Annotated in this window: 53 protein-coding genes and 2 pseudogenes (1 of these 55 running past the window's edge); 18 read left to right on the top strand and 37 right to left on the bottom strand. The window is 63.9% G+C overall.

Features of this window, described 5'->3' with window-relative positions; all coding sequences use genetic code 11:
- A protein-coding gene (gene ybiB, locus BGI01S_RS24795; protein WP_042328788.1) for a DNA-binding protein YbiB crosses the window boundary here: on the top strand, positions 1-132 show its end. 846 nt of this gene lie to the left of the window's left edge; the window shows 132 of its 978 coding nt (coding positions 847-978); the start codon falls outside the window, past its left edge; it ends in the stop codon at positions 130-132.
- 543 nt (positions 133-675) lie between these two features.
- Positions 676-1,737, top strand: a pseudogene (locus tag BGI01S_RS24785) (2-isopropylmalate synthase); the annotation flags it as partial.
- 147 nt (positions 1,738-1,884) lie between these two features.
- Here the strand turns inward: BGI01S_RS24785 and BGI01S_RS24780 are convergent.
- Together BGI01S_RS24780 and BGI01S_RS24775 are read right to left on the bottom strand one after the other, a co-directional pair.
- Positions 1,885-2,268 (bottom strand): nuclear transport factor 2 family protein, encoded by a 384-nt coding sequence (locus BGI01S_RS24780; protein WP_042328770.1) that lies wholly within the window; start codon positions 2,266-2,268, stop codon positions 1,885-1,887.
- A 42-nt stretch (positions 2,269-2,310) separates the two neighbouring features.
- Positions 2,311-2,872 (bottom strand): annotated as a pseudogene (locus BGI01S_RS24775) (acyloxyacyl hydrolase).
- Positions 2,873-3,234: 362 nt separating this feature from the next.
- Here BGI01S_RS24775 and rpoH point away from each other — a divergent pair.
- From rpoH to cydX, 5 genes are all read left to right on the top strand, one after another.
- Positions 3,235-4,170: an RNA polymerase sigma factor RpoH gene (gene rpoH / locus BGI01S_RS24770; protein WP_042328767.1), complete on the top strand. Its 936-nt coding sequence runs from the start codon at positions 3,235-3,237 to the stop codon at positions 4,168-4,170.
- 339 nt (positions 4,171-4,509) lie between these two features.
- Positions 4,510-4,770 (top strand): cytochrome oxidase putative small subunit CydP, encoded by a 261-nt coding sequence (gene cydP / locus BGI01S_RS29810; RefSeq protein ID WP_084585488.1) that lies wholly within the window; start codon positions 4,510-4,512, stop codon positions 4,768-4,770.
- Positions 4,760-6,355 carry a cytochrome ubiquinol oxidase subunit I gene (locus tag BGI01S_RS24765; protein WP_042328787.1) on the top strand — a complete coding sequence of 532 codons (1,596 nt, stop codon included), beginning with the start codon at positions 4,760-4,762 and terminating at the stop codon, positions 6,353-6,355. The genes cydP and BGI01S_RS24765 overlap by 11 nt, the downstream gene beginning before the upstream one ends.
- 34 nt (positions 6,356-6,389) lie before the next feature.
- A complete protein-coding gene (gene cydB, locus BGI01S_RS24760) occupies positions 6,390-7,526 on the top strand; it encodes a cytochrome d ubiquinol oxidase subunit II (RefSeq protein ID WP_042328766.1) in 1,137 nt (378 codons plus the stop codon).
- Positions 7,527-7,554: 28 nt separating this feature from the next.
- The gene (gene cydX, locus BGI01S_RS24755) at positions 7,555-7,674 is read left to right on the top strand and encodes a cytochrome bd-I oxidase subunit CydX (protein WP_042328763.1); all 120 of its coding nucleotides are present in this window, start codon (positions 7,555-7,557) and stop codon (positions 7,672-7,674) included.
- A gap of 355 nt (positions 7,675-8,029) precedes the next feature.
- On the opposite strand, the gene nagE is transcribed toward cydX, so the two are convergent.
- The 5 genes from nagE to BGI01S_RS24730 all read right to left on the bottom strand — a co-directional run bounded on the left by nagE (position 8,030) and on the right by BGI01S_RS24730 (position 15,438).
- Positions 8,030-9,808 (bottom strand): N-acetylglucosamine-specific PTS transporter subunit IIBC, encoded by a 1,779-nt coding sequence (gene nagE / locus BGI01S_RS24750; protein ID WP_042328761.1) that lies wholly within the window; start codon positions 9,806-9,808, stop codon positions 8,030-8,032.
- 97 nt (positions 9,809-9,905) lie between these two features.
- Entirely contained in the window at positions 9,906-12,497 is a 2,592-nt protein-coding gene (gene ptsP, locus BGI01S_RS24745) for a phosphoenolpyruvate--protein phosphotransferase (protein WP_084585487.1), read from the bottom strand.
- Positions 12,498-12,508: 11 nt separating this feature from the next.
- On the bottom strand, positions 12,509-13,516 hold the full coding sequence (locus BGI01S_RS24740; protein ID WP_042328755.1) for an SIS domain-containing protein: 1,008 nt from the start codon (positions 13,514-13,516) through the stop codon (positions 12,509-12,511).
- Positions 13,509-14,612: an N-acetylglucosamine-6-phosphate deacetylase gene (nagA, locus tag BGI01S_RS24735; protein WP_042328753.1), complete on the bottom strand. Its 1,104-nt coding sequence runs from the start codon at positions 14,610-14,612 to the stop codon at positions 13,509-13,511. Before nagA ends, BGI01S_RS24740 begins: the two co-directional genes overlap by 8 nt.
- Positions 14,613-14,703: 91 nt before the next feature.
- Positions 14,704-15,438 carry a GntR family transcriptional regulator gene (locus tag BGI01S_RS24730; RefSeq protein ID WP_042328750.1) on the bottom strand — a complete coding sequence of 245 codons (735 nt, stop codon included), beginning with the start codon at positions 15,436-15,438 and terminating at the stop codon, positions 14,704-14,706.
- Positions 15,439-15,810: 372 nt separating this feature from the next.
- Here BGI01S_RS24730 and BGI01S_RS24725 point away from each other — a divergent pair, with 372 nt between their 5' ends.
- Positions 15,811-16,737: a bifunctional helix-turn-helix transcriptional regulator/GNAT family N-acetyltransferase gene (locus tag BGI01S_RS24725; RefSeq protein WP_042328748.1), complete on the top strand. Its 927-nt coding sequence runs from the start codon at positions 15,811-15,813 to the stop codon at positions 16,735-16,737.
- 49 nt (positions 16,738-16,786) lie between these two features.
- On the opposite strand, the gene BGI01S_RS24720 is transcribed toward BGI01S_RS24725, so the two are convergent.
- Complete coding sequence (locus BGI01S_RS24720) at positions 16,787-17,599, bottom strand: MetQ/NlpA family ABC transporter substrate-binding protein (RefSeq protein ID WP_042328747.1); 813 nt, start codon at positions 17,597-17,599, stop codon at positions 16,787-16,789.
- A 227-nt stretch (positions 17,600-17,826) separates the two neighbouring features.
- Positions 17,827-19,671 carry a methyl-accepting chemotaxis protein gene (locus BGI01S_RS24715; protein ID WP_042328745.1) on the bottom strand — a complete coding sequence of 615 codons (1,845 nt, stop codon included), beginning with the start codon at positions 19,669-19,671 and terminating at the stop codon, positions 17,827-17,829.
- A gap of 254 nt (positions 19,672-19,925) precedes the next feature.
- Between BGI01S_RS24715 and BGI01S_RS24710 the strand changes: the two genes are divergently transcribed.
- A complete protein-coding gene (locus tag BGI01S_RS24710) occupies positions 19,926-20,216 on the top strand; it encodes a YciI family protein (RefSeq protein ID WP_042328744.1) in 291 nt (96 codons plus the stop codon).
- Between the two features lie 90 nt (positions 20,217-20,306).
- Here the strand turns inward: BGI01S_RS24710 and BGI01S_RS24705 are convergent, their stop codons facing one another.
- From BGI01S_RS24705 to BGI01S_RS24685, 5 genes are all read right to left on the bottom strand, one after another.
- Positions 20,307-20,924, bottom strand: a complete 618-nt coding sequence (locus BGI01S_RS24705) for an SCO family protein (protein WP_042328743.1) — start codon at positions 20,922-20,924, stop codon at positions 20,307-20,309.
- A 5-nt stretch (positions 20,925-20,929) separates the two neighbouring features.
- The gene (cyoE, locus tag BGI01S_RS24700; protein ID WP_042328742.1) at positions 20,930-21,835 is read right to left on the bottom strand and encodes a heme o synthase; all 906 of its coding nucleotides are present in this window, start codon (positions 21,833-21,835) and stop codon (positions 20,930-20,932) included.
- A 6-nt stretch (positions 21,836-21,841) separates the two neighbouring features.
- Entirely contained in the window at positions 21,842-22,951 is a 1,110-nt protein-coding gene (locus BGI01S_RS24695) for a COX15/CtaA family protein (protein ID WP_042328741.1), read from the bottom strand.
- Positions 22,952-22,985: 34 nt separating this feature from the next.
- Positions 22,986-23,648, bottom strand: a complete 663-nt coding sequence (locus tag BGI01S_RS24690; RefSeq protein WP_042328740.1) for an SCO family protein — start codon at positions 23,646-23,648, stop codon at positions 22,986-22,988.
- 154 nt (positions 23,649-23,802) lie between these two features.
- The gene (locus BGI01S_RS24685) at positions 23,803-24,519 is read right to left on the bottom strand and encodes an SURF1 family protein (RefSeq protein WP_042328739.1); all 717 of its coding nucleotides are present in this window, start codon (positions 24,517-24,519) and stop codon (positions 23,803-23,805) included.
- Between the two features lie 111 nt (positions 24,520-24,630).
- Between BGI01S_RS24685 and BGI01S_RS24680 the strand changes: the two genes are divergently transcribed.
- Positions 24,631-24,840, top strand: a complete 210-nt coding sequence (locus tag BGI01S_RS24680) for a twin transmembrane helix small protein (protein ID WP_007179452.1) — start codon at positions 24,631-24,633, stop codon at positions 24,838-24,840.
- A 186-nt stretch (positions 24,841-25,026) separates the two neighbouring features.
- Here BGI01S_RS24680 and BGI01S_RS24675 read toward each other — a convergent pair whose 3' ends face one another.
- From BGI01S_RS24675 to BGI01S_RS24640, 8 genes are all read right to left on the bottom strand, one after another.
- Positions 25,027-25,884, bottom strand: coding sequence for a cytochrome c oxidase subunit 3 (locus tag BGI01S_RS24675; protein ID WP_042328737.1), 858 nt, complete (start codon positions 25,882-25,884; stop codon positions 25,027-25,029).
- 158 nt (positions 25,885-26,042) lie between these two features.
- Positions 26,043-26,252: a DUF2970 domain-containing protein gene (locus tag BGI01S_RS24670; protein WP_042328736.1), complete on the bottom strand. Its 210-nt coding sequence runs from the start codon at positions 26,250-26,252 to the stop codon at positions 26,043-26,045.
- A gap of 35 nt (positions 26,253-26,287) precedes the next feature.
- Positions 26,288-26,902, bottom strand: coding sequence for a cytochrome c oxidase assembly protein (locus tag BGI01S_RS24665; protein WP_042328735.1), 615 nt, complete (start codon positions 26,900-26,902; stop codon positions 26,288-26,290).
- A 48-nt stretch (positions 26,903-26,950) separates the two neighbouring features.
- Positions 26,951-27,085: a cytochrome oxidase small assembly protein gene (locus tag BGI01S_RS30870; protein ID WP_042328734.1), complete on the bottom strand. Its 135-nt coding sequence runs from the start codon at positions 27,083-27,085 to the stop codon at positions 26,951-26,953.
- 120 nt (positions 27,086-27,205) lie between these two features.
- Positions 27,206-28,819 (bottom strand): cytochrome c oxidase subunit I, encoded by a 1,614-nt coding sequence (ctaD, locus tag BGI01S_RS24655; RefSeq protein WP_042328733.1) that lies wholly within the window; start codon positions 28,817-28,819, stop codon positions 27,206-27,208.
- A gap of 44 nt (positions 28,820-28,863) precedes the next feature.
- Positions 28,864-30,486, bottom strand: coding sequence for a cytochrome c oxidase subunit II (gene coxB, locus BGI01S_RS24650; protein ID WP_042328731.1), 1,623 nt, complete (start codon positions 30,484-30,486; stop codon positions 28,864-28,866).
- Positions 30,487-30,552: 66 nt separating this feature from the next.
- Entirely contained in the window at positions 30,553-31,026 is a 474-nt protein-coding gene (locus tag BGI01S_RS24645; RefSeq protein ID WP_042328785.1) for a DUF2244 domain-containing protein, read from the bottom strand.
- A gap of 295 nt (positions 31,027-31,321) precedes the next feature.
- Positions 31,322-32,287: a methyltransferase domain-containing protein gene (locus BGI01S_RS24640; RefSeq protein WP_042328730.1), complete on the bottom strand. Its 966-nt coding sequence runs from the start codon at positions 32,285-32,287 to the stop codon at positions 31,322-31,324.
- An 83-nt stretch (positions 32,288-32,370) separates the two neighbouring features.
- Between BGI01S_RS24640 and BGI01S_RS30385 the strand changes: the two genes are divergently transcribed.
- Entirely contained in the window at positions 32,371-33,156 is a 786-nt protein-coding gene (locus tag BGI01S_RS30385; protein WP_042328729.1) for a phosphoribosyltransferase family protein, read from the top strand.
- Between the two features lie 18 nt (positions 33,157-33,174).
- On the top strand, positions 33,175-33,645 hold the full coding sequence (gene trmL / locus BGI01S_RS30380; RefSeq protein WP_042328728.1) for a tRNA (uridine(34)/cytosine(34)/5-carboxymethylaminomethyluridine(34)-2'-O)-methyltransferase TrmL: 471 nt from the start codon (positions 33,175-33,177) through the stop codon (positions 33,643-33,645).
- A 152-nt stretch (positions 33,646-33,797) separates the two neighbouring features.
- Here the strand turns inward: trmL and BGI01S_RS24625 are convergent, their stop codons facing one another.
- The 4 genes from BGI01S_RS24625 to BGI01S_RS24610 all read right to left on the bottom strand — a co-directional run bounded on the left by BGI01S_RS24625 (position 33,798) and on the right by BGI01S_RS24610 (position 36,130).
- Positions 33,798-34,796 carry an NAD(P)H-dependent glycerol-3-phosphate dehydrogenase gene (locus BGI01S_RS24625; RefSeq protein WP_042328784.1) on the bottom strand — a complete coding sequence of 333 codons (999 nt, stop codon included), beginning with the start codon at positions 34,794-34,796 and terminating at the stop codon, positions 33,798-33,800.
- Positions 34,797-34,818: 22 nt separating this feature from the next.
- On the bottom strand, positions 34,819-35,289 hold the full coding sequence (gene secB, locus BGI01S_RS24620; RefSeq protein ID WP_042328727.1) for a protein-export chaperone SecB: 471 nt from the start codon (positions 35,287-35,289) through the stop codon (positions 34,819-34,821).
- 158 nt (positions 35,290-35,447) lie between these two features.
- Entirely contained in the window at positions 35,448-35,708 is a 261-nt protein-coding gene (gene grxC, locus BGI01S_RS24615; protein WP_028199035.1) for a glutaredoxin 3, read from the bottom strand.
- On the bottom strand, positions 35,705-36,130 hold the full coding sequence (locus BGI01S_RS24610; RefSeq protein WP_042328783.1) for a rhodanese-like domain-containing protein: 426 nt from the start codon (positions 36,128-36,130) through the stop codon (positions 35,705-35,707). The genes grxC and BGI01S_RS24610 overlap by 4 nt, the downstream gene beginning before the upstream one ends.
- Before the next feature lie 137 nt (positions 36,131-36,267).
- Between BGI01S_RS24610 and gpmA the strand changes: the two genes are divergently transcribed.
- The 3 genes from gpmA (at position 36,268) to BGI01S_RS24595 (ending at position 39,825) form a co-directional block, all read left to right on the top strand.
- On the top strand, positions 36,268-37,014 hold the full coding sequence (gene gpmA / locus BGI01S_RS24605; RefSeq protein WP_042328726.1) for a 2,3-diphosphoglycerate-dependent phosphoglycerate mutase: 747 nt from the start codon (positions 36,268-36,270) through the stop codon (positions 37,012-37,014).
- Between the two features lie 308 nt (positions 37,015-37,322).
- Complete coding sequence (locus BGI01S_RS24600; protein ID WP_042328725.1) at positions 37,323-38,906, top strand: S41 family peptidase; 1,584 nt, start codon at positions 37,323-37,325, stop codon at positions 38,904-38,906.
- A 160-nt stretch (positions 38,907-39,066) separates the two neighbouring features.
- Positions 39,067-39,825 (top strand): HesA/MoeB/ThiF family protein, encoded by a 759-nt coding sequence (locus BGI01S_RS24595; RefSeq protein ID WP_042328724.1) that lies wholly within the window; start codon positions 39,067-39,069, stop codon positions 39,823-39,825.
- A gap of 91 nt (positions 39,826-39,916) precedes the next feature.
- Here BGI01S_RS24595 and ptsP (BGI01S_RS24590) read toward each other — a convergent pair whose 3' ends face one another.
- The 7 genes from ptsP (BGI01S_RS24590) to BGI01S_RS24560 form a co-directional block, all read right to left on the bottom strand.
- Entirely contained in the window at positions 39,917-41,665 is a 1,749-nt protein-coding gene (ptsP, locus tag BGI01S_RS24590) for a phosphoenolpyruvate--protein phosphotransferase (RefSeq protein WP_042328723.1), read from the bottom strand.
- 303 nt (positions 41,666-41,968) lie between these two features.
- Positions 41,969-42,238 carry an HPr family phosphocarrier protein gene (locus BGI01S_RS24585; protein WP_007179472.1) on the bottom strand — a complete coding sequence of 90 codons (270 nt, stop codon included), beginning with the start codon at positions 42,236-42,238 and terminating at the stop codon, positions 41,969-41,971.
- 129 nt (positions 42,239-42,367) lie between these two features.
- Positions 42,368-42,895: a PTS sugar transporter subunit IIA gene (locus BGI01S_RS24580; RefSeq protein WP_042328722.1), complete on the bottom strand. Its 528-nt coding sequence runs from the start codon at positions 42,893-42,895 to the stop codon at positions 42,368-42,370.
- Positions 42,896-43,222: 327 nt separating this feature from the next.
- Entirely contained in the window at positions 43,223-44,179 is a 957-nt protein-coding gene (gene gshB / locus BGI01S_RS24575) for a glutathione synthase (protein WP_042328721.1), read from the bottom strand.
- Positions 44,180-44,281: 102 nt separating this feature from the next.
- Positions 44,282-45,571 carry a glutamate--cysteine ligase gene (gshA, locus tag BGI01S_RS24570; RefSeq protein WP_042328720.1) on the bottom strand — a complete coding sequence of 430 codons (1,290 nt, stop codon included), beginning with the start codon at positions 45,569-45,571 and terminating at the stop codon, positions 44,282-44,284.
- Positions 45,572-45,806: 235 nt separating this feature from the next.
- Complete coding sequence (locus BGI01S_RS24565) at positions 45,807-47,306, bottom strand: ammonium transporter (RefSeq protein WP_042328719.1); 1,500 nt, start codon at positions 47,304-47,306, stop codon at positions 45,807-45,809.
- A 44-nt stretch (positions 47,307-47,350) separates the two neighbouring features.
- Complete coding sequence (locus BGI01S_RS24560; protein ID WP_006048089.1) at positions 47,351-47,689, bottom strand: P-II family nitrogen regulator; 339 nt, start codon at positions 47,687-47,689, stop codon at positions 47,351-47,353.
- A gap of 399 nt (positions 47,690-48,088) precedes the next feature.
- Between BGI01S_RS24560 and BGI01S_RS24555 the strand changes: the two genes are divergently transcribed.
- Positions 48,089-48,346, top strand: a complete 258-nt coding sequence (locus BGI01S_RS24555) for an accessory factor UbiK family protein (RefSeq protein ID WP_042328718.1) — start codon at positions 48,089-48,091, stop codon at positions 48,344-48,346.
- A 120-nt stretch (positions 48,347-48,466) separates the two neighbouring features.
- Complete coding sequence (locus BGI01S_RS24550) at positions 48,467-50,086, top strand: YifB family Mg chelatase-like AAA ATPase (RefSeq protein ID WP_042328717.1); 1,620 nt, start codon at positions 48,467-48,469, stop codon at positions 50,084-50,086.
- A 333-nt stretch (positions 50,087-50,419) separates the two neighbouring features.
- On the opposite strand, the gene BGI01S_RS24545 is transcribed toward BGI01S_RS24550, so the two are convergent.
- The gene (locus BGI01S_RS24545) at positions 50,420-51,097 is read right to left on the bottom strand and encodes a hypothetical protein (protein ID WP_042328716.1); all 678 of its coding nucleotides are present in this window, start codon (positions 51,095-51,097) and stop codon (positions 50,420-50,422) included.
- Positions 51,098-51,269: 172 nt separating this feature from the next.
- On the opposite strand from BGI01S_RS24545, the gene BGI01S_RS24540 reads away from it, so the two are divergent.
- A complete protein-coding gene (locus BGI01S_RS24540; protein WP_042328782.1) occupies positions 51,270-51,797 on the top strand; it encodes a peroxiredoxin family protein in 528 nt (175 codons plus the stop codon).
- Between the two features lie 99 nt (positions 51,798-51,896).
- Here BGI01S_RS24540 and BGI01S_RS24535 read toward each other — a convergent pair whose 3' ends face one another.
- From BGI01S_RS24535 to BGI01S_RS24525, 3 genes are read right to left on the bottom strand one after another with little or no spacing between them, the layout of a single operon-like run.
- Positions 51,897-53,249, bottom strand: a complete 1,353-nt coding sequence (locus BGI01S_RS24535) for a sigma-54-dependent transcriptional regulator (protein ID WP_174447440.1) — start codon at positions 53,247-53,249, stop codon at positions 51,897-51,899.
- Between the two features lie 18 nt (positions 53,250-53,267).
- Complete coding sequence (locus BGI01S_RS24530; RefSeq protein ID WP_042328715.1) at positions 53,268-55,268, bottom strand: sensor histidine kinase; 2,001 nt, start codon at positions 55,266-55,268, stop codon at positions 53,268-53,270.
- 48 nt (positions 55,269-55,316) lie between these two features.
- Entirely contained in the window at positions 55,317-56,597 is a 1,281-nt protein-coding gene (locus BGI01S_RS24525; RefSeq protein ID WP_042328714.1) for a dicarboxylate/amino acid:cation symporter, read from the bottom strand.
- Positions 56,598-56,733 lie beyond the last annotated feature (136 nt).

Raw genomic sequence — 56,733 nt, 5'->3', positions numbered from 1 at the left:
CTGCCCGAAGCGCGCGACGCGCTCACCACGGCCGCGTGGATCGGCGCCGTGCTGCGCGGCGAAGCGCCGGTGCCGAGCGCGATCGAACGGCAGGTCGAGCTGATCGTGGACGTCGCGAAGATACCGGTTTGACGCGTGAAAAATGCGGTTGAATGTGAAGCCCACGTGCAACGCATGAGCCTTCATCGCGCACGTCCACGGCATGAGTCAGCGCAAGGAAGCGGCGAGCATAGGTTGACAGGCCGCTTCATACCGTCATACATTTAGCCCCATGCGTTCCCTTCCGAACACCCTCCGAATTACCTCTGGCCGCCTGGCGCGGCCGCTATCGCTACGTCTAGCGTAAGTCAGGCGTAGCGCCGCGCGCTGGCAACCGTGTTGCCGTCGAGCGGTCCTCCAAGCAGTTTCGCGGTTCCTGTTTCACCCCCACTCGCCGTTCTTCACAACCAGTAGTCGTTTGCATTCGTCCGTTTACCGTGCGGACGAAGCGCGAGGGTCAAATGCACATCGCATGGGCATCATCCACGTTCGTTTTCGTCGTCAGCACGACGCTGTTCGTTCGCGCCCGTTCGTTGTTGCCGCTAGCCACCGGCTGGCGGGCCGTGCATCCGTGGCAGTCCGCCAACCGCTCAATGCCACACCCTTTCGCATTCGACACAACGAACAAGGCACATCATGTTGCGCAATCCCGCTGAGAAATATCGTCCCTTCCCAACCGTGCGCGTCACTGGCCGCAAATGGCCCAGCCGCACGATCGACCGCGCACCCGTCTGGATGAGCACCGATCTGCGCGACGGCAACCAGGCGCTGATCGAGCCGATGAACGCCGCGCAAAAGCTCGAATTCTTCGAGATGCTGGTCGCAATCGGCTTCAAGGAGATCGAGGTCGGCTTTCCGTCGGCGTCGCAAACCGACTTCGATTTCGTGCGCAAGCTGATCGACGAAAAGCGCATTCCCGACGACGTGACCATCGAGGTCTTCATGCCGTCGCGCGCCGAGTTGATCGCGCGCACGTTCGAAGCGCTCGAAGGCGCCCCGCGCGCGATCGTGCACCTGTACAACGCGATCTGCCCGTCGTTCCGGCGCATCGTCTACAACCAGTCGAAGGCGCAGATCAAGGCGCTGGCCGTGGACGGCACGCGCATCATCAAGGAACACGTCGAGGCGCGGCCCGGCACGCACTGGACCTTTCAGTATTCGCCCGAAACCTTCAATACGGCCGAGCTGCCGTTCGCGCGCGAAGTCTGCGACGCCGTCGCGCAAACATGGCGGCCCACGCGCGATCACAAGATGATTCTCAACCTGCCGGCGAGCGTCGAGGCGGCGACGCCGAACGTATTCGCCGATCAGATCGAATGGATGGACCGCCATCTTGCTTATCGCGACAGCATCGTGCTGTCGGTGCATCCGCATAACGACCGCGGCACTGCGGTGGCTGCGGCGGAACTGGCGCTGCTCGCAGGCGCGGACCGCGTAGAAGGATGCCTGTTCGGCAATGGCGAGCGCACGGGCAATCTCGATCTCGTCGCGCTCGCGATGAATCTCGACGCGCAGGGTATCGACAGCGGGCTGGATTTCTCCGATATCGCGGCAGTGCGGCGCGTGGTCGAGCGTTGCAATCAGCTTCCGGTGCATGCGCGGCATCCGTATGCGGGCGACGCGGTGATGCGGGCCGCAGAGGCGGCGCGCTGCGAACATATGGCGGCGGATCAGGAAGGTTGCTCGGCGGATCGTCCCGCCGACGAAGAAACGGAGCGGCAGCAGGTCGCCGCCTGAGATTCAAACGAGAAATTCGAGTGAGAAGAGCGTGTACCCCGCGCTCTCAACCTACCGGCGCGTTCACGAGACGCAACCGGCCAGACAAACGACGTGAGCCCACGAGGCTCACTCCAGCGCGCAACGTGTCGCCTGCCACGCAATCAGGCGCCACTGCCCGTCTTCCTGTGTGTGAATCGCGGTGTAAGCAATCGGAAACAGCAACGCGCCGTTATTCGCTTCCATTTCGATCAACGCGCGGCCGGTGACGACATACGTCTCCCGCCCAGCCGGCAACACCTCCTGCGACTGCACTTCGATCTGCCGATAGCGGCGGCGTCCTCCGGTGATCCCGTCGATGAACTGCCGCTTCGTTTCGCGCTTGCCGTTGGTGTGGACATAGCTCACGTTGTCCGCGAGCAGCGTGTCGAGCGAATGTCCATCGCCGTCGACCATCGCACGGAAGCGCTCTCGCTCAAGCCCGCGAATCGCTTCGATCGTCTTTGCCGCCATTGCTCAGCCCTCGCACCGGTAAGCCGAACGCGGCCTCGGTCGTCAGAAGTTATATTGCAAATATAGCTGGCTGAAATTTATACCAGGATTCGGCTCATTGATACCGCCGTTGGAAATATGCTGGAAGCGGTAGCCCGCGAGGTACCGCTTGCGGTTGCCGAACTGCACGCCAACGCCCGCCATGTCGGCGAACTGGAACGCGGTGCCGAGCGTGAAGTCCGAAGAAATCCGGGGGCTCGACAGCAGCCGGATGCCCGCGCCCACCTCGATGAAGGGACGCACCACTCCCGATATCTTGATGTAGCGGATCACCGGCGTCACGCCGATTTCGCCGATGTCGTTGTGCACATTCCCTTCGTTGGTGTGCCACCAGGCCGCGTGTGCCTCGCCGATCAGCGAGAAGTGCCAGTCGCCGATCTGCCACCACGTCAGCCCCGGATTCCACGCGACGGCAAGATCGAATTTTTTGACGTGGTGATCGCCGACGCCGCCGGCTACCTGCAGGCCGAACTGGTCCGCCGAGGCCAACGCAGGCACGCCGAGAACAGTGCCAGCAGTACGCTTTTAGAGCCAGATCACGCAGAACATTCTTTTTGTTGCTCATCTAACACCTGAGCCCGTCGAACGTTAACGATGCATAACTGTTTTGCTTATTCTAAAGACGACGCCCGATTGGTGGATCATATGAAGAAGACTTCATTATCGCAATTAGTCACTTCACATTTGGCAGATACTGGGTATTTATGAGAGCGAATGGCCATGAATGGGTGAATTCTACGTCCTGCGCGAGGGCGGCGGTTCGTGTACTCTATGGCTATTGAAACCTCGATTTCAATAGCAAATTATGGAACTTCGATGCCCCTACTGCCTCTAAGTATTAGCACTCGGTAAATCAGAGTGCTAACATCCACCGCTGGAGTCGTTTAACTGAGTACGCTTTTGTCTGATTCCAAAGGAGTTTCCTACGTGAGCCATGCAATGACCCTTCCGAGTACTTTGAGCCCGTCGTCGGCTAAGGCCGCTTCGGCAGGTGCACTGGCGCTCTCGCATTCCTCGTTGCTGCCCGGTCAACTGGGCAATATCGACGCCTACATCCAGGCCGTTAATCGGATTCCGATGCTGACGCCGGCGGAAGAACGCCAGTTCGCCACCGAATTTCGCGAGCAGGACAACCTGGAGTCCGCGCGCCGTCTCGTGCTGTCGCACCTGCGACTGGTCGTGTCGATCGCGCGTAACTATCTGGGTTACGGATTGCCGCATGCCGACCTGATCCAGGAAGGCAATATCGGCCTGATGAAGGCCGTGAAGCGCTTCGATCCGGAGCAGAACGTGCGCCTCGTGTCGTACGCAATGCACTGGATCAAGGCCGAGATCCACGAATACATTCTGCGCAACTGGCGGATGGTGAAGGTCGCCACCACCAAGGCGCAGCGCAAGCTGTTCTTCAACCTGCGCAGCCACAAGCAAGGCCTGGGCGCGTTCACGCCGGACGAGATCGAAGGTCTCGCGAAGGAACTGAATGTGAAGCGCGAGGAAGTCGCCGAAATGGAAACGCGTTTGTCCGGCGGCGACATCGCGCTGGAAGGCCAGGTCGAGGACGGCGAAGAGTCGTACGCGCCGATCGCCTATCTGGCCGATTCGCATAGCGAACCGACGGCCGTGCTGGCTTCGCGTCAGCGCGACCGGCTGCAAAGCGACGGTATCGCCAGTGCGCTGGACGCGCTGGACGCCCGCAGCCGCCGCATCATCGAAGCACGCTGGCTGAAGGTGGAAGACGACGGTTCGGGCGGCTCGACGCTGCACGAGCTGGCTGACGAATTCGGTGTGTCCGCCGAGCGTATCCGGCAGATCGAAGCAAGCGCCATGAAGAAAATGCGCGGCGCGCTGACCGAATATGCGTAAGGTCTGAAAGCCATCGGCACGAGCCGGTTCACTCGGCTCGCACCACCCGGCCCCAAGCCCCGCCCTCGCAAGACGGCGGGGCTTTTTTTGTCCGCGCGGCGGCGCGTTCGCGCACGCCCACGTCCGATTAAAGAGATGGCCTCTAGCCACAGCTTTCTTGACGTATCACAAGGCAGATAGCAATACTGGATAAACGCGGCGAGTTTAGCGACTCAATGCCGCACTGCCGAATCGAATCGCGCGAGGTTCCGCTCCTAAAATCGGGATGCACTCGCCAGGCCGCCTCGAGCGACCTGGATCCAGCCGGACTCACCGGTGTGAAGTCGCTTTCGACCGACCATGACCATAGCCCTCAATCGCAATACCACCCTCCGGTCACGCTGGCGCATGCGGCTTACCAGGTGGGTCCGCGGTCCAACGCTGGCGCGGGATATCGCCATCGTCCTCGCCATCAAATTCGCACTGCTGATGGTACTTAAATACACATTCTTCAATCATCCGCAGGCGGAGCATATGTCGCTGCCGCCTGAACAAGTTGCGCAGGCGCTGCTGTCCGCGTCTGCCTCGCATTCGTCTCAAGGTGATCAACATGCCCGTTAGCGAAGTCGTAGAACTGTCGCGCCTCCAGTTCGCCATCACGGCGCTCTATCACTTTCTGTTCGTGCCGCTTACGCTCGGCCTCGCATGGTTGCTCGTCATCATGGAGTCGGTCTATGTGATGACCGGCAAACAGATTTACAAGGACATGACCCAGTTCTGGGGCAAGCTGTTCGGTATCAATTTTGCAATGGGGGTCACCACAGGTCTCACGCTGGAATTCCAGTTCGGCACGAACTGGGCGTACTACTCGCATTACGTCGGCGATATTTTCGGCGTGCCGCTCGCCGTCGAAGGGCTAATGGCCTTCTTCCTGGAATCGACCTTCGTCGGCCTGTTCTTCTTCGGCTGGAACCGGCTGTCGAAGGTGCAGCATCTGATCGTCACGTTCCTCGTCGCGCTCGGCTCGAACCTGTCGGCGCTGTGGATTCTGGTGGCCAACGGCTGGATGAACAATCCGGTCGGCGCGGTCTTCAACTACCAGACCATGCGCATGGAACTCGACAGCATCTTCTCCGTGCTGTTCAATCCTGTCGCCCAGGTGAAGTTCGTGCACACCGTGTCGGCCGGTTACGTGACGGCGGCGATGTTCGTGCTCGGCGTGTCGTCGTGGTATCTGCTCAAGCGCCGCGACACCGAATTCGCGTTGCGCTCGTTCGCGATCGCGGCGGGTTTCGGCCTCGCGTCGACGCTGTGCGTGATCGTGCTCGGCGACGAATCCGGCTATCGCACGGGTGAAGTTCAGCAGGTGAAGCTGGCCGCGATCGAATCCGAATGGGAAACCGCACCGGCACCCGCACCGTTCACGATCTTCGGCATTCCGAACCAGGAAGAACAGCGCACGGACTACGCGATCCGGGTTCCGTACGCGCTCGGCATCATCGCCACGCGCTCGCTCGACGAACCGGTGGTCGGTCTGCGTGACCTGATCGCGCGGAACGAGGTGCGCATCAAGAACGGCATGCTGGCGTACGCCGCGCTGCAAAAGCTGAAGCAAGGCGACGCAACGGACGAAGCCCACGCCGAGTTCGAAGCGCACAAAGCCGACCTCGGCTACGGCCTGATGCTCAAGCAGTTCACCGCGAACGTCACCGACGCCACGCCGGACCAGATCGAGCAAGCCGCGAAGAAGACGATTCCCCCGGTCGCGCCGTTGTTCTTCTCGTTCCGTCTGATGGTCGGCCTCGGCATCCTGTTCCTCGCGACCTTCGTGCTGGCGTTCTGGTTCTGCGCGCAACGTTCGCTGCTGCTGGAAAAGCGTCGCTGGTTCCTGCGTTGGGCCGTGTGGGCGATTCCGTTGCCATGGCTCGCGGCCGAATTCGGCTGGATCGTCGCTGAAGTGGGTCGTCAACCGTGGAGCATCGCCGGCATTCTGCCGACCAACCTCGCCGCGTCGAATCTGACGCCACGCGATCTGTATCTGAGTATCGCCGGCTTCGTGCTGTTCTACACGGTGCTGTTCATCATCGAAATCATGCTGATGTTCAAGTACGCGCGGCTCGGCCCTTCGTCGCTGCATACGGGCCGTTACCACCACGAAGAGAAGCAGCCGCTGGAACAGCCGCTGTCGACCAACCCGGCCGCATGATTCGCCGCCACACTGTTCCCAGGGAAAGATCATCATGGATTACGCAACCCTCAAACTGATCTGGTGGGTGTTGATCGGCGTACTGCTGATCGGCTTCGCGCTCACCGACGGCTTCGACATGGGCGCGGCGATTCTGCTGCCGTTCATCGGCAAGACCGACGCCGAGCGGCGCATCGTCGTGAACACGGTCGGCGCGACGTGGGAAGGCAATCAGGTCTGGTTCGTCACCGCGGGCGGCGCGATGTTCGCCGCATGGCCGCTCGCCTACGCGGCGTCGTTCTCCGGCTTCTACTTCGCGATGCTGCTGGTGTTGTTCGCGCTGTTCTTCCGGCCGGTCGGCTTCGACTACCGCAGCAAGCGTGAAGACCCGCGCTGGCGCAGCGCATGGGACTGGGCGCTGTTCGTCGGCGGTTTCGTGCCGACGCTGGTGTTCGGCGTCGCGTTCGGCAACCTGCTGCAAGGCGTGCCGTTCTCGTTCGACACCGACCTGCGCGTCACGTATCACGGCGGCTTCTTCGGCCTGCTCAATCCGTTCGCGCTGCTGTGCGGCCTCGTCAGCGTAGCGATGCTGGCTGCGCACGGCGCCGCCTTCGTCAAGATGAAGACGGACGGCGTGGTCGCAAAGCGCGCGGCGCTGGCGCTGCGGATTGCGTCGCTCGTCGGCGTGGTGCTGTTCCTTATCGGCGGCGCGCTGGTCGCCACGATGATCGGCGGCTACCAGATCGTCGACGCTCCGCCGCTCGACGCGGTTGCCAATCCGTTGATGAAGACCGTGATCGGCGCACCGGGCCTATGGCTCACCAACTATTCGCTGTATCCGTGGACGGTGGCCGCGCCCGTGTTGGGTCTCGTCGGCGGCGTGCTGGCTGTGCTGCTCGCGCGCTCGCGCTTCGAGAAGAGCGCGTTCCTGTCGACCGGGCTGATGATCATCGGCGTGATTCTGACGGCGGGCTTCTCGATGTTCCCGTTCATCATGCCCTCGTCGCTCGACGGCCGCAGCAGCCTGACCATGTGGGATTCGACCTCGAGCCGCATGACGCTGGAGATCATGCTGTTCGCCGTGATCGTCTTCCTGCCGATCGTCCTGCTGTACACGAGCTGGGTGTATCGCGTGCTGCGCGGCAAGGTGACCGCCGCGGCTCTGAAGGAAAATCACCATACGATGTATTGATCGGCACTACGCTTAACAGGAGTTTGTGATGTGGTATTTCAGTTGGCTGCTCGGTATCGGCGTCGCGTTGGCGTTCGGCATCATTAACGTGATGTGGCTCGAATCGCGCAGGCCGTCGGAAGTGGCGGCAAAGACCAAAGCGCACTAATGCGGCACCCACCGGCCGCGAGCCGGTAAGCGCAAAAGCGGCACCTTGAATTCAAGGTGCCGCTTTTTTATTGCCGTGTCATCGCGTTTGCCGAACGTCAGCCTGCGCAGGCCGCCAGTGCAGCAGACTTGCATGCGGCGTGCGGGCGACGGCGTTGGCGTTGGCGCCGCCGCTTCAGGTTTCCGCGTCGCCAGACGTGGCAAAGACCAAAGCGCACTAAGCGGCGCCCGCTGAGCGCGAGTCGGTAAACGCAAAAGCGGCACCTTGAATCAAGGTGCCGCTCTTTTATTGCCGCGTTATCGCGTTTGCCGAACGTCAGCCTGCGCAGGCCGCCCGCTCAGCAGGCTCGCATGCGTCAGGCGGGCAACGGCGTTGCGCCGCCGCTCTCCGACATGCGCGTCGCCAGCCGCGCGGCGTAACGCTGCGCCGCTTCGCCGACGACGATATGGAACGTGTCGCCGGAGACCCACGCGGTATCGAGCGTCGCCAGACGCTGACGATCGACCGCCGACGCATCGCGCACGACGACACGCAGACGCGTCGACGCCACCGCATCCAGCGAGACCACGTTGCCCGCGCCGCCGAACACCGCGAGCCAGCGCAGCGGATCCGGGTCGAGCGGGCCGCCTTGCGCGTTCGTCGCCGCCGCTACCGGTGCGCTTGCCGCAGGCGCGGCAGCGGCTACAGCAGCAGCCGGCTTCACCGCCTCGCCGCCGCCCTGCGCGATCACCGTGCGCATTTCATCGGCGATGATGTCCGCTTCCGGCCCGATGATCACCTGCACGTTGTTCGAGCCGCGCTTGAGCACGCCACGCGCGCCGATCGTCTTCAGCTCGCTCTCGGAGACCTTGTTCGCATCGACCACCGACAACCGCAGGCGCGTCGTGCACGCATCCACCACCGACAGATTCGCCGCGCCGCCCAGCGCCGCGATATAGCGCTGCGCGCGCGGCACGGCCGCACCCGCTGCCGGCGAAACGAAACCGCCTGCGCTGAACGAATCGACCTGTTCGTCGGCGGCAGCGGGTTCGCGGCCCGGCGTCGCCATGTTGAATTTACGGATGAAGAAGCGGAACAGCCCGTAGTACGCAACCGAATACACGAGGCCGATCGGAATCGCCCACCAGCCCTTCGTCGACAGGCCGAAGTTCAGCACGTAGTCGATGAACCCCGCCGAGAACGTGAAGCCGAGGTGAATACCGAGCGCCGAGCAGATCGCGAGCGACAGCCCGGTCAACAGCGCATGGATCACGTACAGCACCGGCGCGAGGAACATGAAGCTGAATTCGATCGGCTCGGTGACGCCCGTCAGGAACGAGGTCAGCGCCATAGAGAACAGCAGGCCGCCGACCACCGCGCGGCGCTCCTTCGGTGCTTCATGGAACATCGCGAGACACGCCGCCGGCAGGCCGAACATCATCACCGGGAAGAAGCCCGTCATGAACGTGCCCGCGGTCGGGTCGCCCGCGAAAAAGCGATGCAGGTCGCCCGTCACAGCGACACCGCCCGGCGGCGTGAAGGTGCCGAACACGAACCACGTCAGCGAATTGAGGATGTGATGCAAGCCCGTGACCAGCAGCAGACGATTCAGCACGCCGAACACGAATGCGCCGAGCGCGCCCGCCGTGGTCAGCCAGTGGCCAGCCGTGTCGATCACGGCCTGCACCGGCTGCCACACGTAGCCGAATGCTATGCCGAGTCCAAGACAGACCACCCCGGTGGCAATCGGCACGAAGCGTTTCCCTCCGAAGAACGCGAGGTAATCGGGCAGCTTGATGTCCTTGTATCTGTTGTACAGGAGGCCCGCGACGATACCGGCGACGATACCGGACAACACGCCCATGTTGAGCTTGTCGTTGATGTCCTTCATCACCGCGATCTGCACCAGATAGCCGATCGCCCCCGCAAGACCCGCCACGCCGTTGTTGTCCTTCGCGAAGCCGACCGCCACGCCGATCGCGAACAGCAGCGGCAGATTGTCGAAGATCGCACCGCCGGCGTCGGCGATCATCTTGATGTTGAACACATCGGGCTGGCCCAGGCGCAGCAGCAGGCCGGCAACCGGCAGCACCGCGATCGGCAGCATCAGCGCGCGTCCCAGGCGCTGAATCTTCAGAAACGGATTTCCATCCATTGATATCTCCAATCCTTAACTCGTGGTCGAGTGTCGTCGTCAGGTTTTATTGCTATACGTAGTCACGATGCGAAGCTGGTTGCGGACCGCGTGGGGTTCAGTCCAAAGGCCAGGTTTCGCGGCTTGCTGCTCTCACCGCCTGCGCCGATTCGAGCGCCAGAGCATCCTGGGCGCGCTGACGGCACAGCTGATAATCGAGGTTGCGCACACGCGCCTTGATGCCCGGCACCGACACCGGGTCCACCGACAACTCGGTCACGCCGAGGCCGACGAGCAGCGGCATCGCGAGCGGATCGCCGGCCAGCGCGCCGCACACGCCGACCCATTTGCCATGCTTGTCAGCGCCTTGCACGGCCGCCGCGATCAGCCGCAGTACCGCCGGGTGCAGGCCGTCGGCTTGCGCGGCGAGATCGGCCTGGCAGCGGTCCATCGCGAGCGTGTATTGCGTCAGATCGTTGGTGCCGATCGACAGGAAATCCGCGTGTTGCGCGAGTTGATCGGCAAGCAGCGCCGCCGACGGCACTTCGATCATCACGCCGACTTCGATCGGTTCCGTGCGACCCGCTTCGCTAGCCAGTTCGTCAATGCGTTTGCGGATGCGGACCAGCTCGCCGACATCGGTGACCATCGGCAGCAGGATGCGCACCGCGCCGAGCGGCTGCACCGCGAGCAGGCCACGCAACTGATCGTCGAGCAGATCCGGGCGCACTTGCGCGAGGCGAATGCCGCGCAGGCCGAGCGCCGGATTCGGTTCGGGCGGCAGCGTCAGATAGTCGACTTCCTTGTCCGCGCCGACATCCAGCGTGCGGATGATCGCGGTGCGTCCGCTCAATGCATCGACAATTGCCTGGTAGCTCTGACGATGTTCGTCGGTGGTGGGCGCCGCCGCGCGATGAATGAACAGCAGTTCGGTGCGCAACAGGCCAACAGCATCGGCGCCATTGTCGACGGCGGCTTTCGCGTCGTCGAGCGTGGCGATGTTCGCGGCCACTTCGATTGCGCGGCCATCGGCCGTCACTGCCGCTTGCTGCGACGTGCGGCGATTGGCTTCGCGCACGTCGGCGAGACGGCTGCGTTCCAGACGCGCGCGTTCGACGTCGAGTTCGGTCGGTGCGAATTCGAGGCGGCCGGTGTTCGCGTTGACCACCACCTGCGTGCCCGGCGGAATCGCGTGCAACGCATCGCCGACCGCGACCAGCGCGGGAATGCCCGCCTGGCGCGCGAGAATCGCCGCATGCGAGGTCGCACCGCCGCGTGCCATCACCAGCGCGGTGACGCGCGAGCGATCCAGCGACGATAGATCGGACGGCGTGAACTCTTCAGCCGCGAGCACGGCTTCTTCGGGCAGCGTACGCGCCGCCGCGTTCGTATAGCCGAGCGCGCGCAGCACGCGCTTGTCGATGTCGCGCAGATCGGCGGCACGTTCCGCGAGCAGCGCGTCTTCCACTTTGCTTAGGATGCCGATCTGTGCGCGGATCGCCTCGCGCCACGCAAAGCCGGCGCTCTTGCCGAGACTGATCAGATCGCGCGCGGCGTCGAGCAGCGTCGGATCTTCGAGCAGCACGCGATGCACCGCGAAAATCCCCGCTTCGCCGACCGCGCCGCGTTGCGACGCATCGCGCACGGTCGTGTCGAGATCGGCATCGACAGTGGCGATCGCCTTGTCGAGCAGACGACTTTCGGCGGCGGACGTGCCGCTCGCCTGCTCCGGCGGATCGATGTCCGCGTCGTCCCAGCGCACCAGCTTGCCCACCGCGATGCCCGGCGCCGCGCTAACACCCGCGAGCGTGTTCGGCGCGAGCGCTTCGCCCGCCGGGCGCGCCACCGCTTGCGGCGCCGGCGAGCTTTGACGCGCCGGCTTCTCTTCGACTTCGCCGTGCGTTTCGCGCGTCAGTTCGCGAGCGATCGCATCGACCGCGGCCTGCGCTTGCGGGCCGACACCGAGCAACTCGACGGTCGCGCCTTCACCCGCGCCGAGGCCGAGCAGTCCGACCACGCTTTCGATCGCCGCCTTGCGTCCTTCGTAACGCACTTCGACGCGCGCATCGAAGCCGCGCGCCGCTTCGCGCGCACGCGCGGCAGGCCGAGCATGCAGACCGCCCGCGTGAATCAGCGTGACCTGCTGACGCGCTTCTTCCATCACCTTCGTCGCGCTCAGTTGGCGCGATGCGTCGGCGGCCGCGCCGTCGCGCGCACGCAGCACCAGCAGCGGCGTCTCGCCCGCCTTCAGCAGACCGCCTTGCGCGCGCTCGACGACCTCGAACGCATCCGAATTGGCAATCGCGATCACCGACACGAGGCTCGGTGCATTCAACGCGATCTGATCCTGATCGAACTCGATCAGGACGTCGCCGGCACGCACGTGCGCGCCCTGCTCGACCATCGGCGCAAAGCCTTTGCCGTTCAGCTCGACCGTGTCGATACCGATGTGCAGCAAGATCTCCGCGCCTTCGGCGCTCGTCAGCGTGACCGCATGGCCGGTACGCGCGAGATGGGTAACGACACCGTCGCACGGCGCGACGAGTCGGCCCTCGAGCGGATCGACGCCGATGCCGTCGCCGAACATGCCGCCCGAAAACACCGGGTCGGGCACGTTCGCGAGCGGCACGACCGGACCGGTCAGCGGCGCAAGCAAAACAATATGGCCTTCAGATTGGCTCATCAAGCGGGACTCCTCGACACGTCGCATCTGATTTCTCGTCAGTGAGTTTCGGTGACTTTGTTGAGATGGCGCGGCGCATCGGGATTGCGCCCGCGCGCGGCCGCAAGGCCGGCGGCCATCACGTAAAAGGACAGGATGGCGGCGATCGGATCGAGCGCCGCGTGAGCGGTGGATGCCAGCGGCAACGTGGCGTCGGACACGTCGTCCGGCGCGGCGAGCAGCACGCGCGCGCCGCGCGCGCGCATGTCGTGCGCGAGTTGCAGCAGGCCCGCCTGTTCGGGGCCGCGCGGCGCGAACACCAGCAGCGGGTAGTCGCGGTCGATCAGTTCCATTGGACCGTGACGCACTTCCGCGCTGGAAAACGCTTCGGCCTGAATGCCGGAGGTTTCCTTCAGCTTTAGCGCGGCTTCCTGCGCGATCGCCAGACCCAGACCGCGGCCGATCACGATCATGCGTTCGACCCCGCGCAGTTCGTCGACGGCGTTCGACCAGTCGAGCTTGCCCGCGCGTTGCAGCGCCTCGGGCAGCGTGTTGAGCGCGCCGAGCAGTTTGGCGTCGTTCTGCCAATGCGCGACCAGTTGCGCGGAAATCGACAGCATCGCGATGTAGCTCTTGGTGGCCGCGACGCTCAGTTCAGGACCGGCGACGAGCGGCAGTTGCCATTCGCACGCATCGGCGAGCGGCGAGCCCGGCGCGTTCACGGCGGCCACGGTCAACGCGCCCGCGTTGCGCAGAGCCTGCATCGTGCCGACCAGATCCGGGCTCTTACCCGATTGCGAGAACGCCAGCGCGAGCTGATCGCGCACCTGCAGCGGCGCCTGTTGCAGCGTCGCGACCGACATCGGCAGCGACGCGACCGGCACGCCGAGGCGGCTCATCGTTAGTGATGCGAAGTAACTCGCCGCATGATCCGAGCTGCCGCGCGCGACTGTCAGCGCGACATGGCGCGGCTGCTCCGCCAGCTTCGCCGCGAGCGCGGCGACGCGCGAGGTGTCCGTGAGTTGCGCGGCGACCGTTTCAGCGGACGCCAGCGCCTCTTTAAGCATATTCGACAATTGCTTCTCCTTCGACGTAAGTCGCGGTCAATGCCAGTTCACGATCGAACACGACCACATCGGCCCAGGCGCCGCGCGCGATACGGCCGCGGTCCTCGATACCGAGATAGTCGGCGGCATAGCGCGACAAACGGTTTGATACATCGGCGATCGGCAGACCGATCGACACAAGGTTGCGCAGCGCCTGATCCATCGTCAGGGTGCTGCCGGCGAGCGTGCCGTCGGCGAGACGCACGCCGCCCAGGCACTTCGTCACGTGCTGGCTGCCGAGGCGGTATTCGCCGTCGGGCATGCCGGTGGCCGACGTGCTGTCCGTCACCACATACAGGCGCGGAATCGCGCGCAACGCGGCGCGGATCGCGCCCGGATGAACGTGCAGCAGGTCGGGAATGATTTCGGCGAATTCGGCATGCGCGAGCGCCGCGCCCACCAGTCCAGGATTGCGGTGATGCAGCGGCGACATCGCGTTGAACAGGTGCGTGAAGCCGCACGCGCCATGCTTGAGCGCGGCGACCGCGTCGTCGTAGGTGCCGAGCGAATGGCCGAGCTGCACGCGCACGCCGCGCGCCGCCATCGCGGAGATGATCTCCATATGACCGGCGATTTCCGGCGCCAGCGTGACCACGCGGATCGGCGCGATCGACAGATACTTCAGCACTTCGTCCATCACCGCCGAGACCGCCGCGTCAGGTTGCGCACCGAGCTTGCCGGGGTTGATGTACGGCCCTTCCAGGTGCACGCCGAGCACGCGCGCGCCGCCCGGCGTGCGCACCTTCGCGTTGTTGCCGAGGCCGGCGACCACGTTCATCAGCTCGTCGCGCGGTGCGGTCATCGTGGTGGCGAGCAGGCTCGTCGTGCCGTAACGCGCATGCGTGCGGGCGATCACTTCGATCGCGTCACCGGCTTCCATCACGTCGGAACCGCCGCCGCCGTGCACGTGCAGATCGATGAAGCCGGGCAGGATGTACGGCGCGTCGTTCGTCGACGGATCGACGCGCTCGCCGGTGAGCGCCGTGATGCGGCCGTTTTCGTATTCGAGCGTGCCGTGAATCCACCCATCGGTGGTCAGTATGTTTCCGGTCAGCATGAGTCTTCCTGGTGAGGCGTGATACGGGTGTGACTGAATCGCGCTTGCGGGCGCCGCGTCCGGCGGCTGGCCGCGCGGGCCGCCCGGCGGCTCAGGTGCGCAATTCAGCGACGAAGTCGTAGTAGTCGTCGCGGCAATAGGTGTCGGTCAGTTCGATCGCACGCTGGTCCGCGCTATAGCCGATACGGGTAATGACCAGCAGCGCCGTGCGCGGTTCGATGTCCATCAGCGAAGCGATCTCGCTCGATGCGTTGACCGCCCGGAAGTGCTGCAACGCGCGCACGACCGCCGCGCCGCGCTGCTCCAGATAGCTGTAAAGCGACACCCCGATGGCCTGCGGATCGGGCACGATCGACGCCGGCAGCGCCGAATGTTCGACCGCCATCACGATGCCGTCCGCGCGCCGCAGCCGCCGCAGACTCGCGACCGCCGCGCCCGGCGACAGTCCGAGGTGCACCAGCTCGTCGCGGTTGGCGGCGCGGATATCGCGCTCGAGCCACACCGAATCCGGCCGGAAGCCGCGCTGCTGCATCTTCTTCGTGAAACCGGTGAGCCGCGACAGCGGATCTTCGACGCGCGGTGTGATGAAGCTGCCCGCGCCGCGCGCGCGCCGGATCAAACCTTGCTCGACCAGCAACTCGATCGCTTTGCGTGCGGTGATGCGCGACACGCCGATCGCGTCCGACAGCGTGCGCTCGGACGGCAGCGCCTCGCCGGCCGACCACACGCCGCAATGGATCGCCGTCGCCAGATTGCGCGCGAGCTGCAAATAGAGCGGCGTGACGTTGCGGGCGTCAGGCATCAGTGCGGACCAGCGAGTTTCCATGGGGCTCCGGCGGCCAGCGCGAATAGTTTGGCCTACGAAAAATGAGAGCCCATTATATAACCAACATAATACCAGTCAACCGAATGGTTCCATGCTGGTATGAATGCGCGCAAAGCCTTGCCGGATAAGGCTCAGCGGGGCGTGAGAGGGCGTCGGCTGCGGCATTTTTGCGCTAAGGATTTACCCGTATGCGTGCCCCGGACGAGGCCAGGACGGCTCCCGCCTGTCTCCCGACCAAACCGATGAGAGAGCCTGATTGATACCTCTTCAATACCAGTTCAGCGCGTCCTCGTCTGGCGCGGCTTTGCGCACGCCAGGCGTTCAAATATAGTGCGGGATATCAATCCTAGAAAATTCCCCGGGGAGCAGCACTTGACTGATTCCGAGGCGCGGCGGCGCGCTCAGGTCGTCCGCCATTTCAACCGCTTCTATACCCAGCACATCGGCGCGTTGCATGAGCATCTGGCGAAGAGCGCGTTCTCGCTGACAGAGGTGCGCGTGCTGCGCGAGCTCGCACGCGGCGATGCGCAGACGGCCTCCGTGCTGGGACGCTCGCTCGGGCTCGACAGCGGCTATCTCAGCCGCCTGCTAACCAGTTTCGAACGACGCGATCTGATCACGCGCCGCCCATCCGAATCGGACGCGCGCCAGTCGCTGATCGCCCTCACCGGTCAGGGCCACGCGGCCTACGAGCCACTCGATGCCGCCGCCATCGACGAAGTGTCGGCGCTGCTCGGCCGCCTCACCGTGCTGTCGCAGGAACAGCTGATTACCGCGATGAAACTCATCGAGCGGCTACTGCGCGACCAACCCAACCACGACCTCGTGACGCTGCGGCCGCCGCGCGCGGGCGAGTGTAGCTGGCTCGTGCATCGGCAGGCGCAGTGGTTTGCCGCGCAATACGGCTGGGATCGAACGTTCGAGGGATTGCTGGCGCGGGTCGTCGCCGACTACACGCAGCGCGACGATCCGCTGCGCGAGATGTGCTGGGTCGCCGAACAGGATGGCATGGTGGTCGGCTCGGTGTGCATCGTCGGCGTATCGACGACGATGGCCAGCGTGCGCCTGCTATGGGTCGAGCCAGACGTGCAGCGCCTGGGCATCGGCACTCAGTTGCTCAGCGAAGGCGTGCGGTTTGCGCGGCGGGCGGGTTATACGAGGCTCACGCTGACGACGGCCAGCTCGCTCGGGGAACCGCGGCGGCTCTGCGAGCGCGCCGGTTTCAAGCTTGCCGGCACGACGGCTGAGCGCCGTTTCGGCAAGGATCTGAACATCGAAAGATGGGAACTGGGACTGTAGCGGCAGGCGCTGCGGGCGTCGCCGCCTGCGCCTGCCCGGCGCGCGTCGGTTAGAACGACGGAACCATCGAACCCTTGAACTGGGTCTTGATGAACTGGCGCACGTCTTCGGACTGATACGCGGCGACCAGCTTCTTCACCCACGGCTTGTCCTTGTCCTGCGCACGCACCGCGATCAGGTTTGCGTACGGGCTGTGGATGTCTTCCAGCGCAATGGCGTCCTTGGTCGGCTGCAGGCCGGCGGCCAACGCGAAGTTCGTGTTGATCACGGCGGCGTCGACGTCGGACAGCGAGCGCGGCAGTTGCGCGGCGTCGAGTTCGACGAACTTGATCTTCTTCGGATTCTCGGCGATATCGAGCGGCGTGGCGTTATTGCCGCCCGTGCCCGCGCCGGCCTTCAGCTTGATCAGTCCTTGCGCCTGCAGCAACAGCAGTGCGCGGTTTTCGTTCGACGGATCGTTCGGCACCGCGACCTTCGCGCCTTGCGGCAGGTCCTTCAGCGACTTCAGCTTTTTCGAATAGACGCCGAGCGGCGAGATGTACGTGAGGCCGGCGTTGGCGAGCTTGTAGCCGCGCTGCTTGATCTGGCTGTCGAGATACGGCTGGTGCTGGAAGCTGTTTGCGTCGAGGTCGCCGGCGTCGAGCGCGGCGTTCGGTTGCACATAGTCGTTGAACTCGACGACCTTGACGTTCAAGCCTTCACGCTTCGCCACTTTGGTGACGACTTCCCAGATTTGCGCATCCGGGCCGCCGATGGTGCCGACCTTGATCACCTTGTCGTCGGCATGGGCGCCGAAGCTGGTGAAGATCGCCGCGCCGGCGACGACTGCGGAGAGGGCTTTGAGGAGGTTTCTGCGCTGCATGTGATTCTCGCTGTTTCTAATCGACTGTTTCTTACCGATGCTCTGCTCGGTATCGAATTCGGGTGGAAGCCGGCGGCGGCACGCGCCGATGCGCGCGCGCCGCCAACTGAGCCCTAAATGGTCTCATATGCGCGGCAGGATGGGAAATATCGGGATCGCATATTGGTATGCGTATGAACGACGCGGGACCGCGTGCGCGGAAGACGGGCACGCGGTCGGCGTGGTGATTAGAAGGTGGTCCAGTCGCTGTCCGCGGCGGCGGTGGTTGTGGAAGTGTGTCTGGTCGTGTCGGTGGACGGGCGCGCTGACGCGGGCCGGGCGGTCGCCGCCGAAGCAGCCGGGGCGGCCCGCGTCGAGGCCGCGGCCGACACAGGCGCAGGCAGCTTCGGCTCGGCGCGCGTGGCCCCTTCTTTGTTCTGAGCCGCCGCGCTGCCATCGCGCGTTGCCGCCGGAAGCGCCGCCAACGCCGCGCCACGCGCCGCCCGAGCCCCAGCCCCAGCCACCGCGCGTTCAACCGCTGCCCCGTTCGCAGCGCCGCTCACCCGAAAAGCGCTCACCGTGTCGCGCAAACGCGCCGCCTGATCCTGCAGCGAGGCCGCCGCAGCCGCCGCCTGCTCGACCAGCGCGGCGTTCTGTTGCGTGACTTCGTCCATCTGCGTGACCGCGCGGCCGACCTGCGAGATGCCGCTGCTCTGCTCCTCCGATGCCGCCGCGATCTCGCCCATGATGTCGGTCACGCGCTGCACCGCCTGGAGAATCTCGCCCATCGTCGCGCCGGCCTGCTGGACCAGCGTCGACCCATTGTTCACGCGCTCGACCGACGCGCCGATCAACAGCTTGATCTCCTTGGCCGCCGTGGCCGAACGCTGCGCGAGGCTGCGCACCTCGCCGGCGACGACCGCGAAGCCGCGCCCCTGCTCGCCAGCGCGCGCGGCTTCCACCGCCGCGTTCAACGCCAGGATGTTGGTCTGAAACGCGATCCCCTCGATCACGCCGATGATGTCCGCGATTTGCCGCGAGCTGTCGTTGATCTCACCCATCGTGCCGATCACGCGGCTCACCACGTCGTTGCCACGCGTCGCGATTTCGGACGCGTTGTGCGCAAGGCCGCTCGCCTGACGGGCATTGTCGGCGTTCTGCTTCACCGTCGCGGTGAGCTGCTCCATGCTCGCCGCGGTCTCCTGCAATGACGCCGCCTGCTGTTCGGTACGCTGCGACAGATCGCCGTTGCCGGCGGCAATCTGCTGGGTCGCCGACGCAATCGATTCCGCTGAGCGCCGGATCTCGCCGATCGTCCGCTGCAAACGGTTCTGCATGTCGCGCATCGCGGCCAGCATGCTCGTGGTGTCCTGCTGGCGGACCTCGACGATGTGCGTGAGATCGCCCTGCGCGATACTCGCCGCGAGCCGCGCCGCCTGGTCCGGCTCGCCGCCGAGACTCGCGCGCACGTTGCGGATGATCAGCACCATCGCCAGCGAAATGACCGCGCCGATCACCAGCACGACCACGAGGTGGCCGAGCAGCGTTTCGTAGTACACCGTGTCGATGTCCTTGATGAAGACGCCGCTCGTGATGTTCCAGTCCCACGGCGCGAAACGCACCACGTAGCTGATTTTGGGCACCGCCGTTTCACTGTGCGGCAGACGTCCGCGATACTGCGCGAAGCCGCGCCCGCTCGCCTTGGCCGCGTCGACGATCGCCACGTACAGCAGCTTGCCGTCCGGGTCCTTGAAATCGCCGACCGGCTTTCCGGTCATTTGCGGCAGCGTCGGGTGCATCAGCACGACCGGCTTCGAGTCCATCACGAACAGATAGCCGGAGTCGCCGTAGCGCATCGTCGCGAGACGGGCGAGCGCTTCGCGCTGCGCGTCGGCCTCGCTCAACTTGCCGCTCTGCGACTGCGCGTAGTAACCGCTCACGATGCCCTGCGCCGCGTCGACGAGGTTCACCATACCCGCCTTGCGCTCCGCCAGCATCGTGCTGCGTGTTTCGACCGCGCTCCACAGGCCGACGCCCAGCAGCCCGAGCCATACGAGCGCGAGCGACAGCCATAGTTTGCGATTCAAACTCATCCTGCTCATTGTTGTGATCTCTCTCGTGTGATTCGTCCTCGATTCGCGGCGCGAGCGTGCGGCCTCGCGCTACGCGCAAACGATTGCCTTAGAGATATCGGCATGGCGGACGGCCAACTTGAGGGATCCGGCGGCGCGGCGCAGCGAATCGCGGGCGGGTCTTACGCGCAATAAATCGTGCGCTCCCCGATAATTCAAGTCCGTAGCCGCTCGCGCCCATGCGCGCGGCTCGTCCAATTGCCTGCGAGACGCTTATGTATGTGATCAACCTTATCTACACCGCATCGCTTGAACGCATTGACGACGCGCTCGAAGCACACCGCGCGTTTCTGGCGAAGCAGTTCGAAGCCGGGGTGTTCGTGGCCGCCGGGCCGAAAGTGCCGCGCGACGGCGGCATCATCCTGGCGGTGCGCATCGAGCGCGAGAAGCTAGACCGGATCCTCGCCAGCGACCCGTTCGCCGAGCAGAATCTCGCGCGCTACGAGGTGACGGAGTTCAAGACGACGCGGCTTCCGCCGGGATTGAATCTGCCGATACCGGCCTGAGGCTCAGTCGGCATTTTCTGCAGTTGCAGCGAGGGGAGTTGAAAAATGGGCGCGTGATCCGCTCACGCGCCCATGTTTATTTGCCGCGTATCAGTCGAGCAGCAGCTTGATATCGTGGACCCACGGCGTGGCGCCCTGGCCGTCGCGCGCGAACAGACGCAACTTGCCTTGCGTGTCGAACACATAACTCGCCGCGGTGTGATCCATCGTGTAGCTGTCGGGTGTCTTGCCCGGCACCTTCGCGTAATAGACGCGGAAGCTTTTCGCGAGTTGGGCGAGTTGTGCCTCGTCGGCGGGACGCAAGCCGACGAAGGTCGGATTGAACGCTGGCACGTATTGCCCTAGCAGCTCCGGCGTGTCGCGCGCGGGGTCGACTGTGACGAACAGCACCTGCACGCGCTTCGCGTCTTCCGGGCCGAGTTGCTGCAAGGCCTGCGAGAGCTCGGCCATCGTGGTCGGGCAAACGTCCGGGCAATGTGTGTAGCCGAAGAACAGCACCACCACTTTGCCCTTGTAGTCCGCCATCGTGCGGATTTTGCCGGACGTGTCGGGTAGCGAGAAATCGCTCGCGAATTGGGTATTGCCGGTGATATCGAGATTGGTGAACGCCGGCGGCTGCTTGCCGCAGCCCGCCACCAGCATCGCGCCGCCCAGCGCGCAAGCGATCACGGCAGCACGCGCCACGCGCGCGAAGCGGTTTTTGAGCATGGGTATTACGCGCCGATCAGGACGCGCGCATAGTGGTCGATCAGCAGCGCGGCGAACAGCAGCGACAGATAGACGATCGAATAACGGAAGGTGCGGCGCGCCAGATCGTCCGAGTATTCCCGATAGATCTTCCACGCATACGCGAGAAATACGGCGCCCAGCAGCACCGCTGCGACGAGGTACACCACGCCGCTCATGCCGGAGACGAACGGCATCAGTGTGACCGCGAACAGGATCACCGTGTACAGCAGGATATGCAGGCGCGTGTACTTCTCGCCGTGCGTGTTCGGCAGCATCGGCAGGCCGGCGTTTTCGTAGTCCTTGCGGCGATACAGCGCGAGCGCCCAGAAATGCGGCGGCGTCCACACGAAGATGATCAGCACCAGAATCCACGCGTCGCCCGGTACATGGCCCGTGACCGCGGCCCAGCCGAGCGCCGGCGGCATTGCGCCCGACGCGCCGCCGATCACGATGTTCTGCGGCGTGGCCGGCTTGAGCAACAGCGTATAGATCACCGCATAGCCGACGAACGTGGCCAGCGTCAGCCACATGGTCAGCGGATTGGCAAACGTGTAGAGCGTCCACATGCCGAGGCCGCCGAGCACGGCCGAGAACAACAGAATTTGCGTAGTGGTGATTTCGCCGCGCGCGGACGGACGCCACGACGTGCGGCGCATCTTCGCGTCAATTTTCTGTTCGACGAGGCAATTGATCGCGAACGCGGCGCCGGCCAGCAGCCAGATGCCGACGGTGCCGCCGATCAGCACGGTCCACGGCACCATGCCGGGCGTCGACAGGAACATGCCGATGACGGCGCAGAACACGGCAAGTTGCGTGACGCGCGGCTTCGTCAGGGCGATGTACTGGGAGACCCGGCTACCGGGCGTTTGGGAGAGTGTTGTGCTGTCCATGTGGAGTCACGCTGGCGCGGCATCGCGCGCTGGGAGCACGGCGCGGCCGGGACGGCTATAAGCGATCCGAAAGTTTAACATAACGAGCAAAAGCAGCAGGATCGCGGCCCCGCCGTTATGGGCGACTGCAATCGGCAAAGGCCATTGCAGGACGATGTTCGACAGCCCGGTGATGAACTGGATCAGCACCACCAGCAGCACGCCGTTCGCCGGCGTACGCAGCGATTCGAAGCGGCGCAGCTTCGCCGCGAACCACAGCAGATACGCGATCACCACGAACGCAAACGTGCGATGCGTCCAGTGGATCGCCACCAGCGCGTCCTGGGTGATCACGTCGCCGTCGCCGGTCATGCCGAGCGCACGCCACAGATGGAAGCCGTGCGCGAAGTCCATCGGCGGAATCCATTGGCCGTTGCAGGTCGGAAAGTCCGTGCACGCGAGCACCGCGTAGTTCGTGCTCACCCAGCCGCCCAACGCGATCTGCGCGACCAGCAGCGCCAGACCCGCCAGCGCCGCCGCGCGCCAGCGCGCGGCTTCGGGCTCGTAAGCCGGCAAGGGCGTGAGCCGAGCCGCCAGCCAGCCGAGCGTGCCGAGCAGCGCAAGGCCGAGCAGCAGGTGTGTCGTCACGATGACCGGCTGCAGTTTCATCGTCACGGTCCACGCACCGAACGCACCCTGCACGAGAATTAGCAGTAGCAGCGAAGTCGGCCACCACGGCGACACATGCAGCGGGCGGCGCTTGATGCGTGCGGTCCACGCAATGACCGTTTGCGCGATGATCAGCACGCCGATCGCCATCGCAAAGTAACGGTGGATCATTTCGATCCAGGCCTTCGTCATGCTCACGGGCCCAGTGGGCATCGCCTGATGCGCGGCGGCAATCGCAGCGTGGGCGATGAATGGCGACGATGTGCCGTAGCAGCCCGGCCAGTCAGGGCAGCCGAGGCCGGAGTCGGTGAGGCGCGTGAAGCCGCCGAACATCACGAGGTCGAGCGTGAGGAAGGTGGTCAGCCAGACCAGCTTGCGGAATTTGTTGTCGTCGGCCTTGACCCACACGTAGGACAGCGGCAGCAACGCGATACACAAACCGATCAGGGCCAGTTGCAATACGAACATCTTTTTTACTCTGTCTCTTACCCAGGTTGCGGCATCAGCCGATGCTCGACCATTTGAGCAGCTTGGTCACGTCGCCCTTGATCTTGCTCGGGTTCGGATCTTTGGGGAAACGCATCATCAGATTGCCGTTCGGATCGACCATGTAGAGGTGGTCGGTGATCTGGGTGCCCGTGTCGGCGGGCAGCCATGCAGACACCTGCGCCGGATCGGCGATCATCATGCTGGTGTCGGGATAGGCGGTTTGTATCACGTCGGCGACCTTGCCTGCATCGGTGCGCAGCCACACTTCCACGACCCGCTCGCGTTCCGGCCCCTGAGCTGCGCGGATTTGTCGCATGAAGTAGAGCTTGGTGACGCACGCTTTGTCGCAGGCGCTGTTGTCGACCGAGATCATCAGCCAGTGGCCGCGCAGCGTCGCGAGCTTCACCGGCTTGCCGTCTTCGCCAGTGACTACGAGCGAGTCCGGAATCGGCCGTTGCGGGTCGATCAGCGTGCCGTAGCTGGTACTGCCACCGCTCGGCTTGATCACGTAGTACATGAAATACGACACGGCGATCGGCGCGGCGCAGATGATCGTCAGCAGCAGCAGCATCCAGCGGCCGCGCTGCCAGGAACCTTTGCCGTTGGGTTGGCCGGGCATCGCTTTCGATGCGGCGGGTTTGCCGCCTTGCGGCGAACGGGGAGATTGCGTCGACACTACAGGACCTCTTTCAATGAATGCGCGGCTTGCCGGTCGGTAAGCGGACCGGTCTCAGCCGAATGTGTTGCGTCATAGGCGCTGCGCGCGCCGTGGGTGTGCTGCATGCGTGCATGCGTAATTTCCCGCTCGCGGATAGCGCGTGCGCTTCCGCTTACGCGCCGGGCGCGTGCTCTTTTCTCGCGGCGCGGCGTGCGGCATACAGACCAAAGCCCAAGGCCGCGGCCGCCATGCCCCACCACTGGAACATGTAGCCGTAATTACGCTCGACGCCGCTAGTCGGCGCGGGCCAGTCGCGCACCAGTTGGTCGCCGTCGTCGCTCAATTGCTGGATCACGAACGATTGCAGCGGCAGCCCGGTTTCCGCGGCGTACGCGGCGATATCGAGATTCTGACGAATCGCCTGATGCGCAGCCGAACCGCCCTGCCCCAGTTCGAACGCGCGCGACGCGTCGGCCCGCGCGATCCCTTCGATTTCGATTTCGCCTTGTGGCGTCGTGTACGGCGCGATGGTCTCGCGATTGCTCATGTTGCGCGGCAGCCAGCCGCGATTGACCAGCACGTAACCGCCGCCGGCCAGTTTAAAAGGCATCACGACGTAAAAACCCGGCTGGTCGTTATACGGACGATTATCCAGATACACGACCCTGTCCGCGACGAAACTGCCGCGCGCCTTCACGCGATGAAATTCGATGTCCTTCAGTTCGACCGGCGCGGCACTCACCGGCTGCGCGGGCGCATTTTCGAACTGCGAGATGTGCGCTTCGAGCGCTTCCTTCTGATGCGCGCGATCACGCTGCCAGAAGCCGAGCCGCACCGTCACGACGATCACTAGCAGAATCAGCAGCGCGGGAATCAGCCGGAATTTCATCGAACGCACTCCGGCATCGCATGCGACACCGCCCGGACCCCGCGGCAAACGCCTGCGCGCGGTGCGATAATAAACCTCTTGCCTCTGCGCTTCCGGGTTTCAGCTGGTTCCATGCACATTCTCGTTCCCATCGCCTTCGTCCTGATCATCGCCAGCATGGTGTCGGCGCTGTATTTCATGATGCACGACAAGGGCAAAACCAAGCGGATGGTCTGGTCGCTCGCCACGCGGGTGGGCCTGTCGATCTCGCTGTTCCTGTTCATCCTGTTCGCGCACTGGATGGGCTGGATTCAGTCGACCGGTATTCCTTACGGGCGTTAAGCTCGCCAAAAAATTCAGGTGGAGCGGACCTCACGCGACCTGTTGCAGACAAACAAACGCCGCCCTGACAGGTCGAGGGCGGCGCTCCTTGCGTGCTTGCATACTGCTCGTGCGCTCCGCCGGAAGGACGTCGCGCGAATGGCCCGCACCCATTCCGGCTAGCCGGTCGGCGCGGGCCGGATTCCGTTACAGCCAGTACACGACGACGTACAGCCCAAGCCACACGACGTCCACGAAGTGCCAGTACCAGGCGGCGCCTTCGAACGCGAAGTGATGCTCCGCCGTGAAGTGTCCGCGGATCAGGCGCGCCAGCACCACCGCCAGCATCGTGCCGCCAAGGAACACGTGGAAACCGTGGAAGCCCGTCAGCAGGAAGAACGTCGAACCATACACGCCCGACGCCAGCGTCAGATTCAGTTCGTTGTACGCGTGGAAATATTCGAAGCCTTGCAGGAACAGGAAGCAGACGCCGAGCACGAGCGTCGCCGCCAGCCAGATGATCGCCTTCTTGCGATGATTTTCACGCAGCGCGTGGTGCGAGACCGTCAGCGTGGCGCCCGAGGACAACAGCAACGCCGTGTTGATGGTCGGCACCGGCCACGGCTGCATCGACTTGTAGGTCGACACGAGCGCTGCCGGACCATTGTTCGGCCACACTGCCGAGAAATCCGGCCAGATCAGCTTGTAGTCGAGACTGCCGAGCTGGTGCATCGCGATTTCACGCGCATAAAACAGCGCGCCGAAGAACGCGCCGAAGAACATCACTTCGGAGAAGATGAACCAGCTCATGCTCCAGCGATACGACTTGTCGACATTCTTGCCGTACATGCCGCCTTCCGACTCGGCGATCGCGTCGCCGAACCAGTGCCACAGCGTAAAGAGCAGCCACAACAAGCCCGCGAAGACGCCGATCGGCGCCCAGCTCTGCTCGTTGATCCAGGCCGCAAGCGATCCGAGCATGACGAGCAAGCCGGCAGCGGCGCTGATCGGATGCCGCGACGGATGCGGTACGAAATAGTACGGGCTCTCGTTTTGACCGCTCATTTCTTGATTCTCCACTTCAGTCCAGTTGTTCCGGAATCACCGGCTGTATCTTCGGCGGCGCGTCGATACCGCACCGCTTCACTCTAATTCTTGGGCTCTGCTTCACGTTGCCCTGTTCGCTGCTCGCCGCTCATGCACCTGAAGGTCCACGTGAACGCCTACCCCACCACGACGCGCACGACCAGGATCAGCACGCCAATCAGGATTGCGGTGGCAATCAGCGCCGCCGCGATCACATGCAGCGGGTTCAACTGCGTCGCATCCGCTTCCAGATCGCGGCGCTTGCGCACGCCGAAAAACGACCACAGCACGGCACGCATCGACTGGCCAAAACTACTTTTGCGCGGACTGCCGCCGTTCTCGCTCATCGTGTCTCGTCTTCCTTCGCCCTCGGCTCACGCCGTCAGGCGGGATTGGCGGCGGTCGCCGCCGTGTTGGCCGTGGGCCCCGCGCTCCCGGCCTTCGCCGCTGCCGGCGTGTTCAACTCGAAGAACGTGTACGACAACGTGATGGTCTTCACATCCTTCGGCAACTTCGGATCGACCACGAACACCACCGGCAGGCGCTTGGTCTGATTCGCCGTCAACGTCTGCTGCGTAAAGCAGAAACACTCGATCTTCTTGAAGTACTCGGTGGCCTGCTTCGGCGCGTAGCTCGGAATGGCCTGCGCCTGAATCGTGCGCGCCTGTTCGTTGCTCACTTCGTACATTACTGTCGTCACTTCGCCCGGATGCACGTCGAGGCTACGCTGCTCCGGCTTGAAACCCAACGGGCCGCGCGCGTTCGCATCGAGCTCGATCGAAATCGTGCGGCTCATGTCGACCTGCGTATTCTTCGCCTCGCGCGCCGTGGCATCGCGCTGCACGAGGTTGTTGATGCCGGTGATCTGGCAGATCGCGCGATACATCGGTATCAGCGCGAAGCCAAAGCCGAACATCATCAAGGCGACGATGAACAGCTTGATCAACATCGAACGGTTGAAAGAGCGGTCGGCCTGGGCCGGCGGTTGCGTCGACATCTCAATCCTCAACAAACCTGCAAACAGACTGGAACAGCTACGGCTGTCTCAGGCAAACCAGCACTGCTTGATGATGACGCTCGCGAAAAAGATCGCTGCGACGGCCAGCATCACGAGACCGATCCGCCTGTTGCCCGCGCGGATCTGTTCCGGTGTACGTCGTTCCTGTGGATTGCGCGTCATGCTCGACTTTCTGGATACTTTCCGTGACTGGCGGATTGCAACCGCCGCCTGGCGGCTGCCCGGTTCCACGCGACGTTAACATCACACGCCGCCGGAGCCGGGCATCGCGCCGAAGCCCGCTTACTCGACGGTCGGCGGATGTTCGAACGTGTGGAACGGAGCCGGGCTCGGCACGGTCCACTCGAGGCCCGTCGCGCCGTCCCACGGCTTATCGCCGGCTTCTTCGTGCTCGCCGCCGCCACGGTAGGCCGGCAGCGCAACCGCGAACAGGAAGTAGACTTGCGCCAGACCGAAGCCGAACGCACCGATCGAAATAACCTGGTTCCAGTCGGTGAACTGAGCCGGGTAGTCGGCATAACGACGCGGCATGCCTGCGAGACCGACGAAGTGCATCGGCAGGAACGCGAGGTTGAAGAAGAACATCGACGCCCAGAAGTGAATCTTGCCGCGCGTTTCGTTGTACATCCAGCCGGTCCACTTCGGCGCCCAGTAGTACCAGCCCGAGAACAGCGCGAACAGAGAACCCGCCACCAGCACGTAGTGGAAGTGCGCCACCACGAAGTAGGTGCCGTGATACTGGATGTCGAGCGGCGCCATGGCCAGCATCAGACCCGACAGGCCGCCAAACGTGAAGACCAGCAGGAAGCCGACTGCGAACAGCATCGGCGTTTCGAAGCTGAGCGAACCGCGCCACATCGTTGCGACCCAGTTGAACACCTTCACGCCGGTCGGCACTGCGATCAGCATCGTCGCGTACATGAAGAACAGCTGGCCCGTGACCGGCATGCCGGTGGCGAACATGTGGTGCGCCCAGACCATGAACGACAGAATCGCGATCGACGAAGTCGCATACACCATCGAGCTATAGCCGAACAGCGGCTTGCGCGAGAACGCCGGGATCACCTGGGACACGATGCCGAACGCCGGCAAGATCATGATGTACACCTCGGGGTGCCCGAAGAACCAGAAAATGTGCTGGTACATCACCGGGTCGCCGCCGCCGGCCGCGTTGAAGAACGACGTGCCGAAGTGACGGTCGAACAGCACCATCGTGATCGCGCCTGCCAGCACCGGCATCACGGCGATCAGCAGGTACGCGGTGATCAGCCACGTCCACACGAACATCGGCATCTTCATCAGCGTGAGCCCGGGTGCGCGCATGTTCAGGATCGTCACGACGATGTTGATGCCGCCCATGATCGACGACGCACCCATCAAGTGGACCGCGAAAATCGCGAAGTCCATGCCCGGGCCCATCTGCGTGGACAACGGCGCGTAGAGCGTCCAGCCCGCGGCGGTGGCACCGCCCGGCGAGAAGAACGAACCGACCAGCAGAACAGCCGCTACCGGCAGCAGCCAGAAGCTGAAGTTGTTCATCCGCGCGAAAGCCATGTCCGATGCGCCGATCTGCAGCGGCACCATCCAGTTCGCGAAACCGACGAAGGCCGGCATGATCGCGCCGAACACCATGATCAGGCCGTGCATGGTGGTCAACTGGTTGAAGAACTCGGGACGCATGATCTGCAGGCCCGGCTCGAACAGCTCGGCACGGATCATCAGCGCCATCACGCCCCCGGACAGGAACATGGTGAACGAGAAGATCAGGTACAGCGTACCGATGTCCTTGTGATTGGTTGCGAACAGCCAACGGCGCCAGCCATGCGGCGTTTCGTGGGCATGGTCGCCGTGCACGTGCTCGTGGCCCGCTACTACATCGTGTCCGATGCTAGACATGACAATCTCCTAAAGCGAATACTGCGGTGCTGACCATGAACACGTCAGGCAGCCGGGCTGATCTGAACACGCCGGGCTTCTTTCGCGTCGGTGCCGCCCGTGATCGTTTCCGGCTTCTTCAAAATGATGTGGTCTTCGGCAATGCCGGCTGCTTTCAGTGCGTCGCGCACGGCTTCCGCACGGCTCTTCGCGAGTTTCGCGTTGACGTCGGCGGAACCGGTCGCGTCGGTGAAGCCCGACAGCGTGAATTTCGCGTCCGGATGTGCCTTCGCATAGGCGGCGGCCGCGTCGACCGCCGCTTGCGCGTCGGCCGGCAGCGTGCTCTTGCCCGTGTCGAAGTAGATGCTCGCCGGCAGCGCAGCCGACGTTGCCGCCGCGCTGTCCGAACCTGCCGCAGCAGCTTCCGCTCCTGAAGCTGCGCCCGAAGCCGCCGTTGCACCGCTTGCTGCGGCAGCCGCGTCGGCCAGATGGTTGCCGCCTTCCGGCAGCTTGCCGTTACGGGCGTCCGCGACCTGCTTCGGCTGGAGAATGTCGCCGGTGTGATTGCCCCACGAGTTGCGTTCGAACGTGACCACCGACGCGATTTCGACGTCGTTCAACGTCGGCGCCCATGAAGGCATCGCGTTCTTGCCCTTCAACACCAGGCTGACGTGCTCGGCGATCGCGCCGTTCGCGATCTTGCTGCCGTCGAGCGCCGGGAATGCGCCTGCGCCCTTGCCGGTCGGCTGGTGGCAGACCGCGCAGTTCGCCGCGTACACCTTGCCGCCGCGCTCCATCAGCTCGGCCATCGTGTAGGTCTTGTTCGGGTCGTCCTGGCCGGCGGCCATTTTCTTCTTTTGTGCGTCGACCCACTTCGCGTAGTCGTCGGCGGACAGCACTTCGACCACGACCGGCATGAACGCGTGTTCCTTGCCGCACAGCTCGGTACAGAAGCCGCGGAACGTGCCGACCCGGTTAGCCTTGAACCACGTGTCGCGCACGAAGCCCGGAATCGCATCCTGCTTCACGCCGAAGGCCGGCACGTACCAGGAGTGGACCACGTCGTTCGCGGTGGTGATGATGCGGATTTTCTTGTCGACCGGGACGACCAGCGGATTGTCGACTTCCTGCAGATACAGCGTGGAAATCGGCTTGTGGCCGTCGGTCTCGGCGCGCGGCGTGGCCAGCGTGGACAGGAAGTTGATGCCTTCGCCCGGACCCTTCACGTAGTCGTAGCCCCACTTCCACTGGTAGCCGGTGACCTTGACGGTGAGGTCCGCGTTGGTGGTGTCCTTCATCGCGACGACGGTGCGGGTGGCAGGCAGCGCCATCAGCACGACGATGACGAACGGCACAATCGTCCAGATGATTTCGACGGTGGTGCTTTCGTGGAAATTCGAAGCCTTGTGACCCTTCGATTTGCGGTGCGCGAAGATCGAATAGAACATGACGGCGAACACGCCGACAAAGATCACCGTGCAAAGAGCCAGCATGAACATGTGGAGGCTGAAGAGCTCCTCGGCGATTCTCGTCGCAGGCGGCTGGAGATTGATCGCGTTGACGGCAGGGCCGCCCGGAGCATCGCCCACTGCCAGGGCGGCACCGGCGAAAAGCAGTCCGCTCATCGCCAGCACGCTCATGAGCGCTCGCTTGATTGTTTTCATAGCTTCCTTACCCAAATTTTCCATTCAAACCCTCGACCCCGCTGACAGCCTCCCTCGCACTCCCCTTGAACGCCGCGTGTCTCGCCCCACCTAACAGCGGGAGAGCCACATACGCAATTCGCCTGCGAATTGCGCGCGCCGATACTGCGCGAGGTGTTGCCCGATCATGATCGTCTGGCCGCGCGAGACCAGTTTGATCTGGTCACGCGGCGTTGCGCCCGGCTCGATCCGCACCCAGCGCGGATTGAATTCAAACTGCGTGCGCTGCTCGGCGCTGACCTGCTCGATCACCAGCCGGTTCTGAAACAGGCTGATGCGTTCGTAATCGACAGCATGACGCGCGTAAATGGCAAACGCGATGCCCACCGCAAGCAATTCGATACCGGTGAACGGCAACACCAGCCATGCGCCGACCAGCACCAGCATGAAAGCAATTGCCAACGAGAACAACGCCAGCGAAACGTAGAGACAGATGAACTGACGGGGCGACATAGAACAGTTGCGCTTCATCGTCCAGTCTTTGAGGACCGGTTCTGAATCCGCCAGCAGATCTGATGCGCCCACCGCTGCCTCCTGCGAATCGCCGCCTTCGGCTATTCCCTGCGGCCAACGATGCCGGCCGCGCGAACCCACTACCGCGTCACCTCGTATTCCAGCCCTGCGCCTCGGGTCTGCCGCCCCAAATGTGGGAACTCCGGGCGACAAACTGACGCATTATAGGCGCGATCCATAGCATCCACAAGCAAGCCCGGATCGGCCCACAAGCCAGGCGTGACAAGCCTCTGCGCCATTTTCACAGGGCTTTTACGGGTCTATCGAAGCGCAAATTTCAGACATAACGGATGCCATCTTTACCGCTTCAACGATTCCTCGACGAACCTCGTCCGATATCCTCGATGCGCACGATGCCATGCCCTTCGGCCGTTGTGCGCGGCACTGCTTTCCATGCATGCCCATAGATCACCTCGAAGGTCAGCGCGATCGTGCCGTCGGCCCGGCGACGCGCTTCGAGCGCCGCCAGCAGCGCCTTGTGCAACCGGCGAGCGGTCGCGCCCGACGCCGCCTCGCGCTCGAACGGGTACGCGCCCCAGCGACGCACATCGGCAAGCAATGACTCCGGCGACTTGTAGGTGATCGTCAGCACTTCCTGGTCCATCACCGGAATTTCGAAGCCACTTTCGACCAGCATGTCGCCGAGGTCGTGCATATCGACAAAGTCGATCACATGCTTGCGCGACGCGACACCGTGCGCGGCCTCGACCTCCGCATACGCGCCGCGCAATTCCTTGAGCGTGTCAGGGCCGAGCGTGCTGAACATCAGCAGCCCGTTGACCTTCAGCACGCGCTGCCACTCGGGGAATACGAGATCGGGCCGCGAGTGCCAATGCAACGCGAGATTGGACCAGATGAATTCGAAAGCGCCGCCCGCGAAAGGCAACGCGGAGAAGTCGGCCTGCGCGAAGCGCGGACCGCGGGCGCCGAGTGCCTTACCGAGCGAGGCCGGCAGGAAGCGCCGCCAGCTGGTGTCGCCGGCATCGTGGTGCAGCGCGCGGGTCAACATGCCGTGCGACAGATCGGAACCGAACACGGGCGCCTCGGGGAAGCGCTCACGCAATGCTGGGATGTCTTCGCCTGCGCCGCAACCGGCATCAAGCACGCTCGACGGCGCGACCTTGATGTAATCGAGACGCTCGCGCATGCGTTGCGCGATCTCGCGCGGCAGGAACGCAACCTCGCCGAAGCTGGCGGCGCGGCGGTCGAAAATACGCCTGAGGCGCCGGGAATCATAGGCCGGACGGCCTGATTGAGCGGGAGTTGGGGGCATGAGTGTCGTGCTGGCGTAGAGCACGAAGTATACTCGTTCGCTTCTTTGTATTCAGCGTGAAAGGCCTTCGCGGGTGTCCACTCGTGTCATTCCGATTATTTTCTTCGTCTTCAGGCGGCAGATTCACGCGCTTCACATGCGGCTTGCATTCGGCATGGCCGCGCATGATGCAAGCGGCCATGCCGAACCTCTGCGCACTGTGCGGCAATATGTCGCATAAGACGCTGTGCGCCGGTTGCGACGAAGCCTACTGGAACGAAAGCCGGTTGCGTTGCACGGTATGCGCGGTCCCGTTGCCGGCAACGCGCTGGGCCACTCATACGCGATACCGCTGTGCGGATTGCCTCGCCGATCCGCCTCCGTTCGACGCGACCTTCGCGCTGGCCGACTACCGCGCACCGCTCGATACGCTGGCGGTCGGTCTGAAATTCCGCGCCCGGCTGATGCTCGCGCGCGAGTTCGCACAGCGCCTCGCGCGGCTCGCGCAAGACTCGTGGCAGGACTTTGGCGACCAGCCCGACGTGATCGTGCCGGTGCCGCTGGCCGGCCGGCGGCTGACCGAGCGCGGCTATAACCAGGCATGGCAGATCGCAAAGCCGTTGGCCAGTGCGCTCAACGTGTGCAGCGACGCCACCTTGCTGCAACGGGTCATTCATACTGCGCCGCAGTCGCGGCTTGATCTCGACGCGCGTCGGCTGAACGTTGGCCGCGCGTTCCGGGTCGCGCACACGGTGCGTAGACTGCATGTCGGCGTGGTCGACGATGTCATGACGACCGGCGCGACACTCGAAGCACTGGCCCATACGCTGAAGGCTGCCGGCGCGCGAAGGATCACGAACTTCGTCGCGCTGCGCACACCGAAAAACTAGTTTCCACCTGATCTCATCATGTTCAATGTCGTTCTCGTAGAACCGGAAATCCCGCCGAACACCGGCAACGTGATTCGCCTGTGCGCGAACACCGGCGCACGCCTGCATCTGATCGAACCGCTCGGTTTCCCGCTCGACGACGCCAAGCTGCGCCGCGCCGGCCTCGACTATCACGAGTACGCGCAAATGAACGTGCACGCCGACTGGGCCGCGTTCGTCGCCAAGGAAACGCCGGACCCGGCGCGCATGTTTGCATTCACCACGCGCGGCTCGGGCCGTTTTCACGAGCACGCGTTTCAGGACGGTGACTGGTTCGTGTTCGGCGCCGAAACGCGCGGCCTGCCCGACTCGGTGCTCGACCAGTTCGCCAACGAACAACGCGTGCGTCTGCCGATGCGCCCGGGCAACCGCAGCCTGAATCTGTCGAATACCGTCGCGATCGTGGTGTTCGAGGCGTGGCGTCAGACCGGCTTTGATGGCGGCGCCTGACGGCGCTTCAACTCCACGTCGTAGCGCGCAGACATCGCGTCGTCGAAACAGGCGAACACCACGCGTTCAACGTGCGGCGCGCGCGGCAACGTGTCGAGCGCAAGGGCAGCCGTTCAACGCGTGAGTCGCGCTAAACGGCTGAGAGACAATGCTTATTCAGCTTTGGAATCGCGCCGCAGCAGGGCGCTGACGGCGTCGCGAGGCGCTACACCGTCGAACAGCACGGCGCAAACCGCCTGCGTGATCGGCATCTCGATCGCGTGAGCGCGAGCGATCGCGAGAACCGCTTGCGCACAACGAACGCCTTCGGCCACGTGACCCAGGGCGCCGAGAATATCGTCGAGCGTGCGGCCCGCGGCGAGTTGCACGCCGACTGTACGATTGCGCGACAGGTCGCCGGTGGCGGTCAGGATCAGATCGCCGAGACCGGTCAGCCCGGTGAACGTCTCAGCCCGTCCGCCTAGCGTCACGCCGAGGCGCGTCATTTCAGCCAGCCCACGTGTGACCAGCGCCGCGCGCGCATTGAGACCGAGGCCGAGACCGTCTGCAATACCCGTGGCAATGGCCAGCACGTTTTTCACCGCACCCCCCACCTCCACGCCGACGATGTCGTCGCCGGTATAGATGCGCATGGCGCCGTGATGAAACGCCGCGACCGTGCGTTCGCGGCACGCCGCCGATGCGCTCGCGATCGTCAACGCGACCGGCAAGCCCTGGCCGACTTCGCGCGCGAAGCTCGGACCGGACAGCACGCCATTGCTACGATGTCCCGGCAATTCGGCCGCGACCACCTGATGCGGCAACAACTGCGAATCGGCCTCGAAACCCTTGCACAGCCACACCACGTGCGCCGGCACTTTGCCCGCATCGCGCATCGCCCGGAACAGACCGCGCAGGCCGGCCACGGGCGTCGCCACGACGCACAGAGCGTCGTCGGCGAGCGCGTGCTCGAGCGCCGCGCTCAGGTCCGCTTCGTACTGAAGCGCCGACGGCAAAGCAACGCCCGCCAGATAGCGGGCGTTTTCGTGTGCAGTGGAGAGATCGGCAATGAGCGCGGGCTCGCGCGCCCACAACAGCGTGTCGTGCCGTAAGGCGAGATGGCCGGCGAGGGCCGTGCCCCATGCGCCGGCGCCGAGGACAGCAACCTTCATGGCCGGCACTGCTTGCGACACCTTAGTGCGTGACGCCGTTTTGCGCCGCGCCTTCCTGGCTACCCAACTGCGCGAGGCGTTGCTCGTACAGCGCCTGGAAGTTGATTTCGGCGAGGTGGATCGGCGGGAAGCCGGCGCGGGTGATTGCGTCGGCGATGTTCGAACGCAGGTACGGGAACAGGATCGTCGGGCAGGCGATGCCGACCAGCGGATCGATCTGCTCTGCGGGAATGTTGCGGATGTCGAAAATACCGGCTTGCTTGGCTTCGATCAGGAACGCGACCTTGTCCGACACCTTGGCCGTGACGGTGCCCGTGACGAGGATCTCGAACACAGTGTCGGCGAGGCGCTCGGCCTTCACGTCGACTTCGACTTCGACCGACGGCATTTCCTGCTCGAGGAAAATGGCCGGCGAATTCGGCTGCTCGAGCGACATGTCCTTCAGGTAGATGCGCTGGATGTTGAAGAACGGCTGATTATTCTCGTCGGACATGATGAAGTGATTCCTGATAGGTATGCATGGTGGCGGCCCATGATTGCATGGGTCGCCGGATCGTTGCGGCGCGCCGCCCACCCTCGCGGGGCAGGCGCGCGCCAGCCTGTTTCTTACCCGCCCGTTCGCGCGAACCGCGCAGGGCGGAGCGCGTGTACTCAGGCGGCTTCGAGCAGCGGCATCAAACCGCCCGCGCGATCGAGCGCGGACAGATCATCGTAACCGCCGACATGCGTCTCGCCGATGAACACCTGCGGCACCGTGCGACGACCGGTCCGGGTCATCATCTCCTCACGACGGGCCGGGTCCTTGTCGATCAGTACCTTCTCAACGTGCTCGACGCCGCGCGACTTTAAAAGACGTTCGGCCATCTGGCAATACGGGCACACCTGGGTGCTGTACATGATCACTTTGTTCACTTGGCTGCTCCTTGTTTCACAACCGGCATACCGGCTTTCTGCCACGCGTCGACACCGCCGTCGAGAACGTGGACTTCCGCATATCCCGCATCCTGCACGATACGCGCTGCCTTGTTCGACTGCTGGCCGGTCTGGCAAACCAGCAGCACCGGGTTGCTCTTGTTCTTCACGAGTTGCGCGACCTTCGCCTGCAATTCCGCAAATTCAAGGTGCCGCGCCGAGGGCAGATGACCCTGAGCAAAGTCGGCGGACGAACGAAGATCGATGACCGCCGCATTGCGCCGGTTGATCAGTTGGGTAGCTTCCGCGGCCGACAGGCCACCGCGGCCGCGCCGGCTGATCGTCGGCCACAGCAGCAACCCACCGGAGATGAGGACAATCGCGATCAGTACAAGGTTTGTGTAATCAGTGAAAAACTTCACGGAAAATCCGCCGAAAAAGAGAGAAATCGAAAAGGGCAATCCGCCCATTATAAAATAACCGTCTGACGCGATGGCGGCGCTCCGCTAGAGGAACCTCGCTGCGCTTTACCGCTTCCTTACTACCGACCGGCAATCTCATGTACAAACTCGTTCTCATCCGCCACGGCGAATCGACGTGGAACAAGGAAAACCGCTTCACCGGCTGGGTCGACGTCGACCTTACCGAACAGGGCAACAGTGAAGCGCAGCAGGCGGGCGTGCTGCTGAAGGAATCCGGCTACACGTTCGACATCGCCTACACGTCGGTGCTCAAGCGCGCGATTCGCACGCTGTGGCACGTGCAGGACAAGATGGATCTGATGTACCTGCCAGTGGTGCATTCGTGGCGCCTGAACGAACGCCATTACGGCGCGCTGTCGGGTCTGAACAAGGCGGAAACTGCTGCGAAGTTCGGCGACGAGCAGGTGCTGGTCTGGCGCCGCAGCTACGATACGCCGCCGCCCGCGCTGGAACCGACCGACGAACGCGCGCCGTATGCCGATCCGCGTTACGCCAAGGTGCCGCGCGAACAGCTGCCGCTCACCGAGTGTCTGAAAGACACGGTCGCACGCGTGCTGCCGTTGTGGAACGAGTCGATCGCGCCGGCTATCAAGTCGGGCCGCAAGGTCGTCATCGCCGCGCACGGCAACTCGATCCGCGCGCTGGTCAAGTACCTCGACAATATTTCCGACGACGACATCGTCGGCCTGAATATTCCGAACGGCGTGCCCCTCGTCTATGAGCTCGACGAGAACCTGAAGCCGATCAAGCACTACTATCTGGGCGACCAGGAAGCGATCGCGAAGGCGCAAGCCGCGGTCGCCAAGCAGGGCAAGGCGGGCTGATTCCGCCGAGCCGGCCCCGCGGCCCGTCCGCATCGAACCTGCGGCAACGCCACGGCGCACGGGCCGCGCCATCCGGCAACACGTACCGGTTGGCGTGGCCCGCTTCACTCAACAGCGTCGTTCTGGCCGCCTCTGCGTGTTACGGCACATTACTTCGCTGCCGCGCGCACAATCCCCCGAACCAGCTCTGGTCCGGGCTGTCGAATCACGATTGCCCGCCCTGCCCCCTGAGTAGGCAGGTGTGCAGTTATACTTGTCCGTCCAATTCCTATCGACGCTGCCACGCGCTTCCGACCGCAACAGACTCTATGCGAAAGAACCTGAAAAATATCGGCCTGATTGCCGCGGGCCTTGCTACCGGTGCATTTGCCACCCTGCAACTTTCCGCTTCGGCCCAGCAACCCGCTAGTGCCGCCGCTGCACCCCTGCCGCTAGACCAGCTCAGGCTCTTTGCCGAAGTGTTCGGGCAAATCAAGCACGAATACGTCGAACCGGTTGACGACAAGAAGCTCCTCACCTCCGCGATCAAGGGCATGGTGTCGAGCCTTGACCCGCACTCGTCGTACCTCGACAAGACCGATTACGAAGAACTGCAGGAGCAGACCAAGGGTCGCTTCGCGGGTCTGGGCATCGAGATTTCGTCGGAAGATGGCCTGATCAAGGTGATTTCGCCGATCGAAGACACGCCCGCGTTTCGCGCCGGCATCCGTCCGGGCGACCTGATCACGCGTATCAATGACAAGCCCGTGCGCGGCATGACGCTCGACCAGGCGGTCAAGCAGATGCGCGGCGAGCCGGGCACCAAGGTCACGCTCACGATCTTCCGCAAGTCCGACGACCGCACGTTCCCGCTCACAGTCACGCGCGCGATCATCAAGGTCCAGTCGGTGAAGGGCAAGGTCATTGCGCCGGGATTCGCGTATGTGCGCGTCACCAGCTTCCAGGAACGCACCACGCCTGATCTCGCCGCGAAACTGCAGGACATCGCGCGTCAGGAGCCGAACCTGAAGGGCCTTGTGCTCGATCTGCGCAACAACGGCGGCGGTCTGCTGCAAAGCGCAGTCGGCGTGGCCGGCGCGTTCCTGCCGCCGAATTCGGTGGTGGTGTCGACCAACGGCCAGATTCCCGATTCGAAGCAGGTCTATCGCGACACCTACGACAACTACCGTCTGCAATCCTTCGACAGCGATCCGCTGAAGGACATCCCGGCCATCTTCAAGACCGTGCCGATGGTCGTGCTGACCAACGCGTACTCGGCGTCGGCGTCGGAAATCGTCGCGGGCGCGCTGCAGGACCAGCATCGTGCGTTGATCGTCGGCAAGACCACCTTCGGCAAGGGCTCCGTGCAGACCGTGCGCCCGATGACTGCGGAGACCGCGCTGCGTCTGACCACCGCGTACTACTACACGCCGAGCGGCCGATCGATCCAGAACAAGGGCATCCGTCCTGACATCGCAGTCGATCAATACGCGGAAGGCGATCCGGACGACGCACTCGTGACCCGTGAAGTCGACTACTCGAACCACCTTGCAAACACGCAGGACCCGAACGAGAAGAAGGAAGCGGAACAGCGCGAACAGGAACGCATGGACCAGTTGCGCCAGCTCGAAGAAGCGAACGACAAGAAGACGCCGGAACAGCGTCAGAAGGATCGTGAGCGCAAGCCGGTGGAATTCGGTTCGGCCGACGACTTCATGCTGCAACAGGCGCTCGCCAAGCTCCAGGGCAAGACCGTGCAGGAATCGAAGTCGCTGACCGAGCGCCGTCTCGCGCAGAACAAGCCGGCCACGTCGGCGTCCGCGCCGGTCGCGGTGAAACCGACGCAACCGGTTCCGGGTGCATCGGGCGTGGCGCCCGCCTCGGCACCGGCTCCGGCTACGCAAGGCAAGTAAGCAGCCAGCCCCTGGCGTGTCTTCGCAGCGCCATGCTGCGAAGACACGCTGCAAGACCCGCAACGTGCCCCACCCTTCGCGCGATTAAAATAAGAACACGAAACGCGCGCTGCAGACCGCAAGTCTGCCTCCATTGCGCGACACACTCACGCGCCCCGCCATGAATGACGATCAACTCCTCCGCTACTCCCGCCACATTCTCGTCGACGAAATCGGCATCGAGGCGCAGCAGCGCTTTATCGACGCGCACGCGATCATCGTCGGCGCGGGCGGCTTGGGATCGCCCGCCGCGATGTATCTTGCGGCGGCCGGCGTCGGCCGCCTGACGCTGGTCGATGCCGATACGGTCGACCTGACCAATCTCCAGCGGCAGATCCTGCATGTGAGCGCATCGGTCGGACGCAGGAAGGTGGACTCGGGGCGCGATGCGATCGCGCAGATCAATCCCGAGGTGACAGTAAACGCGGTGGCCGAACGCGTCGACGACGCGTGGCTCGATCGCGAAGTCCCGCATGCGAGCGTCGTGCTCGACTGCACCGATAACTTCGCGACCCGTCACGCGATCAATCGCGCGTGCGTGAAGCACGGCGTGCCGCTGGTATCCGGCGCGGCGTTACGTTTCGACGGTCAGATCAGCACGTTCGATTTCCGTGACGAAACATCGCCCTGCTATGCGTGCGTGTTTCCCGAAGACCAGCCGTTCGAAGAAGTCGCGTGCTCGACGATGGGCGTGTTCGCGCCGACGGTCGGCATCATCGGCTCGATGCAGGCCGCCGAAGCGCTCAAGGTGATCGGGGCAATCGGCACCGCCCTAACGGGCCGCCTGGTGATGCTCGATTCGCTGCGGATGGAATGGAACACGATGCGCATCGCGCGCCAGCCGGATTGCCCGGTGTGCGGGCAATCGCATCGCGCTTGAGGTCGGTGCCCAGCAACAGACGCTGAACGAAGAAACGCCGCACATGTGCGGCGTTTTTTTCATACAAAGAAGCCCGCCACGCGCTCGGCGTTCAAGCCAGCGCGACCCGCTTCAGCGCGGCCTGCACTTCTTCCGGTTCAAACGAAGCGAGCACGTCGGCTACCGGCTTCTCCAGCGTCTTCAGATGCGAGCGCAGCACCTCCTGCTTGACCACCAGCAGTTGGCTCGGGTGCATCGAAAACTCGGTGAGACCCATGCCGAGCAGCAGACGCGTCAACGTCGGATCCCCCGCCATCTCGCCGCACACCGACACCGGCACGCCCGCGCGCTTCGCCTCGCGCAGCGTAAAGGCGATCAGATGCAGCACCGCGGGATGCAACGGGTCGTACAAATGCGCGACCGCATTGTCCGCGCGATCGATTGCCAGCGTGTACTGGATCAGATCGTTGGTGCCGATCGACAGAAAGTCGAGCCGCTTCAGGAACAGCGGCAATGCGATGGCGGCCGCCGGAATCTCGATCATCGCGCCGACCTGCACGTTCGGATCGTAGGCGATGCCCGCGTCGTCAAGTTGACGCTTGGCCTCGCGAATCAGATCGAGCGTCTGGTCGATTTCCTGCGCGTGCGCGAGCATCGGAATCAGAATCTTCACCGTGCCGAACACCGACGCGCGCAAAATCGCGCGCAACTGCGTCAGGAACATCTGCGGCTCAGACAGACTCCAGCGAATCGCTCGAAGTCCCAACGCGGGATTTGCAGCGGTCTCGTAGCCGTCGCCGCCGTTCATCGAATCGAGCGGCTTGTCCGCGCCGACGTCGATGGTGCGGATCGTGACCGGCAAGCCATTCATCAACTCGACCGCCCGGCGGTACGCAGCGAACTGCTCCTCCTCTTCGGGCAAGCGGTCCTTGTGATTCATGAACAGGAACTCGGTACGGAACAGGCCCACGCCGGCCGCACCGGAGTTGACCGCCGCGCGAGCGTCTTCCGGCAACTCGATGTTTGCGCACAGCTCGATGCGCGTGCCGCACAGGGTTTGCGTCGGCGAAAACTTCAGGCGCTGCAGCTTGCGCTGCTCCAGCTCTTTTTCGCTTTGCCGGTACGAGTATTCCTCCAGCACGATCGGCGCGGGATCGACGATCACGATGCCGTGATCGCCGTCGACGATGATCAGGTCGTCCTGACGGATCAACGCGCTCGCATGCTGCACGCCGACCGCGGCCGGAATGCCCAAGCTGCGCGCGACGATCGCCGTGTGCGACGTGCGGCCGCCCAGGTCCGTGACGAAACCTTGAAACGTCTGTGTCTTGAACTGCATCATGTCGGCCGGCGCGATGTCGTGCGCGACCACGATCATCTCGTCGCACGCGCCGTGCACGCCATCCACCAGCGCCGCCGACGCACCCGCAAGCGCCTTCAGCACGCGCTCCACCACCTGCTCGATGTCGGCTTTGCGTTCGCGCAGGTACTCGTCTTCGATGTCGTCGAAATGGCGCGACAGGCGCTCGAGCTGTTCGGTCAGCGCCCACTCCACGTTGTAGCGGCGCGTGCGGATCAGGTCGATGGTTTCCTGCACGAGCATTGCATCGTTCAGGATCATTGAATGAACATTGATGAACGCGCCCATTTCGCTGGGCGCGTCCGCGGCGAGATCGGCGCGCAGCGTGTCGAGCTCCCGATGCACGTGTTGCTGAGCCGCGCGAAAACGCTCCACCTCGCCCTCGATCTGGGCGGGTTCGATCAGATAGTGGTCTACGTCAAGTGCTGCCGGGGCGATCAGATAGGCCCGCCCGATGGCGATACCGCGTGACACGGGAATTCCATGCAGCGTGAAGGACACGCGCACCTCCTCTAGTTGTGTGATGCCGCGGCAAACCGCTGCAATGCTCTCAGACTCTGTTCGTCATTATAAATTCCGCGCCCTCCGCGGATACGTCAGGACTATGTGCAGCGCAGCACGAATTGTCGTAATCAACACGACAATGCGCCTTCAGCATGCTTGCGTTCCGGCGACATCGCTCACGTTTCTATGCGCCCGACAGCACATCGGCTCCCGCGTGCCTCGCTGTCCATTGTTGCGCGCTAAAAAAAACGCCGCGGACAACCGCGGCGTTGATGCTCACTGAAACGTGCGCGCGCTACTTCACTGGCCCTCGCCGAATTTATCGGCAATCAGTTTCAACAATGCGTCCATCGCTTCTTTTTCGTCGGCGCCTTCCGTTTCGATCAGCACCGTGCTGCCGATGCCCGCGGCCAGCATCATCACGCCCATGATGCTCTTCGCATTGATGCGGCGGCCATTGCGGCTCATCCAGATTTCCGCCTGGTAGTTGCCCGCGAGTTGCGTCAACTTGGCCGACGCGCGTGCGTGCAGCCCCAGCTTGTTCACAATAGTCGTTTCCTGTTGCAGCATGATGGTCCGAAGCGCGGGTAAATGTGGTTGTGAAAGGTGAAACTGCAAACCAGTTGCACTGCGTTTGAGGCCCTGGGTTTGAAGCCCCAGGCCTTCTTGAGCTTGAACGTCGAGCCGCCTGCGCGCAGCCTACAAACCGGCGGCGTCGGTCTTCTGGGTCAGATCGGCGTCGGCAGGCAGCGCGGGCAGACAGTCGCCGGGCGCCGCATCGGGCGGCAATGCCGGCAAGCACTCGCTGACGGCCGCCGCACATGCCGCCGGCGCGGGCGTTGCGGGTCCGATTGCATGCACGCCCTTGGTCGCGCCCGCGAGCGCCTTGTCGACCAGCGTGTCGAGCGGCGTCGCGCGATAACAGACCGCGCGCACCAGCATCGGCAAATTGACGCCGCACAGCACGCGCACATTCGGCAGCGTGGCGAGCCGGCCCGCGATATTCGCGGGGGTCGCGCCGAACATATCCGTGAGCACGAGCGCGCCGTTGTCTTCCTTCAGACGCTCGATTTCCGAGTTCGCGAACTCGACCTGTTGCACGGGATCGCAATCGGGCGATACGTCGATCACCCCGATGCGAGCCGGCAAGCCACCGTAGATGTGCGAAATGCAATCGCGCAACGCGGTGGCGAACGGAGCGTGCGCAATGATCAGAATGCCTGCCATGTCAGCCTTACTGCAAAAGAACGGCCCTGAACCGTGGACCGGGACGAAGCCCGGTTCGTCAGCGCCCTCGACCGGCCGTAGGTCATGAGAGCCGGAACGCATCATTTGACGAGCGGCTCTCCCGGCGCCATGCCGGCGCCACCGGGGAAATTGCTCGCTCACCGTCCGCCATCCGTGCCGAAAACCTCTGCGGGAGGCCACCGAACCGGCTTGGCGCGGAAGAGCGGGCATTGTATCAGGCTCATTTTCGCGCCAAAGCCGGCGCTGCGCTTGATGCGGATTTACTACACAGGTTGGGGGGTATGGCAGGCATTCAAGGGCTGCACGTCAGGCCGCCGCGCGCTCCAGCGCGTCGATGAACATCGCGGCGACGTCAAAGCCGGTCTGGTCCATGATCTCGCGAAAACACGTCGGGCTCGTCACGTTGACTTCGGTCAGCCAGTCGCCGATCGCGTCCAGCCCGACCAGCAGCAAACCGCGCGCGGCCAGCACCGGCGCGAGCGTGTCGGCGATCTTGCGATCGTGCTCGCTGAGCGGACGCGCGACGCCAAGCCCACCGGCCGCCAGATTGCCGCGCACTTCGTTGCCCTGAGGAATACGCGCGAGCGAAAAAGGCACAGCTTCGCCGCCGATCAGCAAGATGCGTTTGTCACCGTCCTTGATTTCGGGGATGAACTTTTGCGCCATCACCGAGCGCGCACCGTCGTGGCTCAGCATTTCGATGATCGAGCCGAGGTTCATGCCATCGGCTTTCACACGGAACACGCCCATGCCGCCCATGCCGTCGAGCGGCTTGAGGATCACGTCGCCGTGCTGTTCATGGAACGCACGCAGACGCGACGCGTCGCGCGTGACCAGCGTGGGCGTGACGAACTGCGCGAACTCGCCGATCGCGAGCTTCTCCGAATGGTCGCGAATCGCCTGCGGCTTGTTGAAGATGCGCGCGCCGCCGCGCTCGGCCATTTCGAGCAGCCACGTCGACGTCACGTATTCCATGTCGAACGGCGGGTCCTTGCGCATCACGACCGCGCTGAAGCTCTTCAGCGCGCGGGGCGCGGCCGCGTCGGCGGCGTGCCACTCGTCGCGATGCAGATCGGTCACGTCGCCGGTGATTGCAATCCGCTGCACGTTCGCTTCGACGTCGCCGCCCGTCCACGCCAGATGCTTCGGCTCGCATGTGTACACCACATGCCCGCGACGCGCGGCTTCGGCCATCATCGCGTAAGTCGAATCTTTGTAGATCTTGAACTGGGAAAGCGGATCGGCGATGAAAAGAATGTCCATGAGGGTCCCGGTGCGCCCTGAAGCGCTTGGCATTGATCGTCAATAGTGTGGTTAAAAATGGCGATGGCGGCACGTGTGCCGCCATCGACCACCCTGGGTGGCTTAAACCTGGATCGCTTCCGGATCGGTCTTTTCCAGTTCGACCGATGCGGCCAGCAGCCCGAGCCGCGCCACCACGCCATACATGTAGAAGCGGTTCGGCGGCGCCGCGCCGGGCTTCGCGTGCGCATCCGGCAGCGCCGTGTGCTCGAAGCCGAGCGGCACGAAGTGCATGCCGGGCGCGTTCAGGTTCTGGTCGCGCTCGCGACTGCCATGCACACGGTAAAAGCCGCCGACTACATAGCGGTCGATCATGTAGACGACCGGCTCGGCGACTTCCTCACCGATGCGCTCGAACGTGTACACGCCTTCCTGCACGATCACGTCATGGACTTCGAGGCCGTCCTTCGTGGCCGCCATCTTCGCGCGTTCGCGCTTGGTAAGCGCGGCCACTTCCGACGCGTCGTGCACGGTCATCACACCCATGCCATAAGTGCCCGCGTCCGACTTGATGACGACATACGGCTTCTCGGAGATGCCGTACTCGCGGTACTTCTTCGCGATCTTCTTGAGCACGCCGTCGATCGCGTCCGCCAGCGCTTCCTCGCCGGTGCGCTCCTGGAAATCGACGCCTTCGACGTGCGCGAAGTACGGATTGATCATCCACGGATCGATTTCGACCATCTTCGCGAACTTCTTCGCGACGTCGTCATAGCAGGAAAAGTGTGTCGATTTGCGGCGCACCGCCCAGCCCGCATGCAACGGCGGCAGCAGATACTGCTCATGCAGATTTTCGAGTATCGGCGGAATGCCACCCGACAGATCGTTGTTCAGCAGGATCGAGCACGGGTCGAAATTCTTCAGGCCGAGACGGCGCTGCGAGCGTTCGAGCGGTTCGAGCACCAGCTTCTGGCCGTCCGACAGTGCGATCGTAACCGGGCCGTTGATGCTTTCGTCGAGCGTGCCGAAACGCACGTTCAGGCCAGCCTGGCGCATGATCGCGGCGAGACGGGCGACGTTCTCGAGATAAAACGCGTTGCGCGTGTGGCGCTCGGGAATCACCAGCAGATTTTTCGCGTCCGGGCAGATCTTCTCGATCGACGCCATCGCGGCCTGCACGGCGAGCGGCAGCACTTCCTGCGGCAAATTGTTGAATGCGCCGGGGAACAGATTGGTGTCGACCGGCGCGAGCTTGAAACCCGCATTACGCAGATCGACGGAACAGTAGAACGGCGGCGTGTGCTCCTGCCATTCGAGCCGGAACCAGCGTTCGATGGCGGGCGTGGCGTCGAGGATCTTCCGCTCGAGGTCGAGCAGCGGGCCGTTTAACGCCGTAACTAGGTGCGGAACCATTGATCACTCGCAGACTGGAGAAAAAAGATTGTAGAGCAAATGCTTTGCCCATTTGGGGACGGTTTCTCCATTCGCAAGCATGCGCGAATGCATTCTCGCTATTTCGATCATAGGCGGGGGAAACTGCCGTTTTCAAGATAGCCCGCAAGAAAAAAGCCCGCCATGAAGGCGGGCCAAATCGCTGCGCTTAATCGTGATCCAGCGAGCCCGGGAGCGCGGGCTCGCCAAACTTCCCTTATTCGACGTGCTCGCCGTGCAGGCTCACGTCCAGACCTTCGCGTTCCTGTTCTTCCGTCACGCGGATGCCCATCACCATGTCGATGATCTTCAGCAGGACGTAGCTCACCACACCGCTGTAGATCAGCGTCGTCAGCACGCCCTTGGCTTGCACGATGATGCTGCCGTCCGCGCCGCCGATGTCCTTCACTGCGAACACGCCGGTCAGGAGCGCACCCACGATACCGCCGATGCAGTGCACGCCGAACGCGTCGAGCGAGTCGTCGTAACCGAGCTTGTGCTTGAGCCACGTGGCCGACCAGAAGCAGACCACGCCTGCGACGATGCCGATCACCAGCGCGCCGAGCGTGCCGACGAAGCCCGAAGCCGGCGTAATCGCGACCAGCCCCGCCACTGCGCCCGACACGATGCCGAGCACCGACGGCTTACCCTTTGCCGCCCATTCGGCGAACATCCACGCGAGCGCCGCTGCCGCGGTCGCCACTTGCGTGGCGAACATCGCGAAACCGGCACGGCCGTCAGCCGCCACCGCCGAACCCGCGTTGAAGCCGAACCAGCCCACCCACAGCATTGCGCCACCGATCAGCGTGAGCGTGAGGTTGTGCGGAGCCATCGCTTCCTTGCCGTAGCCGACACGCTTGCCGAGCACTAGCGCGCAAACCAGCGCCGCGATACCGGCGTTGATGTGCACCACCGTGCCGCCCGCGAAGTCGAGGATGCCTGCGCTAGCCAGCCAGCCGGTCGGTTCCCAGACCATGTGAGCGATCGGCGAGTAGACGATGATCGACCACAGCGTCATGAACACCAGCATCGCGGAGAACTTCATACGGTCGGCAAACGCGCCCGTAATCAGCGCCGGCGTGATGATCGCGAACGTCATCTGATAGACGAAATAGACCGTTTCCGGGATCGTCGGGGCCAGGTGGCTGACGGTCAGCGTCGTGGCCTTGTCGCCCTTGATGTAGTTCATGCCGGCCATGAAGACGCGCGAGAAGCCGCCGATGAACGAGCCGCCCGGCGTGAAGGCGAGGCTGTAGCCCACCACAGTCCAGATGATCGTCACGAGGCAGGTGATCGCGAAGCTTTGCATCAGCGTCGCGAGCACGTTCTTCTTGCGGACCATGCCGCCGTAGAACAGCGCGAGACCCGGAATCGTCATGAACAGCACGAGCGCCGTGGAGGTCAGCATCCAGGCGGTGTCGCCCGAGTTGATCTTCGACGAATCGACCGAGAACGGCGCAGTCGGGGCTGCCGGTGCGGCGGCGGCCGCAGCCGATGCATCAGCCGGTGCCGAAGCTGCTGCGTTCGCGGTTCCTGCGGTGGCATCCGGGGCCGACGCGGCGGCTGCGGGGGCCGACGCATCTGGCGCCGGGGCGCTGGCCGTCGTATCGGGCGCCGAGGCGGCGGCGGGAGCGGAAGCGTCGTCCGCGAGGGCGGAGCCGACACCGCCCGCGAGCAGCGAACCGGCCATCAGCAGGGACATCAATAATTTGCGCATCTTTCGTTTCCTCTTATCGCTATCTGTGTCGCTATCTTTTCGTATTACAGAGCGTCCGCGCCGGTTTCCCCGGTGCGAATCCGGATCACCTGTTCGATCGGCGTGACGAAGATCTTGCCGTCGCCGATCTTGCCGGTGCGCGCCGCGCGTTCGAGCGCCTCGATCGCCTGGTCGACGATATCGTCTGAGACGGCCGCCTCGATCTTCACTTTCGGCAGGAAGTCGACGACATATTCAGCACCCCGATACAGTTCCGTGTGGCCCTTCTGCCGGCCGAAGCCCTTGACTTCGGTCACCGTGATGCCCGAGACGCCGATGGCCGACAAGGCTTCGCGTGCCTCATCGAGCTTGAACGGCTTGATGATTGCGGTAATGAGCTTCATGAAATCCCTCGCTAAGTTGCGTAACCCGTTGCGTAACCCGTTTTGCGTACCCGTAACCCGTTCGCGTGGTCTCGTCCCTCTGCCGGTGAAAATGCGTCCGACAGTGCGCGCGGGGCAGTAACAGCAACTCGCATGCCATGTTGTGTCAGACTGCGCACCGCGCGCGTCACGAAAGGCGCTCAAGCGACCTTGGCCGGATGGCTAACGTTGCCGGGGCACGCTGGCGCGGCGTATGGATCGTTGCTAGAGTGTTCGAAGGTTTTGAACGCGAAGCCGCGCACCAAAGGCGCCCATGCCGTAGCGGCGCGCAGGCGGGCACGCACCAAGAGAGCCCATGCGCGGCGACAAGGCACAGGCGTAACGAAATATGCACATTTTTTGTGCACAAAGGGGAACACCATGAGACAACCCAACGATGTTTTTAACGACTTCCAGGCTCGCATGAGCGAGTTGTTCAAGAACTCGCCGGCCAAAGATGTCGAACGCAACGTCAAAGCCATGCTATCGCAGGGCTTTTCGAAACTCGACCTGGTCACGCGCGAGGAATTCGATACGCAGACCCAGGTCCTGGTGCGGACCCGCGCGCGCCTTGAAGAGCTGGAGCGCCGCGTCGCTGAGCTCGAACAGAAGCTGCCGGTCGCCACGACGACGCCGTAACGCGCCGGTCGCCGCGCACTAGCCGCGCAGTGCTGCACATCACAGGCAAGCGAGCCGTGACGTCATCAGCGTTTTAGGGGACTCGCGCGCGCCCGAGCGCGCGGTCCGACGGGAGAAAACATGTCGCTTGCCGTGGTGCGCAGTCGCGCGCCGGCCTCTGGCCGCGCGCCCGAAGTAACCGTCGAGGTTCACCTCGCGAACGGATTACCCTCTTTTTCGATCGTCGGCCTTCCTGATCTGGAAGTGCGCGAAAGCCGCGAGCGCGTGCGCGCGGCGCTGCAAAATTGCGGCTTCGATTTCCCCGTCCGACGCATCACCGTCAATCTCGCGCCCGCCGACCTGCCGAAGGAATCCGGCCGCTTCGACCTGCCGATCGCATTGGGCATCCTCGCGGCGAGCGGGCAGATTCCCGCGGAATCCTTGCTGCATCGGGAGTTTGCTGGGGAGCTCTCGTTGACCGGCGCGCTGCGGCCCATGCGCGGCGCTTTCGCGATGGCGTGCGGAACGGCGCGCAGTGCTACGCCTCGGAGCGGTGAAGGTGGCGGCGATGGTGGAGGCGCCACGGTGGCCACGACCCATGGCGTACTTGCGGCGGCCGACCCGATCCCCCCCGAGCGTACGCCGCAGCTCTATCTTCCCGCCGCCAGCGCGGCGGAAGCGGCGCTCGTGCCGGGCGTCGACGTCTACGGCGCCGCCGATCTACCGTCGCTCTGCGCTCACCTGGCCGGAACTCCGGACGCAAAGCTGGCCCCAGTCGCCGCGCCGGACCTTGCCGACAGCGCGCCCGCCGCCGTGCCCGATATGGCCGATGTGATCGGCCAGCGCGCCGCGCGTCGTGCTCTTGAAGTTGCCGCGGCCGGTGGCCATCACGTGTTGCTGATCGGTCCGCCCGGCGCGGGCAAATCGATGCTCGCCGCTCGCTTGCCAAGCCTGTTGCCGCCAATGACCGACGACGAGGCGCTCAGCTCCGCCGCTCTGCTGTCCGCCAGTCGGGCGGGCTTCACTCCGTCGCAGTGGCGGCAGCGCCCGTTTCGTGCGCCACATCACTCATCGAGCGCGGCGGCGCTGGTCGGTGGGCGCAATCCGCCGCAACCCGGCGAGATCACGTTGGCACATCTGGGCGTACTGTTTTTGGACGAATTGCCCGAATTCGATCGCGATGTCCTGGAAACGCTGCGCGAACCGCTCGAAGCCGGTCGCATCACGATCTCGCGCGCCGCCTTGCAGGCGGATTTTCCGGCCGCCTGCCAATTGATCGCCGCGATGAACCCGTGCCCGTGTGGATGGCGTGGTGACCCCGGCGGACGCTGCCGCTGTACGCCGGAGATCGCGGCGCGCTATCTGCGCAAGCTATCCGGTCCATTGCTCGACCGGATCGATATTCAGTTGGAGATTCCCGCACTTACGCCGGCCGAACTGGCGGCTCGATCGGCGACCACCGGCGAAACGAGCGCGGCGATCGCCCGACGCGTTAGCGCCGCCCGCGAGCGGCAATTGCTGCGCCAAGGCAAAACCAATCGCGAACTGGGTGGACGGGAGGCGGACGAGGTCTGCCGCCCTGACGCCGCGGGAGAAGCGCTACTGCGCGAAGCCGGCGAGCGCTTCGGCTGGTCAGCGCGTGCTTACTATCGGGTGTTGAAGGTCGCGCGCAGCATCGCCGATCTTGCCGGCGCCGCCATGCCAAGCGCCGCGCAGATCGCCGAAGCGATCCAATATCGGCGCGCTTTTGGCTCGTTGTGAGGAGAAAAATATGCTGTCAAGACTTGACTTATGCACATGCGCGAGCTCCTGATAGATTTTGATACATCTGAAAGCCGCATCGAAGGCCACGCCGCAAAGCCATTGATTTAATTGATATTTTTAAAATCTGCGGCGCCCATGGGAACTGACAGAATGCCCACGGGACGGGCCTCTGCGGCAAAACGAAGCGAGTTCTCAACAGAGTTATCCACAGGCGCTATGAAGAAACGAAAAACCTCAACGTAAACCGGGGATTAGCGCGTGATGCTACGAAGGAACTTTCACTGCTAACAATGATCGCTAGCGCACAGAACCGGGCAAAAATACCGGTTATCAAAACAATTTAAACGACGAAAAAAACTGGTCGACCTGTTCCGGCGGCAGCGGCTTATCGGCAATGATCGCCGCCTGATAGACGTGCCGCCCTCGCGCGACCAGCCGGGCGTAGACGGTGCGCCTTTCGTGTTGCGAGCCGGCCTCGCCGTTCAATTTCATTTCCAGGCCCAGCACCTGCCCGCCGGCGGCGAGCGGGATTTGCACCGCGCGCGCGTCGGGCGCGGCACCGACGTTGCGAGCCAGCCCGTCGCGAAGGAAAGCGAGCGCGGCCCGCTGCGTCGAATCGTGGTCGTCCGGGAGCATGACGGTGCCGACTGCGAACACCGCGTTGCCGGCTTCGGCCGTTTGCATCGCCATCTGCATCGGCGTGCCGTCGATCTGCACCGGGCGCTGATCGTTGCCCGGCTTGGCCGGAAGATCGACGGTATAGCCGTTGTCGTTATTCATGACGGTACGCCAGTCGAAGGTCGGCGAGCAGGCGCTCAGCGCGACGCCGAGCGTCAGCGCGCCAGCAACCATGCCGAGCGCCGCACGCAGCCGCCGCGAAGCATTGGCAGGGGAGCCGGCGCGCCGGTCGCCGTCAGCCGGCGCGCTGCCACGGAAACGGCCATAGAAGAACAAGGAGGAAGGAATTCGGGCGAGAAAACGGCTAACGCGAAAATCAGTTCGGAGCATGGGGGGCAGAAGATCGGACCGACCGGAACGTAAAACCCTATTATCCGCTGCCGCCCGGCGTCCTGCCGCGCCGACGGAATGGGGCTACAATAGCGACGCTGTTCAGCACCGGGCATCACGCCCAACCGACCCAATGTCCGGCGCGATCCGCGCGACTCCCGAGGTTCCGTTCATGAACTCCAATTCATCCACCGCCGCCCGGCGCGCGAGCCCGCTTCGTTACATCATCGTGGCTACCGTGGTCGTCGTGCTGGCCGTTGCCGGCTACTTCGCATTTGCTGGCCAGCAACGCGCGCCCGACGCGACCTTCACACTGCTGTCCGGCCAGAAAATCACGACCGCCGACCTGAAGGGCAAGGTGTACCTCGTCAACTTCTGGGCGACGAACTGCGATACGTGCATGAAGGAAATGCCGCAGATGGTCGAGACCTATAACCGCTTCAAGGGTCAGGGGCTCGAATTCGTCGCCGTCGCGATGAACTACGACGCGCCGATGTACGTGACCAACTACACGCAAACGCGCCAGTTGCCGTTCAAGGTGGCGATGGACGACGGCTCGGCCGCCAAGCAGTTCGGCAACGTGCAACTCACGCCGACCACGTTCCTGATCGACAAGGACGGCAAGATTCTGAAGCGCTATGTCGGCGAGCCACAGTTCGCCGAACTCGACCAGTTGCTGGAAAAGGCGCTGAAAGCGTGACCCCTTCGTCCCAGAAGCAACTCCGCCTCACCAGTTCCAGGCAGATTCAGTCAGATTAAAACGCGCCGGCCGCGCCTCGCGCCGCCGGCGCCGTCACTCTCAGCGCTCCCCTTCCCCTTTGGCCGCGAGGCCATATCGCTTGATCTTCTCGTAGAGCGTGGCCTTGCCGAGTTGCAGCCTGTCCGCCGCGACCGCAACGACGCCGCCGGCCTGCTCCAGCGCCTCGGCGATCATCGCCCGTTCGAATTGCTCGACGCGCTCTTTCAATGGCTGGGCGGCCGCGGTGTCGGCGGAGAAAGACATCACCGGGTCCTCGGCGACGCCGAGCACGAAACGGTCGGCGGCATTGCGCAGCTCCCGTACGTTGCCCGGCCAGTCGCGCTGCATCAGGCTCGCGCGCTGACGATCGGTGAGAATCGGCGCCGGCCGCTGATAGCGCACCGCCGCATCCAGCAGGAAATGTTCGAAGAGCGGCACGATGTCCTCGCGACGCTCGCCCAACGGGGGCAGCGCGATCGTCACCACGTTCAGCCGGTACAGCAGATCGCGCCGGAATGAGCCGTCCGCGACGTGCTCGGCCATGTCGCCCTTCGCCGCCGCGACCACGCGGCAATTCACGCGAATCGGCTGATTCGAGCCGAGCCGCTCCAGCACGCCATCCTGCAGCACGCGCAGCAGCTTGACCTGCAACGCGAGCGGCATGCTCTCGATCTCGTCGAGAAACAGCGTGCCGCCCGACGCATGTTCGAGCTTGCCGATCCGCCGTTTCGCCGCGCCGGTGAACGCGCCAGGCTCGTAGCCGAACATCTCCGACTCGAACATCGGCTCCGGCAACGCGCCGCAGTTCACTGCGATAAACGGCTTATCGCGGCGCGGCGAGAGCTCGTGCAGACTGCGCGCGATCAACTCCTTGCCGGCGCCGGTGTCGCCGTTGATCAGTACGGACGCATCGGTCGGCGCGACATTCGCAATCAGCCGCCGCACCTGTTCGATCGCCGGACTGCGGCCGATGATCCGCGGCGCCACCGAATTCTGCTCCGCCAGTTCGCGACGCAGCGCGAGGTTCTCCAGCACCAGCTTGCGGCGCTCCAACGCGCGCCGCACGGTTTCGATCAGGCGTTCGGACGCGAACGGCTTTTCGATGAAGTCATACGCGCCGTCGCGCATCGCCTGCACGGCCATCGAGATATCGCCGTGGCCCGTGACCAGGATCACCGGCACATCGGGCGCACGTTCGTGGCATTGCGCGAGCAGTTCGAGACCGCTCGCGCCAGGCAGCCGAATATCGCTGACGATCACGCCGGAGAAATCCGCGCTGATCATCTTCGCCGCGGACTCCGCCGACGCGTGACCGATCACGTCGAAGCCCGCGAGTTGCAGGCTCTGCACGCTGGCGCGGCGCACCAGTTCGTCATCTTCGATATACAGCACTTGCAGGCCGTGGTTCAGCATCGTGTTATCCATCTTGAGTCACGAACCCGTGGTCAGCGGGTCCGCCGGGTGGCTCGTCTGCACGCGCGCGCGGCGCAGCGTCAACACGAATAATGCGCCGCCGTCCGGCGCGTTGCGCGCGACCAGTGTGCCGCCGCAATCTCGCGCGATCGACGACGAGATCGCGAGGCCCAGCCCCAGTCCCTGGCCCATCTCCTTGGTCGTGAAGAACGGCTCGAACAGACGCGGCAGCACGTCGTCGGGAATGCCAGGGCCGTTGTCGCTCACCGCGCACGAGAGGTTCGCGTCGGCGACTTCGATCTCGATCGCGATGCACGGCGCACTCATGCCGGCCGTCGCGTCGAGCGCGTTGCCTAGCAGGTTGATCAGCACCTGCTCGAGCCGCAGATCGTCACAATGCGCGACCAGTTCGGGGTGATCGTCGGCGAGACTGAGCTGCGTGCGTGTGCTGCTCGCCGCGTCGAACAACGTGAACACGACTTCGACGCCCTGCAAGCGCTTCTGCAGCAAGCCGACGACATTGCGCAGCGCCCGCACGATCGGCGCGCGCGCACTGCGCGGCCGCGCGCGCCCGACGAACAGCTTCAACTGATTGGTGATCTTGCCCATGCGCTCGGTGAGCGCGGCGATCGCTTCGAGATTTTCGCGCGCCGACGCCTGGTCGCCGCGTTCGAGCAGCACGCGCGTGTTGTCCGAGAAGCCGCGCAGCGCGGCGAGCGGCTGATTCAGCTCATGCGTGATGCCGGCCGCCATCTGCCCGAGTGCCGCGAGCTTGCTCGCCTGAATCAGCTCGTCGTGCGCGGCGCGCAGTTCCTGTTCGGCGCGCGTGCGCTCGGTCACTTCCTTCTGCAACTGCTCGTTGGCCTGAGACAGGTCAAGGGTGCGCTCGGCGACGCGCTGGTTCAGTTCCGCGTAAGCCTTTTGCAGCAGCGCGCGGCTGCGCATCATTTCGCGCACGCGGGCGCGGCGCATGCGCCAGTAGAACGCGAGCAGCACGATCGAGATATAGCCGAAGCCGGTGACGATGGTCGCCTTGCGCGCGTCGGCGTCGACCGGGTCGACGGGAGACATCGTGATCAGATGCCAGTCGGGCACGCCCATGCTGCGCCGCGACGCGAGAAAGCGTGGCGCATAGCGGCCGCCGCCGATGCGCACGATCTGCGCATACCCTTCGAGCGTGCGCTGGATCGTCACCGGCAGCGGTGCGATCGGCTGCTGCGCATATTGCCGCGCCTGGTAGATCGAATCGGCGACCGGTCCCGACAACGGCCGGATCGTGTGATATTTCCACGCCGGCACCGAGGACAGAAAGATCACGCCGTGATCGTCGGTGACGACCAACGGCTCGGACGCATCCGCGCCCTGAAACCATTCCAGATCGAGTTTGACCACCGCCACGCCGACAATCTTGCCGTCGCGCCGCACCGGTTGCGAGATGTAGTAGCCCGGCGCCTGCGAAATCGTGCCGATGCCGAAGAAGCGGCCCACGCCGCCATTGATCGCATCGAGAAAATACGGACGGAACTGGTAGCCCGCGCCGATGAAACTGCCCGGCCCGCGCCAGTTGCTCGCGGCGACGCAATAGCCGTCGAGCGGAATGATGTATGTGACCGTGGCCCGCGCGTGGCGGTTGAGGTCTTCGAGATAGAGGTTCGCGCGTTTGACGTTGGCCGGACTGGGATCGACCAGCACGTCTTGCACAATGGGATGCTCGGCAAGCAGATACGGCAGCGATTCGTAGCGTTCGAGCGTGCTTTTCAGCGCGCTGGCGGTGCGCTCGGCGCGCACGGCAGCGTTGCGCCGCAGGTTGTCGATGCCGCTTTGCCACGCGATGCTGTAGGTCAGTCCGCACGCCGCCACGAGCCCGGCAATGAGCGCGAAGAGGATCAACAGGCGGCGCGTCACGTTGGCAATGTCCGATCGGTCAGGATCGGACATTGTGGCATAAGGCGGCGCGGCGCCGTCGCCAGTCTGGCTGGCTGACGGCGCCGTCGACCGGCGCGCGGTTCCCGGCTTCATACGCGGGCGTCCGCGGCCGTTACGGTGGGGGCTAAGCCGGAGCCCGGCTCAAACGCCGGCCGGTTCTTTGACCGCCACGTCGCCGCGCAACGCGGCATTCAGCTTGTTGCGGTCCAGCTCCTTCTCCCATGCCGACACCACGACCGTCGCCACGCCGTTGCCGACGATGTTGGTCAGCGCGCGGCATTCGCTCATGAAGCGGTCGATACCGAGAATCAGCACCATGCCCGACAGCGGAATGGTCGGCACCACCGCCAGCGTCGCGGCCAGCGTGATGAAGCCCGCACCCGTCACACCGCTCGCGCCCTTCGAGGTCAGCATCGTCACCGCCAGCAGCGTGAGCTGCTGCGCCCACGTGAGTTCGGTGTTGGTCGCCTGGGCGATGAACAGCACGGCCATCGTCATGTAGATGTTGGTGCCGTCGAGGTTGAACGAGTAGCCGGTCGGCACTACGAGGCCCACCACCGAGCGCGAGCAGCCGAGCTTTTCGAGCTTCAGCATCAGTTGCGGCAGCGCGGCTTCGGACGAGCTCGTACCGAGCACGATCAGCATCTCTTCCTTGATGTACGCGACGAAGCGCAGGATGTTGAAACCCACGAGGCGCGCGATGATGCCGAGCACGACCACCACGAACACGATCGAGGTCAGATAGAACGTGCCGATCAGCTTGAGCATCGGCAGCAGCGAGCCGATGCCGTACTTGCCGATGGTGAACGCCATCGCGCCGAACGCGCCGATCGGCGCCAGCTTCGTGATGATGCGCACGATGCCGAACAGGATGTGCGACAGACCGTCGATGAAATTCGTGACGACCTTGCCCTTTTCACCGGCCGTCGCGAGCACCGCGCCGAACAGCAGCGCGATCAGCAGGATCTGCAGGATTTCGCCTTGCGCGAAAGCCGACGACAGCGTGTCCGGGATGATGTGCATCAGGAAGTCGACGGTCGTCTGCCCGTGCGCTTTCGCGGCATACGACGCGACCGCCTTGCTGTCGAGCGTAGCCGGGTCGATGTTGAAGCCCGCGCCCGGTCGCAGCAGGTGGGTGGCGAACAGGCCGAGCACCAGTGCGAACGTCGAGACGATTTCGAAGTACAGCAGCGCCTTGCCGCCGACGCGCCCGACCTTCTTCATGTCCTCCATGCCGGCGATGCCCGTGACCACCGTGCAGAAGATGATCGGCCCGATCACCATCTTGATCAGTTTGATGAAGCCGTCGCCGAGCGGCTTCATATCGACGGCGAGGTTCGGGTAGAAATGCCCGAGTGCGATACCGATGATGATTGCCACGATCACCTGGACGTACAGCACTTTATAAAAAGGTTTCTTCACGATGGTTCCTGCTAGGGGGATGAGCTCATAGCCTGTCACTGCGCATCACGCGAACGAATAATCGTCACGCTCGTGCACGGCATTAGGCCGCGACAAGACGACGAATTCAGAAATACCGGGAAGGGAAATCAGACAT

This window comes from Paraburkholderia ginsengisoli NBRC 100965 (genome assembly GCF_000739735.1).
GTDB lineage: Bacteria > Pseudomonadota > Gammaproteobacteria > Burkholderiales > Burkholderiaceae > Paraburkholderia > Paraburkholderia ginsengisoli.
The sequence above is the reverse complement of the archived record's forward strand: the minus strand, read 5'-3'. Positions and strand labels throughout refer to the sequence as shown.

Bases quoted from the DNA above. Each gene is read 5' to 3' on its own strand.
- BGI01S_RS24780 (WP_042328770.1), bottom strand. From the start codon at position 2,268: ATGGCGGCAAAGACGATCGAAGCGATTCGCGGGCTTGAGCGAGAGCGC.
- cydP (WP_084585488.1), top strand. From the start codon at position 4,510: ATGACCATAGCCCTCAATCGCAATACCACCCTCCGGTCACGCTGGCGC.
- BGI01S_RS24765 (WP_042328787.1), top strand. From the start codon at position 4,760: ATGCCCGTTAGCGAAGTCGTAGAACTGTCGCGCCTCCAGTTCGCCATC.
- cydB (WP_042328766.1), top strand. From the start codon at position 6,390: ATGGATTACGCAACCCTCAAACTGATCTGGTGGGTGTTGATCGGCGTA.
- cydX (WP_042328763.1), top strand. From the start codon at position 7,555: ATGTGGTATTTCAGTTGGCTGCTCGGTATCGGCGTCGCGTTGGCGTTC.
- nagE (WP_042328761.1), bottom strand. From the start codon at position 9,808: ATGGATGGAAATCCGTTTCTGAAGATTCAGCGCCTGGGACGCGCGCTG.
- ptsP (WP_084585487.1), bottom strand. From the start codon at position 12,497: ATGCGACGTGTCGAGGAGTCCCGCTTGATGAGCCAATCTGAAGGCCAT.
- BGI01S_RS24740 (WP_042328755.1), bottom strand. From the start codon at position 13,516: ATGCTTAAAGAGGCGCTGGCGTCCGCTGAAACGGTCGCCGCGCAACTC.
- nagA (WP_042328753.1), bottom strand. From the start codon at position 14,612: ATGCTGACCGGAAACATACTGACCACCGATGGGTGGATTCACGGCACG.
- BGI01S_RS24730 (WP_042328750.1), bottom strand. From the start codon at position 15,438: ATGGAAACTCGCTGGTCCGCACTGATGCCTGACGCCCGCAACGTCACG.
- BGI01S_RS24720 (WP_042328747.1), bottom strand. From the start codon at position 17,599: ATGCAGCGCAGAAACCTCCTCAAAGCCCTCTCCGCAGTCGTCGCCGGC.
- BGI01S_RS24715 (WP_042328745.1), bottom strand. From the start codon at position 19,671: ATGAGTTTGAATCGCAAACTATGGCTGTCGCTCGCGCTCGTATGGCTC.
- BGI01S_RS24710 (WP_042328744.1), top strand. From the start codon at position 19,926: ATGTATGTGATCAACCTTATCTACACCGCATCGCTTGAACGCATTGAC.
- BGI01S_RS24705 (WP_042328743.1), bottom strand. From the start codon at position 20,924: ATGCTCAAAAACCGCTTCGCGCGCGTGGCGCGTGCTGCCGTGATCGCT.
- cyoE (WP_042328742.1), bottom strand. From the start codon at position 21,835: ATGGACAGCACAACACTCTCCCAAACGCCCGGTAGCCGGGTCTCCCAG.
- BGI01S_RS24695 (WP_042328741.1), bottom strand. From the start codon at position 22,951: ATGTTCGTATTGCAACTGGCCCTGATCGGTTTGTGTATCGCGTTGCTG.
- BGI01S_RS24685 (WP_042328739.1), bottom strand. From the start codon at position 24,519: ATGAAATTCCGGCTGATTCCCGCGCTGCTGATTCTGCTAGTGATCGTC.
- BGI01S_RS24680 (WP_007179452.1), top strand. From the start codon at position 24,631: ATGCACATTCTCGTTCCCATCGCCTTCGTCCTGATCATCGCCAGCATG.
- BGI01S_RS24675 (WP_042328737.1), bottom strand. From the start codon at position 25,884: ATGAGCGGTCAAAACGAGAGCCCGTACTATTTCGTACCGCATCCGTCG.
- BGI01S_RS24670 (WP_042328736.1), bottom strand. From the start codon at position 26,252: ATGAGCGAGAACGGCGGCAGTCCGCGCAAAAGTAGTTTTGGCCAGTCG.
- BGI01S_RS24665 (WP_042328735.1), bottom strand. From the start codon at position 26,902: ATGTCGACGCAACCGCCGGCCCAGGCCGACCGCTCTTTCAACCGTTCG.
- BGI01S_RS30870 (WP_042328734.1), bottom strand. From the start codon at position 27,085: ATGACGCGCAATCCACAGGAACGACGTACACCGGAACAGATCCGCGCG.
- ctaD (WP_042328733.1), bottom strand. From the start codon at position 28,819: ATGTCTAGCATCGGACACGATGTAGTAGCGGGCCACGAGCACGTGCAC.
- coxB (WP_042328731.1), bottom strand. From the start codon at position 30,486: ATGGAAAATTTGGGTAAGGAAGCTATGAAAACAATCAAGCGAGCGCTC.
- BGI01S_RS24640 (WP_042328730.1), bottom strand. From the start codon at position 32,287: ATGCCCCCAACTCCCGCTCAATCAGGCCGTCCGGCCTATGATTCCCGG.
- trmL (WP_042328728.1), top strand. From the start codon at position 33,175: ATGTTCAATGTCGTTCTCGTAGAACCGGAAATCCCGCCGAACACCGGC.
- BGI01S_RS24625 (WP_042328784.1), bottom strand. From the start codon at position 34,796: ATGAAGGTTGCTGTCCTCGGCGCCGGCGCATGGGGCACGGCCCTCGCC.
- secB (WP_042328727.1), bottom strand. From the start codon at position 35,289: ATGTCCGACGAGAATAATCAGCCGTTCTTCAACATCCAGCGCATCTAC.
- gpmA (WP_042328726.1), top strand. From the start codon at position 36,268: ATGTACAAACTCGTTCTCATCCGCCACGGCGAATCGACGTGGAACAAG.
- BGI01S_RS24600 (WP_042328725.1), top strand. From the start codon at position 37,323: ATGCGAAAGAACCTGAAAAATATCGGCCTGATTGCCGCGGGCCTTGCT.
- BGI01S_RS24595 (WP_042328724.1), top strand. From the start codon at position 39,067: ATGAATGACGATCAACTCCTCCGCTACTCCCGCCACATTCTCGTCGAC.
- BGI01S_RS24585 (WP_007179472.1), bottom strand. From the start codon at position 42,238: ATGCTGCAACAGGAAACGACTATTGTGAACAAGCTGGGGCTGCACGCA.
- BGI01S_RS24580 (WP_042328722.1), bottom strand. From the start codon at position 42,895: ATGGCAGGCATTCTGATCATTGCGCACGCTCCGTTCGCCACCGCGTTG.
- gshB (WP_042328721.1), bottom strand. From the start codon at position 44,179: ATGGACATTCTTTTCATCGCCGATCCGCTTTCCCAGTTCAAGATCTAC.
- gshA (WP_042328720.1), bottom strand. From the start codon at position 45,571: ATGGTTCCGCACCTAGTTACGGCGTTAAACGGCCCGCTGCTCGACCTC.
- BGI01S_RS24565 (WP_042328719.1), bottom strand. From the start codon at position 47,306: ATGCGCAAATTATTGATGTCCCTGCTGATGGCCGGTTCGCTGCTCGCG.
- BGI01S_RS24560 (WP_006048089.1), bottom strand. From the start codon at position 47,689: ATGAAGCTCATTACCGCAATCATCAAGCCGTTCAAGCTCGATGAGGCA.
- BGI01S_RS24555 (WP_042328718.1), top strand. From the start codon at position 48,089: ATGAGACAACCCAACGATGTTTTTAACGACTTCCAGGCTCGCATGAGC.
- BGI01S_RS24550 (WP_042328717.1), top strand. From the start codon at position 48,467: ATGTCGCTTGCCGTGGTGCGCAGTCGCGCGCCGGCCTCTGGCCGCGCG.
- BGI01S_RS24545 (WP_042328716.1), bottom strand. From the start codon at position 51,097: ATGCTCCGAACTGATTTTCGCGTTAGCCGTTTTCTCGCCCGAATTCCT.
- BGI01S_RS24540 (WP_042328782.1), top strand. From the start codon at position 51,270: ATGAACTCCAATTCATCCACCGCCGCCCGGCGCGCGAGCCCGCTTCGT.
- BGI01S_RS24535 (WP_174447440.1), bottom strand. From the start codon at position 53,249: ATGCTGAACCACGGCCTGCAAGTGCTGTATATCGAAGATGACGAACTG.
- BGI01S_RS24530 (WP_042328715.1), bottom strand. From the start codon at position 55,268: ATGAAGCCGGGAACCGCGCGCCGGTCGACGGCGCCGTCAGCCAGCCAG.